Raw genomic sequence first — 47,886 nt, 5'->3', positions numbered from 1 at the left:
CTGACGTTCGCCGATGCGGCTGACGGTAAGCGGACGCAGCGGGCCAGCGAGATCGAGCGACTGCTACCACATAGCTGGGCGCCTGCTTAGCTACCCGACAGCCAGGTTGCTAAGAGCAGTCTCTATTCAACACGCTATACCGTGGAGGGGCATTGTGTGTCTTTGCCTATTACTTGTAGATCACTAATCTGCGCTTCAAGGTCGCTAGACTTCATCCAATAAATAGCGTTCCACCCTGACTCACGTGCGGCTTGAACATTAGCTTGAGTATCATCTATCAAGAGTAACTCTTCCGGTAGAAATCCGGACAGTCCGGTAATTTTTTTATAAAAATCAAGGCTTGGCTTTCGGCAAGACAGCGCCGCCGAGTAAAAGATGCCATCGCAGTAGTGCTCCAGACCAAGCGATTTCATTAAAAAATTTGCGCGTAGGTGTTCTTGATTAGACGCGAGAAATACTTTCACACCACGACGACGATGACGGGCCAGATCCGACAGCAACCCAAGGTTGAGCCGAGCATCGTTTTCAAACCAATAACTCAATAATCTATGCCGAGAAAGTTTCGGAGCAATGTCTGCCAGCACTGACTCAAGCCTCTCCTCTAGGCATAACTTGCCTGTAACTATAGCATCCCAGTAAGGCTCGAAGAGCGCCTTGTGGAGATCTGAGCTTGCTAGCCCGAGATCTTCCTCAAGAGATGAAGCCCAGCCCTCACCGTCGGAGGGGCGACCATCAACGACGACACCATCCACATCAACCATAAAAGCTTGAATCAACGTAGCCTCCGTCTGGCATCCCGTACTTCGCATTGCGAACAGATCCCAGCGCTTTCAGTTGGCATATTTCCCGAGTCGCAAGCATATGAGAACGGCTTGGATAGGTATAAGACTTGTTATGCATAACCTTAGGGCGCGCTCAGTTGCCAAGTGAGTTCGCCGAACGCTGACGGCTGACGCGCCTTGGCCGCGTCCCAGACGCCATGCGCTGTCAGGCAAACCGTTTGAAGCCCAGGCACCGAGTTGTACCAGGAAAACCTCCAATGCACGATGTTATTCCCGCTGAACATGGATCAGCGCGGGCGCTATCGTGTGGATGCTTTAAACCACATCAGGAGAAATTGAAATGGTATTCACCGAGCATCCCGAATTCAGCTTCAACGCATTGATTCAGTGGCACCCGGACAGCAGCAGCAACACCACGATGGCCGTGATGGATGCATCATCGATTGCGCCGGGCCATCTTGTTGGATCAGGTAACAGCAATGGGGCCAATAGCGCAATGGTCCGGCTCACCTGCGGATCTGCCGACGGGGATTACTACTATGAGATCACCGGGGATCAACGGGTTCAAAGGTTGCAAGACACAGCACTGGTAGCCGACGTCGACGGTTGGGTACGATTTGTTGACTTGGACACCGCGGTGCTGGGCCAGACGATATGGAGCCTCGGGGTAGACCCGAAAGCGTTCAAGAAAGGATCGCAGGTTGATATCGTATTGAAGGACGGTCGCGGACGGACTGTGAAAGGCGTAAAAGAGGGCGAGAAGGTTCACTTGAACCTGAACCGTGGCGAGCCAGTAAAGCTGTCGTTACTGCTCGATATGGATCATGAAGGCGAGTCGTTCTTTGATAAAATCAAGCTTGCTCCCTGACAAACACTAGTGTCAAAAGCGCCCCTTGAAGTAACCGAAAGGCTATTTCAAGGGGCGCCCTTTCACGCAGTTACTTCTTCAGCCTCATCATCTGCCACCACTGCCTTCACCACCTCATGACGACGGATGTACTTCCAGTCCGACTCATCAATGTAGATGCCGGCAGGCCCACTACCCCCTTCCAGGTCGATGGCCACATGCGCCGACACCTGCGGCTTCACGCTCGCCAGAATCGGTACGAAACCCAATTGCTGGCTGGTTTCCAGCAGCGCTGACTGGTTGCGTTCGTCGATGTCCGCCGCTTCGTCCAGGTAGTACGGCAGGCGAATACGCCCGGCCAGGTCACGGTCCATCAAGTGCAGCAACAAGTACATGTTGGTCAGCGCCTTGATGGTCATGGTAGTGCCGTTGGACGCCGCACCGTCGATGTCGGTGTGGATAATCGGCTGGCCATTGACCTTGGTGATCTCGAACGCCAGCTCGAACAGGTCCTTGAGGCCCAGCTGGTTATGGTTGGCGGCCACCAGGCGTGCCAGGTATTCCTTGGCCTCTTCGTTCTTGTTGTCTTGCTCGGCACTCTGGCTGAGGTCGAACACGGACAGGGTTTCGCCTTCTTCGTACTGGCCGGCGCTGTGGATGATCTGGTCGATGTGCTTGAGCGCTTCCTTGTTCGGTGCCAGCACGATACGGAAGCTCTGCAGGTTGGAGACCTGACGCTTGTTGATCTCGCGGTTGAACAGCGCCAGCTGGTGTTCGAGGCTGTCGTAGTCGCTGCGGATATTGCGCAGGGTACGGGCGATGTCGGTGACCGCGGCACGGCGTGCCTTGGCCAGGGTCAGGGCTTCGTCGGTGCGGTGGTCGTAAGCGTTGATCAGCAGTTGCAGGCGGCGCTCCATGTCGTCTTCGCTGTCGAACTTGGCCACCCCCTTGAGGCGTACCTGGGCATACAGCGCATCGATCTGGCCGTCGACGCGCTGCAGGCCTTGCCAGCTGTCCTGGTAGTCGTTGAGCAGCGGCAGCAGGTTGTCCATGGAATCGTCCACCGCCTCCATGAACGGCGTGCCGAAGGGCAGGTCGGCGGGTAGCAGTTGGCGACGGCGCAGGGCGTCATCCAGGGTGCGTTGCTTGGCTTCCATGTCGGCGATCTGTCGGCCTACCAGTTGCAGCTTGGCCGACAGTTGCTGAACACGCTCGGTAAAGGCATCGCTGGAACGCTTGAGTTCATCCTGGGCGGCTTCCATTTGCGCAAGCTGGTCCAGCTTGTCGCCTTCCTCGGCGCTCAGGGTCTGGGTGCGGCGGAAGTCTTCCAGGGCTTTCTGGGCATCGAGCACCTGTTGGTACAGGGTTTCGGTCTGCTCTTTGCTGGCTGCACGGTCGGAGGCCACCGCCTGTTGGGTCTTGAGCTGCTTGAGCTCTTTCTCCAGGCGCTCCTTCTGCTCGCGCAATGCGGCGCGGTCGGCCAGCGCCTGCAAGGCCGGCGGGTCGATGTGCGACAGGTCGATGGAAATGCCCGGTACCTCGAAGCGCTCGCCCTTGAAGCTATCCAGAATGGCCTCCAGGGATTTTACCCACGCATCGCTGTCATCCAGGGCAATGCCTTGCTCGCCCAAGGGCAAGCTGAACAATGCACTGTTGAACAGGCGCATCAGGCGTTCAACGTCCTGTTGCGAGAACTCTTCGCGCAGGCGGGCATAGCTGTTGTTGTCGGCGTGGTCGAGTTGCTGCTTTACCGACTTGAGGCGTTTTTCCAGGTCGCGCAGGCGTTCTTCCAGGTCTTCGGCACTGAACTGGCGCGACTGAGCCAGGGCACCGGCGAGTTCATCGTGGGCATCCTTGGCGGCCAGCAATTGCTGTTCCAGGGTTTTCACGTCGTTGACCAGAGCAAAGCGATGCTTGAGCACCGACAGCTCGCCCAGCCAGCGTTGCACACCGGTAATCTCGCGCTCCAGGCGCATCAGCTCCTGGGTACCGCCGCGCTGGTTGTTCTGCAGGGCGTCCTGTTCCTTGCGATAGTGCTCGGCCTGGATCACCAGCTCTTCCTTGCGCGCGCCGGAATAGTCCTGCCAGGTGCCGAGCAACGAGTCGAGGACCGGCGAAATACGGTGCAGCTTGCCGCGCAGGATATCGCGCTGGCGAACCCCGTTGGCCAGGGCCTCCACCAGTGGGCCGGCCGATACCAGTGAGTTGTAGTCCTGTTCCATGCGGCGCACGTCGCGGAAGGCTTCTTCGCAGGCGGCGATGTAGTCGACGCTGCCCGAGCGCAGGCTGTGCTCGAAGGCATCGAGGAACAGTTGCTTGAGCTTGGCGGCGGTGATCTCGCGCATGTGCAGCAAATTGATGAACAGGGCGCGGAAAGTCTTCAGGCTCTGCTCACTGGTGGAGCGCAGCGGAATCAGCGTCAGGTCCAGGGGCACCGACGTGTGGCCGCCAACCAGCAGGCGTCGCAGTTCATCAGGCTTGAGCTCGTAGGCTTTCAGGCCATTGCGCTCAAGGTTGGTGAACAGCTCTTTCTGCCGCAGGCAGGTATCGTTCTTCTGGTAGTGAGCCAGGTCCAGTTCGCCTTTGTAGGCGAAGAACTGGTGGCCGAAACCGCCGCCCGGGCCGCGGCCGACCACGCCGATGACGTGGGGGCCATGGGGCAGGGAGACTTCGCAGAGGATGTAGCTGGTGTCGCTGGCGAAGTAGAAGCGCCGCGATTGTTCCAGGCTGTACTTGCCGAAGCTCATGTCCGACATGCGGGCCAGAATCGGGAACTGCAGGGCGTTGATCGAGGCAGACTTGCCCAGGTTGTTGGCGCCGTACACCGATAGCGGGTTTTCCAGTGGGAACAGGCCCAGGCTGTAACCCGCGGTGTTCAGCAGGGCGAAGCGGCGGATGCCATAGCGTTCCTGGCTCATGCATCGATCTCCTGTTCTTCGGCAATGGCGCGTGCCAGGGCCTCTTCTTCCGACTCGTCGTTGTCTTCGATCACCACGATGTCGTCATCGTCCACCAGCACCGGGGTCGGCAACGGCAGGTCGCTGTGCAGGCTGGCCGCCAGGTTGCGGTCCTGCTGCACCGACAGGCACACGTCGAGGAAGCGGTGCATGGGCGGCAGGAAGCGGTACACGCCGTTCTCTTCGCCGGCGAAGCCCAACTGGGTCATGCGGCGCATGATTTTCTCTTCCAGCTCTTCGGGCGTCTGGACTTCGGCCTGCAGGAACAGGTCGCGGTATTTCTCCAGCAGCGAAGGCAGTTCGTCGCGGCCGATGCTGCCGCCGTCCAGCACGGCCATGGGGTCGCGCCCCTGGTCTGCCAGGTGTTCCACCAGGATGAAAGTGAACAGCGAGAGGCGCTGGGCAGTCTTGTTGACCTGGGCGGCAGCCTGCTCGGGCACGAAGTAGAAGAAGCCACGGGTGTCGCATACCAGGTCAAAGCCCAGCGCGCGGAACAGGCCGCGGTACTGGTCCTGCAGGTTGGACAGTTGCGCGTACAGCTCCGGGTCCCGACGGCTGATGTGGAAGCCCTTGAACAGCTCGCGGAAGATCGGCGCCAGCTGGGACATTTCGGACAGATCAAGATTCATGTGCAGTGCTCGCAGAGGGTTCCAGCGGCGCGGCCTTGGCCGCGGCAGCGCTGGAAAGCAGGGCGAAGGAGCGCAGGCTCACGCGGTGCTCCAGGGTGTGGTACTCGCGGCGCTCCAGGCGCTCGCGGGCAAAGCGTTTGTCCCGGGACAGGCGCGAGAACCAGTACAGCAGTTCATCGGTAGCGCCATCGGGTTCCTGTTCCAGCAACCAGGTCATCAGGTCGGGCAGGGGCAGGGCGTCTTCGCAGCGGTCGAGCATTTCCTTGACCGTGCGGGGTGCCTTGGGAGCATCGCCCTGGCGGGTCTTGTGCGCCTTGGGGAACTGCGCCGGCTTGGCTTCGAAACGGGCCAGGGCGTAGACGTAGGCTTCCACCTGGCTGGCACTGCCCAGGAAAGTGCTCTGGGGGCGGGTAAACATCGGCATGGCTGCTTGCGGCACCGCGTCCAGGCCTTTTCGGCGAATGGCCGACAGGGCCAGCGCGGCGCCACGGGTCACGGCGTTGTGCCGGCGCGCTTCTTCGCGCAACGGCAGCAGCAGTTCGCGGGCATGGCGCAGGGTCAGTTGGGCGCGGGTCTGCATTTCGAGGATGCGTGCGTGGGTGCGCAGCAACATGTCGTCATCCACGATGTGGCCCAGGCGCTGCTGCTCGGTCAGCATGCGCAGCAGCACGTTTTCGACCTTGCGCACGCCTTGCTCGAACGCACCGTCGGCGTTCACCAGCTGGATCATGGGCTCGACATACTCGTCCCAGGTGGCCAGCACTTCAGCGTAGCGCTGGCGCAGGGGAATCTGCCGGTCGCTGGTCTTGGCGCGTTCCGCCACGGCCACCAGGGCCTGCTCGTCGTTGTCGAGTTTCTTCAGCACGTCGCGGATACGCATATCCAGCAAGCGCAGTTGGCGGGCCAGGTCGTTGCCGTCGCGAATGTCGAAGGCATCTTGAATGTGCCCGGCCAGACGTTCCAGGTGGCGCAGGTAGGCTTCGATCTCAAGGCACAGGCCCAGGCGGTGCTCGCGACGCAGGTAAGCGAGGAAATCGTGGATCTGGGCATTGAGCTCGAAGCGGTTCGGGCTCTTGGCCACCGGCACCAGGATGTCCAGGCGGATCCACACGTCGAGCACGGCAGTGATGTCCTGCGGCGTGCTGTCCAGTTGCTGGGCAGCGACCTGCTGGCGAAGTTCGCTCAGGCTCAGGGTGCCCTGGTCGAAATGGGCACACAGCGGTTCGAGCAATGCCCAGTGTTCGGCGAGTGCGCGCAAGACGCGCTTGGGTTCGATCATTGGATGGCCGACTCGTTGCCAGATAAAAGGGGCGATTGTACTGCATCAGCCACCCGATCATTGAGCCCCTGATCGACTTGGCAGCGGTTTGTCGCGATCAACTGCGGCACGGCGCACAGAACGGCGGTAGAATTGGCGTTTAACTTATCCACAGATGGCCGCGCTTTGTTAATCGAGTCCAGTCGCCGCGCTTACCTGGCAGCCATGCAAGTGGTGCAATGGCTGCCGCGTACCGAATTGCCGTTCGCCGCGCCCTCGCGCCCTGAACTGCTGGCCCCGCCGACCCCGGTGGAGCCGCCGCCACAGGCCGCCATCCAGCCAGCAGCCGGCGCCAGTGTCGCCGTGCCGGCGGCGCGCGCGCCAGAACGGCCGAAAATCGAAGTGCCACGGCCCACGCCCAAGGCAGCCGTCAAGCCGGCACCCGAACCCGAGGCGGCCCCCGTGGCGCCGAAAGTGGTACAGGCGCCGCCGCCGCGCTTTGCCCTGCAACTGCTGCGCGCCGGTAGCTGCCTGATCCTGGTCGAGCTGCCCACCGGCGAGCCGTTCCAGAGCCGTGACCCCGCCTACCTGCTGCTCAAGGACATGCTGCGTGCCGCCGGCCTGCCTGACGCCCCGCAGATCATCGGCGAGCCGGTGCGCTGGCCGTTGCTGGCGAGGGGAAACCTGGACCAGGGGCCGGAGGCCGCCCGCGATTTCGTCCAGGGCTTCGTCCTGGCGCGCCTGGAAGACGCTCCCTGCGCCTGTCTTTGGCTGGTGGGCCTGCCTGCCGTGCGTTTTGCCGGCGAGGCCAATGCCGAAGATTACAACCGTGAGTTGCAGGTCGAGGGCCTGGGCGACGCCTGGTGCCTGCCCGGCCTGGAATTGTTGATGGACGAGCCGCAACGCAAGGCGGACGTCTGGAAAGCCATGCGCCGACTGATGGCGCGCTGGAAACCGAAGAATGACTGATGCCGTGACCTTCCGCCGGATGACCGAGGCGGACCTTGAAGCCGTATTGAAAATCGAATACGCCGCCTACAGTCACCCTTGGACGAGGGGTATTTTCCTCGACGGGTTGAAGTCTTACGAGATCTGGTTGATGTTCGAAGGCGAGCAGCAGGTGGGCCATGGGGTGATCAACGTGATCATCGACGAAGCGCATCTGCTCAACATCACCGTCAAGCCGGAAAGCCAGGGGCGCGGGCTGGGGCTGCTGCTACTGGAGCGGCTGATGAGCCGTGCCTACGAAATGAATGGTCGTGAGTGTTTTCTGGAAGTGCGCGATAGCAATCGCTCGGCTTACCGGTTGTACGAGCGCTTCGGCTTCAACGAAATTGGCCGACGCCGCGATTACTACCCGGTAGCGGGTGGGCGCGAAGATGCCCTGGTCATGGCCTGCACCTTGTTCGAATAGCCTGGCTGCCCCGTCGCAGGGCCGGGCGCTGTGGTGTTTCAGGCGCAACGCGGTGAAGCCTTCCCGAGCTTCGCCCGGTCCCACAGGAGAACCATCGCCACCGCATTCAACCCTGTGGGACCGGGCGCCAGCTCGGGAAGCAGTCGCTGCGGTATATCAGGCGCAATGCCGGTCCCCGCAGGAGCAGCATGTTCAGCGGCGTTCGGGTTTACCGTCCAATGGGTCCAACTGCGCCAGTTCAGCCTCGTCCAGGCCATCGCCGCCGCCTATGTCATCCTCATCGACGATGCTCAGCGACAGGTCCGCCGGCTGGCCACTACCGACTTCGTGGGGCGAGCGCGCGCCATCTTCATCAATCAGCGTTTCGGGGCTCATGTCATCATCGGTGGGGTTGTGGTCGTCCATCGACGCACCGGTCATCCCAGCCTCGCGCACTCGGCTGGGCGGCTGGTCCTGATCGATCTCGGCCTGGGTGATTTCATCACCAATCTTTGCCGTAGGCTCGTCCTCGTCCAGATGCAGCTCCTCCATGGAGCCCATGCGGTCTTCGTTGTCATCGATGGGCGCTGGTTGCGGAGCGTGCATCGGGCGGTGTGACTCGGTCATGGTAATTCCTCATGTTTGGGGCCTTAATAGGGTGGACCCATGGCCTTCATGAAGATTCCGCCTGTTTTGCACCGGCCATCGCGGCAAGCGCGTGACCTGCCAGGCGCGGCGCCAGTCATAGCTTGCGCACCAATATCGAGGCTAGAACATGAATGATCTACAGGAACTGATTGATAACAACGCCCGCTGGGCTGAAGGCATCAAGCAGAAGGATCCCGACTTCTTCGCCAAGCTGGCCCGCCAGCAGACCCCCGAGTATCTCTGGATCGGCTGCTCCGATGCCCGGGTACCTGCCAACGAAATCGTCGGCATGCTGCCCGGCGATCTGTTTGTACACCGCAACGTTGCCAACGTGGTGCTGCACACCGACCTCAACTGCCTGTCGGTGATCCAGTACGCCGTGGACGTGCTCAAGGTCAAACACATCCTGGTCACTGGCCACTATGGCTGCGGCGGCGTGCGAGCGTCCATGCAGGACCGCCAGTTCGGCCTGATCGACGGCTGGCTGCGTTCGATCCGCGACCTGTACTACGAGCACCGTTTGGCCTTGGCCGAACTGCCGACCGAGGAAGAGCAGGTCGACCGGCTGTGCGAACTGAACGTGATCCAGCAGGTGGCCAACGTTGCCCACACCAGCATCGTCCAGAACGCCTGGCACCGCGGCCAGAGCCTGTCGGTGCATGGCTGCATCTACGGCATCAAGGACGGCCGCTGGAAGAGCCTGGGCGCCAACATCAGCGGCTTTGAGCAGCTGCCGCCGCAATACCGTCTGCGCCCGCTTTGATCTGTAGCTCCCCCACAGACAGCTACAGGCTTGAGTCCGGCAGTGCCATTGGTGCTGCCAGGCTTTTCAACGCTCGGTTGGCCGGTGCCGTTGCGCACGCTTGCTTGGCCTTGTCCGGGGTATCGCCGCGCACGCTGGTGTAGAACAGCTCACAGGTCTGATCCTTCTGCGCCACCTGCCACTTCTGCGTGCAGGCACTCAAGGTCGCCTGGGCGTCCGCTTTCGGGTTGCTGCCCATTCCCGCCTGCCAACAGGCCGCGCTCAAGTCCTGCCCCATCACTTTCAAACCGGCTTCGTCGGCCTGCTGCTGATTGCCATCGTGGTTGGCAGGGTCTGCCGCGTACCAGATATAGCTCGGGTGGTTCGCGCCCAGTACCGGGACATTCTTGCCAGGGTTGGGGCTGATGGTCGCAAGCCCGAGCACGGCCACGTTCTGGCCGTACTGTGCCTTGATCCAGTTGCGCACCGGTGCGCCGAACGCCACCATCGGCAAGGTCTGCCCCGCCAGGTTCTGGCTGACTTCCTTGACCATGGTGGTCTGGTAGTCCTTGAAGTAATCGTACACACCGGCCAGGTCGCTGCCCGCGGTGGCAGGTGCGGCGATCGGGGCGATGTCTATGATGGTCTGGTAGCCGGGCGTCTGTTCGGCGGGCACGCCGTTCTCGGTCAGCAAGGTGGCCCAACGGTCGGTGGTCTTGGAGTTCAAGTAGTCCTGGAACTGGGTCAGCGAATAGTCCGGCGGGAAGTGCAGCAGTTCGACGCTGCGGCGGTTCTCCAGGGCCATGCCCAGTGGCAGGAACAGCGACCAGTTGTAGGCCCACTTGTTGTCGGTATTGAGTTGGCTGGCACCCTTGTAGGCCAGGTCGCCGGCGTTGAGCAGTTGCGTAAGGGGCTGGTCGTAGTTGTCCGGCACACCGCTCAGGGTAGCGAATACCTGCTGGTTGTCGCGGGTCACGGTGACCTTGGCCTGGGCATAACCGTCGCGCTGCAGGCTTTGGGTCAGGTAGTGCTCCACGGTTTGCTCCAGCGTCCAGTTGCGGTAGCAGATGACGCTGCAGTTGTTGGGGTAGGCGAACAGCTGGGTCACGCGCTGGGCGCTGCCCAGGTCGATCTGGATATCGGCGTGGGCGGTGCCAGCCAGGGTCAGGGCGGCAAGGGCGGTGGCGAGCGCTGAGGCTTTTTGCATGCATAACTCCGTGTCAGTGTTGGCGCCCCGGTCGCGGGGTTGGCCGGTGCATAGTGCGCGAGTGCAGGTGGCCGGGGAATGGCTGGAGGGGAAAAATTTTGCATGCAATCATGAAAACGTTGTGGGTGGCGCTGGCACTCGGCAGCCCAACGGTTGGCGCCGCTGATGACCGCGATGAAGCGCAGTTCGTGCAGTGGTTTCGCCATCACGACACCGCCGCCTTCGAGCGGTTTCTGGTGCAGCGCAAGGTCGACGCTGTGGTGCCGCTTTATCAGCTGTTGCGCAGCGCCAGCGACTGGCAATCTTGTCACGCCCAGCCCTTTGCGGTGCCTCCGCCCAGCCACTGGCCGGCAGTGGAGTCGACATTGCGGCTGCTGGATGCCTTGCGCCAACAGGGCGTACTGACACGGTTCGAGGTGGTCTCCGCTTACCGCAATGCGCGTTTGAACGCTTGTGCGGGCGGCGCTGCCCATAGCGCCCACACCCAGGCCTTCGCCGTGGACCTGGCTTTTCCTGATGCCAGCGCCCAGCCGCAGCGCCTGTGCGATTTCTGGAAGCAGCATGGCGGTGAGTGGAACCTTGGGCTGAGCCGTTACCCGTCCGGGCGCGTACACCTGGACACGACGGGCTACCGCACCTGGGGCGATGACTACCGCGCGACGACGTCGTATTGCCTGGCGCCGGCCTCAGACCAGATGAGGCCTGAGCATACCCAGGACGTCCCGGGCCAGTGAGCCGCTGCGTTCATTCACCCGCGCACGAAATTGAACGCCAGGCAGCGCCGGTAGTTGCCAGTGAGCCGGAACCGGAACCACGCCGGGCGGGATCGACGACTCATTCAGGCAAGCCACGCCCAGCCCGGCGCTGAGGGCCGATTGCAGTCCAGCGACGCCCGATGCCGAATGCGCCACCAGGTAAGGCTGGCGGGCGCGCTCGAGGATATTCAAGGCCAACCCTTGCAGCGAGCAACTGGCTGGCAGAATCACCAGCGGCAGGGTGGCGGGGCGGTCTTGCAGCAAGTGCTCGGCCACCACCCACTGCAGTTTTTCGTTGCGTACAGGCTCAACACCCTCGGCTGGCGAGGGTGTGTCCTCCAGCACTATCTGCATGTACAGGCCGATGTCGAAGTCATCAGGTTGGGCCTCTATCAGCGCACTCTTGCGAATGGTCACGTGCAGGCGCAGGCCGGGGTAACGGTCGGCCAAGCGCTTGAGCAGCGGCGCTATGGCGTTGGGCCGGAAATAGTCGGTAATCAGCAAGCGCAGGTCACCGCTCAGGCGTGTGCCGCGCATGTCGTGGAACGCCTGTTCATTGAGGTCCAGCAACTGCCGGGCATGGGTCAGCAAGCGTTCGCCCATCGGTGTCAGGCGGGTGCCACGCTTGCTGCGGCTGAACAACTGCTGCCCGCAGAACGCCTCCAGTTTCTGCAACTGTTCGCTGACGGCTGATTGGGAGCGGTGCAGGCGTTCGGCGGCAGCCGACAGGGTGCCGACTTCGGCCACTACGGTGAGGGTATGCAGTAGGTCAAGATCGAAGCGAAGCATGGTTACCCAGCCTTTTGCCGATGGATGCCTTCTGAATATCCCGCTTTTCCGATGGCTGTACAAGGTTGAATATCGCCTTGCACACTACCCACGAAGGAGCGACATCATGCCTGGCCTGTCCCTGTTGATTTCCGGTGAACCGAAACCTGACCTGGTCCCCGTGCTAGCGCGGGAGCTGACCGAACTGACCTGTGCAGTACTCGACAAGCAGCAGCAGAGCACTACCGTGCTCGTCGATTTTCTGCCCCGGGCCCAGTGGTTTATCCACAACCGCAGCCTGGCCGAGCTAGGCAAGGACGCCTTCCGCCTGCAAGTGACGGTCACCGACGAGACCACCACCAAGGACCAGAAGGCGCGGTTCCAGCGCGAGGCCTATGCACTGCTGGCCGAACGCATCGGCAACCTGCACTCGCACTCCAACGTGCACCTGATCGATTGTCGGGCCGGAACCTACAGTTACGCTGGGGTGACCCAGGAGTACCGTTACCAGCACCCCCAGGCGTGAGGCTCAGGGATAGGGAACGGGCGTGAGTACCGGCTGGCCGGCGAAAAAGGCCAGCAGGTTCTGGTTCACCAGGCTCACGGTCGCTTCCGACGCCTGGGGCGAAAGCCCGGCCACATGCGGGGTCAAGACCACGTTATGCAGTGCCTTGAGGGCGTCCGGCACCTGTGGTTCGTCATCGAATACGTCAAGGGCGGCACCGGCGATGGTGCCCTGCTGCAAGGCATCGATCAGATCAGCGGTGGCGATCACGCTGGCGCGGGCAATGTTGATCACAAAACCGTGGGGCCCCAAGGCTCGCAAGGCGGTCTTGTCGATCACATGGCGTGTGCCGGCGCCGCCTGGCGTGGCGATGATCAGGTAATCGCAGCTGGCAGCCAGCTCCACCGGCGTGGCGCAGTAGTGGTAGTCCACGTCCGTGCGCGGGCGACGGTTGTGGTAGCTGATGGACATGTCGAAGCCTCCCGCCCCACGCTTGGCGATGGCCATGCCTACAGCACCAAGGCCGAGAATGCCCAGGCGCGTGCCCTCCAGCGTCGGCCGGCTGAGCTTGCGCCATTCGCCACGGCGCACCGAAGCATCGGCCTGGGGAATATCGCGCACCAATGACAGCAGCAGGGCCATGGCGTGGTCGGCCACAGACGAGGCGTTGGCACCTGCGCCATTGGTCACGGTGATCCCGGCGGCGTGAGCGGCCGCCAGGTCAACCTGCTCGTAACCGGCACCGATCACGCAGATGATCTTCAAGTGCGGCAAGGCCGCCATCTCATCGGCGAAAAAGCCCAGCGGGCCCCGGGTCAGCACGGCAGTGATGCTATCACCATGTTCCTGGATGGCGGCGGCGCGCAGTTCGCGGCTTGGCGCGCGGATCAGGGTGAAACCGCTGTCTTCAAGGATGTGCAGGTAGTCGTTGACGGCTTCGACCAGTACCAGGACCGTGGCGCTCATGAGTGCCCTCCGTGTGGGATGTCATGGGTGATAAAGCGCCGGGTGAATCCTGGCGCGCGAGTGACGCCCCAAGGCTGTGAAAGCAAAGGAAGGCGCAGGCCAGTCAGTATCCCCGAAAAAGCGCGAACGCAGCCTACGGCTTTGGTTTAATGTCAGGTGTTCAGGGTAGGGGGCGATGTGCGGACTCTAGCAGCGGCCGCCAGGCCGCGTCTCAGTCCCCAGTATCACGCACAACGCATGGGGCAGACGCGGCTTTGCGGCAGTTGTGGCGCGGTTCAGAATTTCAGGGCATTGGTCAGGTCACCCATGGGTTTCTGCCCACGCGCCACCATGGCGTCGTCACGCTGCTTGAGGCCGTCCAGGGTCTCCAGCTTGAATACCCGGGTAATCAGCCGCAGGATCGATGCGGTGTCGTACACCGTGTGGTCTACCGTGCCCTTGCGGGCGAACGGCGATACCACCAGGGCAGGGATCCGCGTGCCAGGGCCCCAACGGTCGCCCTTGGGCGGCGCCACATGGTCCCACCAGCCGCCGTTCTCGTCCACGGTCACCACCACCACCATGTTCTTCCACTGCGGGCTGCTGCGCAGCACCTTGAGGGCCGTGGCGATGTGCCGGTCCCCGGCGGCCACATCGGCATACCCGGCGTGCATGTTCAGGTTGCCCTGGGGCTTGTAGAAGGTCACCGCCGGCAGCTTGCCCGCCGCGGCATCGGCGAAGAACCTGTTGGTGCCAGGTTCATCACCCAGGCCACCGTCGCGCAGTCGCTTCTGGCGCTCGGCCGGGTTTTCCGGGCCTTGCTGCTTGAAGTAGTTGAACGGCTGATGGTGGTACTGGAAGTTAGGAATCTTGGGAATGCCACCCGAGTCCTTGAACTCGTCCAGGGTGGCCTGCCAGGCGCCGGCATACCAGGCCCAGTCGATGTTCTTCTTGCTCAGCTTGTCGCCGATGTGTTCGTGGCCCTGGGGTACCAGTACGCTGGGCAGGTCCGGCTTGGAATAGTCCGGGCGCTCGGGGTCGCGGATCCAGGTGGGCCAGTAGGGCGGGGCCATGGTGTTCACGGCGAAACCGTCCGGGGTCAGGGCGCTGGGGCCGAACGCCGGGGCGCCGGTCATGGCACTGGCTGGGGTCTTGTCGAGGGGCTTGAGGCGTGTGTCTAGCGGGTCATCGCTCTGCAGCGTGGCGATCTGCTCCTTGGCCGCCGAGGTGGTGGCGTTGGGGTAGAACGGCGCCGTCGCACTGATCAGGTACTGATGGTTCAGGAAGGAGCCGCCAAACGCACCCTGAAAGAAGTTGTCGCACAGCACGAATTCCCGCGCCACGTCCCACAGGCGCAGGGCATATTGCGTCTGGTCGTAGTAGCCCATGGTCAGGCCGCCGGAGTCGGCCCAGGCAACGAACTGGTCGTTCTTGCCACCGTTGATCTGCATCTGGTTCTGATAGAACACGTGCCACAGGTCGCGGGTGATGACGCCCAGCGGCAGGTCTTCCTTGTTCGGGCCCTTCAGCGCGAACGGCGCGTTGGGCAGGTTTTCCTGGAACTGCACGCCTGCGGCGTAGGTCACCCCATCCACTGCCTGCGGACCGATCTGCAGGGTGCCGCCCCAGGCCGGTGGCAAGGTCTTGAGCAGGCTGCCGTCGCGGTCGCGCTGCTGGTAGTCCTCGGGTTTGAGCGACGACAGAGGCTTTTCCACCCCAGGGAAATTGCCGAACAGGTTGTTGAAGCTGCGGTTCTCGGCGTAGATCACCACCACGGTCTTCACATTGTCGGCCAGCGCCTTGTCCAGGTCGGTGGCCGACAGCGGGTGCTCGTCCGGTTTGCCGGGCTGGTCACTGGCGCTGCCGCAGCCGCTCAGCGCTGCGGCACCGACGCCCAGCACCGCCACGCCACCCAGGAAGCGGCGGCGGCTGGTGTCGGGAAGTTGGGGGGTATTGGCGTCTTTCATCTCGTCGGTCTTGTCGCTCATTACGGCATCCCTGGTCAGGTGCAACAAAATAATTCTGGCGGCGAGGCTAGCAGTGGATTGTGACGGTTTTGCGGCGGGTTGATGTCTGTGGCCCTGGGGCTCAATGAGCTGGGATCATTGAGGGCCGGGCGCGAGCACCATGCCTCACTGATGGAGGTTGCGCCATGGGGCCACGCCTGAAAGAAGGGTAGGAATTTTCCGAAAGCGCCTGGTGGCTTCGATTTTCGAGCCACAAAAAAAAAGAGCCTACCTTTCGGTAAGCTCTTTTTCGTACTTGGTGGCTACACAGGGACTTGAACCCCGGACCCCAGCATTATGAATGCTATGCTCTAACCAACTGAGCTATGTAGCCAAGATGGCGCGCATTATTCCCTCAGAACGAAGATGCGTCAAGCATCTTTTTGAAATTTTTTTACGCCTGATCAAAAGCTTAGCCCAAAACGCACAAAAGGCCACCGCCGCAGCGCGTGCGACAGCGTGGGCCTCACCCCTGGGTCAGACATAATTTGTTTCAGTGTTAGCAATCGCGCACGGAAAAATGGCACATTAGGGATCCTTGCGCTGGCCGTGCACCCGTATGCGGCACGCTGAACAGCGTTCCTCCCTGTTGTCCGGAAGACTGCTCCATGGCCCTCACCCACATTCAACCTGGCGCTACCGCGGCCACCGCAGCGCCGCCCCAGACCAGTCCGCTGGTGATGCGCATCATCGGCGCCTGCGCGCTGGCGCATCTGATCAATGACCTGATCCAGTCGGTGCTGCCGTCCATCTACCCGATGCTCAAGGCCAACTATGGTCTGAGCTTCACCCAGATTGGCCTGATTACCCTGACATTCCAGATCACTGCCTCGCTGTTGCAGCCGTGGGTGGGTTTTTACACCGACCGTCATCCCAAGCCCAACCTGTTGCCCCTTGGCACTATCTGCACCCTGGTGGGCATCGTCATGCTGGCGTTCGTTGGCAGCTTCCCGATGATCCTGCTGGCGTCGGCGCTGGTAGGCATCGGCTCTTCGACCTTCCACCCGGAAACCTCGCGTATCGCCCGCCTGGCCTCCGGTGGCCGTTATGGGCTGGCGCAATCCACCTTCCAGGTAGGCGGCAACGCCGGCTCGGCTTTCGGCCCGCTGCTGGCGGCGGCGTTGATCATTCCGTTCGGGCAGGGCAACGTGGCGCTGTTCGGCATCTTCGCGTTGTTCGCCCTGGGCGTGACCTGGGGGCTGAGCCGCTGGTACAAGGAACACCTGAACCTGTTCAAGGCCAAGAAGGGTGGCCAGGCCACTCATGGCCTGTCTCGGCGCCGGGTCACGTGGGCACTGGTGGTACTTGGCCTGCTCGTGTTCTCCAAGTACTTCTACATGGCCAGCTTCACCAGCTACTTCACCTTCTACCTGATCGAGAAATTCCACCTGTCGGTCGCCAGCTCCCAGATGCATCTGTTCCTGTTCCTGGGCGCAGTCGCGGCAGGCACGTTCTTCGGGGGCCCCATCGGCGACAAGATCGGCCGCAAGGCAGTGATCTGGTTCTCGATCCTGGGCGTGGCGCCGTTCACCCTGGCGCTGCCCTATGTGGACCTGTTCTGGACCACGGTGCTGAGCATCATCATCGGTTTCATCCTGGCGTCGGCGTTCTCGGCCATTGTCGTGTATGCCCAGGAGCTGGTGCCTGGCAACGTCGGCATGATCGCGGGTGTGTTCTTCGGGCTGATGTTCGGCTTTGGTGGTATCGGCGCGGCGCTGCTGGGGCATCTGGCCGACATTCGCGGTATCGAATACGTGTACGGGCTGTGTTCGTTCCTGCCGTTGTTCGGCATATTGACGATTCTGTTGCCCAATACTCGCAAGGTGTGAGCCAACAGCAAGCCCGCATGAAGCGGGCTTGCTGTCAGACAGCTTGCGCAGCTTTCCAGGCAGTGAATTCTGACAGACGCAACCCATAGCGTGCCAACACGCCTTCATGCAACCTGCGAAGCTCTTCGATGATCAAGGCTTGCACATTCGGTTGCTCTGGCGTCGGAACGCTGGCCATGACATGCCGCTCAATGATTGCCATAGCATCTTCGCCAGGGGCGACTACCACCTCTCGGATGGTTTGCTTGATCAAGTTGCGCCACGCCAACCGCAACGGATCCGGTGCTGCCAGTTCTTGGCGAATGGCCAGATACTCCTGCGTGGATCGTTCGTATGCCCATACATAGAGATCCCTGAGAAGCTCCACCCGCGTCAGTTCGTACAGTCCCAGGGTCGCCCTGCTATAGGCCTGTTCAGGTACGTCGAGAAAGGTCAGCGGACACAGATTGGCGCGAAACAGAGGCAGGTTGGCCGCCAGTCGCGAGGTGCGTTTGTTGATGTCTGCAAAGGGTTGCAGGTAGGGAATGTGGACCATGATGAAAAACGATTGCTCGAAGGGGTCTTCAATAGCGGCAGCCTTGGCCAGCACTTCATCCAATGCTTCATCGATCTGCTGTGGGGAGGCCAGTGGGCGGTACACGCTCTGGCCGATTTCCACCCCGTGTTGGCGCACGCGGCCTTCGTCGGCGCTGTTGGGCAGCAGGTTTTCCGAAAGCGCGCTGTGCAAGTTCAGCAATGTGTAGCGATTGAATCCAACACTATCGATATTCTCCACCAGCAACTCGATAGCCGATTTGTGATTCAGGATCATCTGCGTCTCGAGTGTCGCCTTGCCTTGCGCCACTCTGCCGAAGTCAATCAACTCCACCGTATCCAACCGGGTGTAGGTGTTGCCCTCCAGGTGACTGGATGCCCAGGACAAGTCGATCATCAGACGGTTGAGAATGGCGCGGCTATAGGTGCCGGCCGGGGCATGGGCATCAGGGGTTTTGCCAATGCTGTGCAACTGGCGCCGTTGGCTGGCCGACAGATAGAAAGTAGCGTTAGGCTGGTAAGCGTGCAGAAATTCCCGCTGGTAGCCCACTGGTTTACGCGCCTGGAGAGGCTGATATACGTAAGCCAGGATGTCACGGCTGTCGACCGACAAGGGGATGAAGGTGGGAAAGCTGATTTCCTGCGGCGCAGGCCAGGCGGCTTTGGCACTGGCGTGATAACGGCGCGAGGGGCCATTGCCGGTAGGGATCACCTGGCCATTCCTGACTAGTTCGCTAGCCCATCGCTGCGCAGTGCGCCTCGGTACACCCGGGTGTTTTGCCAGCCAGTCGCTCAGCATCAGGCCCGCGGGTGAAGCGTGGATTTCATCGAGCAGGTCGGTCAGTGTACTCATGGCAGTGGCGCGATTTCAGTGAGGAGATGGCGCAATTGTGGCGCGATTATTGGAATCGCGCCACTCCAACGACCTATCGCGCCATAATCGCGCCACACTCCAGCCCTATCGCGCCACCAGCAACGGCGACCGCACTCGCGCAAACCACTGGCTCACCTGTTCGTAGGCATGCGCCACCTGTAGCACCGCCATGTCCGCCTGGGCCCGGCCGATTATCTGAAGCCCCATGGGCAGGCCCTGTTGATTGAACCCCGCCTGTACGTTGGCTACCGGGCAACCGCTGAGCGAACCAGGTATCACGACTTCCATCCAGCGGTGATACGTGTCCATGGCATGGCCGCCGATTTCAGTGGGCCAATGGACGCTTTTCTCGAACGGGAATACCTGGGCGCTGGGCAATAGAAGGTAGTCGTACCGCTCGAACAGCTTGCGGATGGCGCGGTACCAGTCGGTGCGGGTGGCGGACGCCTGGGCGATATCGCTGGCGCTGAGACGCAGGCCATTTTCCACCTCCCAGCACGCCTCGGGTTTGAGCAGCTCGCGTTGGCCGGGTGTGTGGTAGTGCTTGCCCAATGACGCGGCCACCAGCCAGTTGCGCAGGGTGCGCCAGCAGTCCCATAAGCGTGTCGGGTCAAACCCCAGGGTGGCGTGCTCCACGTCGCAGCCCAGTGCCTGAAAATCGCCCAAAGCTTTTTCGCACAACGCCAGTACGCCATTCTCCATGGGCAGGTAACCATTCAGGTCACCCAGCCAGCCTACTCGTGCGCCCTTGAAGTCGCGGCCCAGGGGGGCGGTGAATTCGCTGCCGTCGCCCGCCAGCGACAAAGGCGCGCGTGGATCGTGGCCTGCCTGTACCGAAAGCAGCAAGGCGGTGTCCTGAACAGTGCGACCCATGGGGCCTTCGTAGCCCAGCTGGTCGAAGAACAGGTCGGCGGCATCATCGAATGGCACACGGCCTTGGGACGGTCGAAAGCCGATAATGTTGTTGAACGCGGCGGGATTGCGCAGCGAGCCCATCATGTCGCTGCCGTCGGCCACCGGGACCAGGTGCATGGCCAGCGCTGCGGCCGCACCGCCGCTGCTGCCACCTGCGGTGCGGGTCGGGTCGAAGGCACAGCCGGTAGCCCCGAAGAGCGGGTTGTAGCTCTGTGAGCCCAGGCCGAACTCCGGCGTGTTGGTTTTGCCGATGATGATCGCACCGGCCGCCTTGATGCGCTCGGGCATGATTCCGTCGTGGTCGGGCACGAAGTCGCGGTAGAGGGGCGAGCCCAGGGTAGTGCGTATGCCGCGGGTGAGTGACAGGTCCTTGATGGCATGAGGCAAGCCGTGCATCCAGCCCAGGTATTGTCCCCGTGCCAGTTGGCTGTCGCGCTCGTCGGCCTGGGCCAGTAGTTCGTCGGCCGGTTGCAGGCTGATCAGGGCATTTACCTGTGGGTTGAAACGCTCGATATGCGCCAGGTAGGCCTGCATCACTTCACGGCACGACAGTTCCCGCCCGTGGATCTTGCTCGCCAGTTCGTGGGCGGGTAGCAGCACTACTTCGTCGAGGGATTGAGTATTCATGGCTGACCCTTTTCGGCTGGGAAAACCCATCGGGCGATGGGCTATTGTTGTTGTGCACTGCCGGGATTATCAGCCGGGGATTGCCGGCGCGAAACTTCAATTTTAACATGGCAGCTGTCAGGAAATTTAATAGCCAGCGAGGCCCGGAACGTATGTCCAACCTGCGTTTGCCCCCTCTGAACGCCGTGCGTGCCTTCGACGCAGCCGCGCGCCTGGGCAGCTACGTGGAGGCCGCCAAGGCTTTGCACGTGACCCAGCCGGCGGTGGGCCGGCATGTGAAGTTGCTGGAGGACTGGCTAGGCGTGCAGTTGTTCGAGCGCACCCCACGTGGTGTTGTATTGACCCCCGCCGGGCGCAAATACCACCACAAGATTTCCCGCGCGTTGCAGCAGATCGCCGACGCCAGTGATGCGTTGCAGCCCCACGCCAGCGAACGCTGGCTGCGTATCATGGTGGTGCCCGGGTTGGCCAAGCGCTGGTTGACCCCGCACATCGAAGCGCTGCGCCAGTCGCGCCCCGGGCTGAAGGTGGCCATCGAGCCCAACTCCACGTTCACCGAAGTCGATGCTCGAACCGCGGACCTGGGTATTGCCTATGGCATGCCGGGGCAGTTCGCCAACAGCCGCGCCACTCTTATGTGCCCCAGGGTATTCCCGGTGTGCACGCCCAGGTATCTGGCGAGCATCAAGCCCATTCGCCGGCTGGAAGACCTGATGAAACTGGACCTGATCCACTTCGATGACGGTGAGTGGTGGAACATGTGGTTCAACGCCCTGGGCATTGATTCGAGGTTGTCCTGTGACGTGCTTTACGTCAGCAATGATCATGCGCTAGCGGTGGCCGAGAGCGGGCAGGGTATCGCCCTGGCCAACGAAGTACTGGTGAGGGACGAATTGAAGGCCGGCACGCTTGTGCGTGCCGTGCAGGTAGAGGTGGCGCTGGAGAGCTACCAGTTGCTGACACCCGACGGCCAGATGTCGGCGGATGTGCAATGGTTTTCGCAGTGGTTGAGTGATGCACTGCGCGCCGAGTTCCCGCAGGCATTCGCTGTCGCCGGGCGCGGGCCGTTGTAGGCGCTGGCTTATTTCGAGCGCGCAGCGGCGCTGAAGATAGGGCGAATACCACGGCACTTGGGGTAGTCCGTACAACCCCAGAAGTCGCCGCCGGCGTTGCGGCCGCTGCGGGCCACACGCACCACCATGGTCTTGCGACAGTGCGGGCAGGTCGGGGCGCTGGGCGCTTGTGAGGGCGCAGGCGTCTCCACCTGTGGCTTGGCGACCGGCGCCTGGGGGCTGGTGTCGGATGCCGGCTTCTTCGCCGCCGCGATCCAGCGGCGCAGGCGGGCGCCATCGACCAGTTTCAGGTTGCGCCCACTGGCGAATTCCCGCGCAGGTTCCGTGAAGCGTCCACTGGTCACCACAAAACCACCCACCGCGCCTTCGGCGGCCATGGCACCGTACAGCTCACGCACCACCGGCACGCCCACCTGCAGCGCGCGCCAGTGCTTGCACTGCACCAGGTACTTCTCGCCGTCCTTGCGGGCAATCAGGTCAACCCCGCCATCGGCGCCGCTACCGCCGGTTTCCTGAATGCTGAAGCCCTGGCGGCGCAATGCTTCGCCTACCAGCAGTTCGAACTCCTGCCAGGTGAAATCGTTGACCGCGTGGCCCGTGTTCAGCAGTTCCTGGCGCTTGCGGCGGCCCAGCACGGAGGTAATGGCCCCGATGACAAACACCAGGGGGACCAGGTATTGGCCGATGGCGGCCAGCGTCTTGAACATGCTGTGCATCATCATGGACTGCAGGTGTTGCATGTCATTGGCCACCGCAACGGGGGCTGCGGCCACGCCATGCAGGTAGACACCGAAGGCCACCGCCAGAATCAGGCTGGACCACCAGGGCAGCTTGCTGGCGATGAAGATGAGATCATCGAAGGTGGAGGTTTTCTTGGCCATGTCCGTGGTCTGGTAGGTTATGAATGGATCTGGAATTCCGAGGCGTGCCCCGTGGTTGCCGGCCCTAACTCGCGTAGCAGCGGACCTGGCCGCGTCCAGAGCACCGAACAAGACCAAGTGAGCCGCATCACGAAAAAGCCCCGGCTCATGCGAGACCGGGGCTTTTGGCATTGCCGTAACGCGCTTACACGTTAAACCGGAAGTGCATCACATCGCCGTCTTTAACGATGTATTCCTTGCCTTCCAGGCGCCATTTGCCGGCTTCCTTGGTGCCCGCTTCCCCTTTGTACTGAATGAAGTCGTTGTAGGCGATCACTTCGGCACGGATGAAGCCTTTCTCGAAGTCGGTGTGGATCACACCCGCGGCCTGTGGCGCGGTGGCGCCGACCTTCACGGTCCAGGCGCGTACTTCCTCGACGCCGGCGGTGAAGTAGGTCTGCAGGTTCAGCAGCTCGTAGCCCGCGCGGATCACGCGGTTCAGGCCAGGCTCTTCCAGGCCCAGGGCCTCCAGAAACATGTCCTTCTCTTCGCCATCGTCCAGCTCGGCGATTTCGGCTTCGATCTTGTTGCACACCGGCACCACGATAGCGCCTTCTTCTTCGGCGATGGCGCGGACGACGTCCAGGTGCGGGTTGTTGTCGAAACCGTCTTCAGCCACGTTGGCGATGTACATCACCGGCTTGCTGGTCAGCAGGTGGAAGCCGCGGATGACCAGCTTCTCGTCGTCACCCATGTTCTTCATCAGGCTGCGTGCAGGCTTGCCGTCGGTGAAGTGGGCGATCAGTTTTTCCAGCAGGCCTTTCTGGACCACAGCGTCCTTGTCACCGCCCTTGGCGTTGCGCGCCACTTTCTGCAGTTGCTTCTCGCAGCTGTCCAGGTCGGCAAAGATCAGTTCCAGGTCGATGATCTCGATGTCGCGCTTGGGGTCGACGCTGTTGGAAACGTGAATCACGTTCTCGTCTTCGAAGCAGCGCACCACGTGGGCGATGGCGTCGGTCTCGCGGATGTTGGCCAGGAACTTGTTGCCCAGGCCCTCACCTTTCGACGCGCCGGCCACCAGGCCTGCGATGTCGACGAATTCCATGGTGGTCGGCAGGATGCGCTTGGGATTGACGATGGCTGCCAGGGCGGCCAGGCGTGGATCCGGCATCGGCACGATACCGCTGTTGGGCTCGATGGTGCAGAAGGGGAAGTTCTCGGCCGCGATACCCGATTTGGTCAGGGCGTTGAACAGTGTGGACTTGCCGACGTTGGGCAGGCCGACGATACCGCAATTGAAACCCATGGTGATTCCCTCTTCGTGGAGTCAGGCCTTTTGGCTGTGCAGGTTTTTCATCGCGCGATTCCACTCGCCGGCGAAGATATCCGGCAACACGCCGAGGGCAAAATCGATACTGGCGTCCAGCTTGTCCTGTTCGGCGCGCGGCGCCCGGCCCAGAACGAAGTTGGATACCTGACTGGCCACACCCGGGTGGCCGATGCCAAGCCGCAGACGGTGAAAGCCGTTGTTGTTGCCCAGCTGCGCGATAATGTCGCGCAAGCCGTTGTGCCCGCCATGACCGCCGCCGAGCTTGAGCTTGGCAACGCCGGGGGGCAGGTCGAGTTCGTCGTGGGCCACCAGAATGGCGTCTACCGGAATGCGGTAGAAATTCGCCAAGGCCGCGACGGCCTGGCCGCTACGGTTCATGTACGTGGTGGGGATCAGCAGACGAACATCATGGCCCTGATGGCTGAAACGCGCCGTCAGGCCGAAATACTTGCGATCGGCTACCAGGCTGACGCCGTGTTTGGCAGCAATGCGCTCAACGAAAAGAGCCCCTGCGTTATGCCGGGTCTGTTCGTATTCCTGGCCGGGGTTACCCAGGCCAACGATCAGTTGAATGGCGGTCACGACAGGGGCTCTTCCTTGGAATCGAATTGAACATCGCCACCGGGAGGGCCGGTGGCACGGGTTGGACGAGTCGGTTGTGTAAACTTCGCGATCTCGTCCGCTCATGCTACCGCGATGTCATTACAACTCCGGCGTACCGAGTGAATTACTCGGCAGCGCCTTCTTCAGCTTCTGGAGCTACACGCGGAGCGTGGACGTTGGCGACAGCCAGGTCGTTGCCGTGAGCCAGGGCTACGAACTCAACGCCTTTAGGGGCTTTGAGGTCGGACAGGTGAATGATCGAACCGATCTCGGCAGCAGCCAGGTCGACTTCGATGAACTCAGGCAGGTCCTTGGCTTCGCAGGAAACTTCGATCTCGTTGACAACGTGGGAGATCTCGCCGCCTTTCTTCACGGGTGCTTCTTCGTTGATGAAGTGCACAGGAACGATAGCGGTCAGTTTCTGGCCGGCAACAACGCGTACGAAGTCAGCGTGCAGGATGAACTGCTTGGCTGGGTGACGCTGCATGGCCTTGACCACGACGTTCTGCTTCTTGCCGTCGACGTTCAGTTCGATGATGTGGCTGTAGGCAGCCTCGTTTTCGAACAGCTTGGCGATTTCCTTGGCCAGGATGCTTACGGATTCAGCTTCCTTGTCGCCACCGTAGATAACGGCAGGAACTTGGGAGGCGAGACGACGCAGGCGGCGGCTCGCACCTTTCCCCAGGTCGGTACGCGCTTGGGCGTTCAGAATGAAATCAGTCATTTTACATCTCCAAAATAGCCATCCCCGAGTGACGTTTGCGACCAGCGTCAAAGCGGGGTGGGCAAAAAAGCCCCGCCCCAACGGTATTGTTGGGGCGGGGCGCTTTTCGTCAACGGGGTGTTCGCAGGGCAGGGCCCTTAGCGGAACATCGCGCTGATCGATTCTTCGTTGCTGATGCGGCGGACCGCTTCGGCGACGACCGGTGCGATATCCAGTTGACGGATACGTACACAGGCTTGTGCTGCAGCGGACAGCGGGATGGTGTTAGTGACCACCAGCTCGTCCAGCACGGAGTTTTCAATGTTCTCGATCGCCCGGCCAGACAGCACAGGGTGTGTGCAGTAGGCAAAGACCTTGGCAGCGCCATGCTCTTTCAGGGCTTTCGCCGCGTGGCACAGGGTGCCGGCGGTGTCGACCATGTCATCGACCAGAATACAGGTACGCCCTTCGACGTCGCCGATGATATGCATCACTTCAGAGTGATTGGCTTTCTCACGGCGCTTGTCGATGATACCCAGATCAACGCCCAGGGACTTGGCAACAGCACGTGCACGCACGACGCCGCCGATGTCCGGGGACACGATCATCAGGTTCTCGAAGCGTTGATCTTCGATGTCGTCCACCAGAACGGGGGAGCCGTAGATGTTATCTACTGGAATATCGAAGAAACCCTGGATTTGGTCAGCATGCAGATCCACCGTGAGAACACGGTCGATCCCCACCACGGTGAGCATGTCAGCGACGACTTTCGCGCTGATAGCCACACGCGCGGAACGCGGACGGCGATCCTGGCGGGCATAACCAAAGTAAGGAATCACCGCAGTGATTCGGGACGCTGAGGAGCGGCGGAAGGCATCGGCCATCACAACCAGTTCCATCAGGTTATCGTTCGTCGGAGCGCAAGTCGGCTGAATGATAAAGACGTCTTTACCGCGGACGTTTTCATTAATCTCAGTGCTGATTTCGCCGTCGGAGAACTTGCCGACAGAGACATCACCCAGTGGGATATGCAGCTGACGTACTACACGCCGAGCCAGATCGGGGTTAGCGTTCCCCGTAAAGACCATCATCTTGGACACGCGCAGTACCTGCCGGCTGAGGGTATACCTGGATGAGTATAAGGAAAATGGCAGGGGCGGCTGGATTCGAACCAACGCATGGCAGGATCAAAACCTGCTGCCTTACCGCTTGGCGACGCCCCTGTATCTGTTGCTACGAGTGCCTAGCACCCGTTTCCTGTGACAGACTCTGCAACTTTCGGTGCAACATGGATATGTTGCTGCCTTTGGCTACAAACCCTGTAAGGGTATCTGCAAGAAGGTGCGAAACTTTATCAGCTTCCGCTTTGCTTGGGAAGGCCCCAAACACACAACTTCCAGTTCCGGTGAGTCTTGCTTCAGTGAATTTCTTCAATGAATTCAACGCGTTAAGTACTTCTGGATAACGCCTTGAGACTACCGCTTCGCAGTCATTTCTGCTGTTTCCCTTGGGAACGGGGCGCACTTTAATGGGAAGTGAATCGCGTGTCAACAACGGATCTGAAAAAATTTCTGCTGTACTTACAGAGACTTGCGGAACCAGCACCAGGTACCAGGGTTCTTCGGGCTCCACCGGGGTAAGGATTTCCCCCACGCCCTCGGCGAAAGCCGCGTGGCCGCGGACGAAAACCGGCACGTCGGCGCCCAGGCTCAGGCCCAGTGCGGCCAGGCGGTCGACGTCGATGCCCGCGTTCCACAGGTGGTTGAGCCCCAGCAGTGTGGTGGCGGCATCCGAGCTGCCGCCGCCAATGCCGCCGCCCATGGGCAGCACTTTGCGCAACCAGATGTCGGCCCCCAGGGCGGTGCCCGACAAGTCCTGCAGGTTGCGCGCCGCTTTCACGATCAGGTTGCTGTCGTGGGGCACGCCCTCCATTTCGGTGTGCAGGCGGATTTCGCCGTCCTGGCGCAGGGCGAAATCCAGCTCGTCACCGTGGTCCAGGAACTGAAACAGGGTCTGCAGTTCATGGTAGCCATCGGCGCGGCGGCCAAGAATATGCAGCATCAGGTTGAGCTTGGCCGGGGCGGGCAGGGTCAGGCGTGGCTGGGTCATGTCAGTGCCCCAGTTGCCGTGGTTGCCAGCTCTTGACCACCAGGGTCACGTCCAGGTCGCGACCGTGCAGCTTGATGCGGTCGGGCAGGGCGTAGCCGTTCTGCTCGGTATAGCTCAGGTATTCCACGCTCCAGCCGTCCTGTTCCAGGCTGGCCAGGCGGCTATCGCCGTCCAGGGTGAGCTTGCTCTTGGTGTCGGGAGCGGGCAGGCCGCGAACCCACCAGACCAGGTGCGACACGGGCAGGTCCCAGCCCAGTTGTTCGCCCAGCAGTTGCTCGGGGCTGGTAGCTTCGTAACGGCCCTGGTTGGCCACTTCGAGTACCACCTGGCCCGGGCGCCCTGTGAGGCGCGCGGCGCCACGGCCCAAGGGGCCCGAGAGGCGAATGTCGTAATAATCCTGGCGCTGCAGCCAGAACAGGGTGCCGCTGCCGGAGTCCTTCGGCGCACGAATACCGACCTTGCCGTCGATCTGCCAACCATCCAGTTGGGTAAGTTGCGCCTTATGGGTGCTCCATTGTTGCGGGTTGCCCTGGCCCTGCAGGGCCTCGCGGGAACCAAAGCCGGTACAGCCGGCGAGCAGGGCGATCAGGGTGAACGTAACTACGTGGCGCAAAAACATAAGCTTATAGAGTCTCGGATCCGGTCAGGCGCAGCACGGTGTTGCGCAGGGTAGGGCTCTCGGGTTGTTCTTTCAGGTACTTGGCCCACACCTGACGCGCTTCGCGCTGCTTGCCGTTGGCCCACAGCACTTCGCCCAGGTGGGCAGCCACTTCCTGGTCGGGGAAGCTGTCCAGCGCTTTGCGCAGGTAGGTCTCGGCTTCGTTCAGGTGCCCCAGGCGGTAGTTGACCCAGCCCAGGCTGTCGAGCACGGCGGGGTCATCGGGGTTGATCTTGTGGGCCCGCTCGATCAGGTCCTTCGCTTCGCTGTAGCGCGTGGTACGGTCCGACAGGGTGTAGCCCAGGGCGTTGAGGGCCATGGCGTTGTCGGGTTCGCGCTTGATGATGGCACGCAGGTCGGCTTCCATCTGCGTCAGGTCATTGCGCTTTTCGGCCAGCATGGCGCGGGTGTACAGCAGGTTCAGGTCGTCCGGGTAGAGCGTCAGGGCCTTGGCCAGCAATTGCCACGCGGCTTCCTGTTGATCGTTGTTGGCCAGGGTTTCGGCTTCCACCAGATAAAGCTGGATGGTGTAGTCAGGCTGCGCTTCACGGGCGGCCGCCAGGCGCTTGCGGGCCTCGGCCACACGGCCGCTGGCCATGAGGATGTCGGCCTGGCGCAGTTGCGCGGGCAGGTAGTCGTTGCCGCCGCCCACTTGTTCGTATTCGGCCAGCGCGCCCTGCGGGTCGCCTTTTTCCTCGGCGATGCGGCCCAGGTTCAGGTGCGCCGAGTCGACGTGGGCGCCACGGTCCACCAGTTCCTGCAGGTAGCTGGCGGCTTCGTCCCAGGCCTTGGCTTCCAGGCACACGAGGGCCAGGGAGTAGCGCAGTTCGTCATCCTCGGGGTACTGCTGAACCAGGCTGGCGAACTGCACCTTGGCATCGGCCATGCGGTTCTGTTCCACCAGCATGCGCGCGTATGTCAGGCGCAGGCGTTTGTCGTCGGGGTTCTGGCGGATGCTTTTTTCCAGCAGGGGCAACGCTTCCTTGCCACGGTCGAGCAATTGCAGCAGGCGCGCGTGCAGCAGGATAGGGGCGATCTCGCCATTTTGTGGCGGGTGGTCTTCCAGCAGTTTCAGCGAACCCTGGTTGTCGCCGTCCTGTTGCAGCAGCAGGGCCTTGCCGAAGATCAACTGGTTGTTGTCCGGGTATTTGGCCAGCAGGCGGTCAAAACTTTGCAACAAACCGTTGCGGGTGTCCTGGTCGGTGTCGGCCGCCGACAGGGCCAGGAAGTCGAAATGGGTGTCGCCCTGGCCCTGCAGGACTTTCTCCATGTACACCATGGACTCGTCGTAACGGCCATTGCGCGCCAGTTGAATAGCCGCGGCACGCTGGGCGTCGAGGTCCTTGGGCGCGTTTTTCGCCCACACCAGCGACGTGTCGAGGGACGCCTGGTCGGCGCCCACGTACTCGGCGATGCGGAAGGCGCGCTCGGAGACGCCAGGGTCCTGGGTCTTGTTGGCCTGATCCACGTAATTGCCCAGCGCAATGTCGAAGCGATTGCGCTGGCCGGCCAGCTCCGCCGTCAACAGGCTGAACACCGTGTCTTCGGTGAACGAACCGTACACCTGCGGTTTTTCCGCGGGTTTGGGCGTGCTGTCCTGCACGGCAACGGTGTCTTGGTGCTTGCCGGGTGGCCAGGCCTGACAGCCGTTGAGCAAGACAAAAGCGAGGAGCAACGCGGAGGATCTATTCATAGGGACTTTTGGCGACTTACCTGCGGTCGGATCATCATGACACAAGCCTGTGGGCAAACCCATAAGCGATGGCATCTGCGGGGGTAGACTATTAGGACAATAGACTGCGGTAGTTGTTCTGGGGCGGACTAAGTAGGACAATTGTCGGCTTATCTACATCATCAGCGACCTTGAATGGCCTTCCTTGCCCTCGGTATCAACCATAAGACTGCCTCGGTGGACGTGCGCGAACGCGTGGCTTTCACCCCAGAACAGCTGGTTGAAGCCTTGCAGCAGCTCTGCCGCCTGACCGACAGTCGCGAAGCTGCGATCCTCTCTACCTGCAACCGTAGCGAGCTGTACATAGAACAGGACCACCTCGCCGCGGAGACCGTGCTGCGTTGGCTGGCCGACTATCACCAGCTCAGTTACGACGAATTGCGTGCCAGTGCCTACGTGCACGAGGACGACGCCGCCGTGCGCCACATGATGCGCGTGGCCTCGGGCCTCGACTCGCTGGTGCTGGGCGAGCCGCAGATCCTGGGCCAGATGAAGTCGGCCTACGCGGTGGCCCGCGAGGCCGGTACCATCGGCCCGTTGCTGGGGCGCCTGTTCCAGGCCACCTTCAGCGCCGCCAAGCAGGTGCGTACCGACACGGCCATCGGTGAGAACCCGGTGTCGGTGGCGTTCGCCGCCGTGAGCCTGGCCAAGCAGATCTTCAGCGACCTGCAGCGCAGCCAGGCCCTGCTGATCGGCGCCGGCGAGACCATCACCCTGGTCGCCCGCCACCTGCATGAGCAGGGCGTGAAGCGTATCGTGGTGGCCAACCGCACACTGGAACGGGCCAGTATCCTGGCCGAGCAGTTCGGTGCCCATGCCGTACTGCTGGCCGACATTCCCCAGGAACTCGTCAACAGCGACATCGTCATCAGTTCCACCGCCAGCCAGTTGCCTATCCTGGGTAAAGGCGCGGTGGAAAGTGCGCTGAAGCTGCGCAAGCACAAGCCGATCTTCATGGTCGACATCGCCGTTCCCCGCGATATCGAGCCGGAAGTGGGCGAGCTGGATGATGTCTACCTGTACAGCGTCGATGACTTGCACGACGTGGTGGCCGAGAACCTCAAGAGCCGCCAGGGTGCCGCTCAGGCCGCGGAACAACTGGTCAGCGGTGGCGTCGACGACTTCATGGCCCGCTTGCGTGAGCTGGCGGCGGTGGACGTGCTCAAGGCGTACCGGCAGCAGAGCGAACGCCTGCGCGACGAGGAATTGCAGAAAGCCCAGCGTATGCTGGCCAACGGCAGCAGCGCCGAAGACGTGCTGGTGCAATTGGCTCGCGGCCTGACCAACAAATTGCTGCACGCCCCCAGCGTGCAGCTCAAGAAGCTGTCCGCCGAAGGCCGCGTCGATGCGCTGGCCATGGCCCAGGAACTCTTTGCCCTCAATGAGGGCTCCACGGATAAACCCCCGCAATGAAAGCGTCACTGCTCAATAAACTGGATACCATCCAGGACCGATTCGAGGAACTGACCGCCCTGTTGGGCGATGCCGAGATCATTTCCGATCAGGCCCGTTTCCGCGCCTTTTCCCGTGAATACGCCGAACTCGAGCCGGTCGTGGCTGGTTATAAAGAGTGGTTGAAGGTGCAAGCCGACCTGGAAGGTGCCCAGGCGCTGCTCAAGGACAGCGACCCGGACATGCGTGAAATGGCTGTCGAGGAAGTGCGCGAGGCCAAGGAGCAGTTGGTGGTGCTGGAGGGCAACCTGCAGCGCATGCTGCTGCCCAAGGACCCTAACGATGGGCGCAACGTGTTCCTGGAAATTCGCGCCGGCACCGGCGGCGATGAAGCGGCGATTTTCTCCGGCGACCTGTTCCGCATGTACTCGCGCTATGCCGAACGCCGTGGCTGGCGGGTCGAGATCCTGTCGGAAAACGAAGGTGAACACGGTGGCTATAAAGAGGTGATCGCCCGGGTCGAGGGTGAAAACGTCTATGGTAAGCTGAAGTTCGAATCCGGCGCCCACCGTGTGCAGCGCGTGCCGGAAACCGAATCTCAGGGCCGTATCCACACCTCCGCGTGCACCGTGGCCGTGCTGCCTGAGCCCGACGAGCGCGTGGCGATCGAGATCAACCCCGCCGACCTGCGCATTGATACCTTCCGCTCGTCTGGGGCGGGCGGCCAGCACGTCAACACCACTGACTCGGCCATCCGTATCACCCACTTGCCCACCGGCACGGTGGTGGAATGCCAGGAAGAACGTTCGCAGCACAAGAACCGCGCACGGGCCATGTCCTGGCTGTCGGCCAAGCTCAACGACATGCAGACCAGCGCCGCGGCGAATGCCATCGCCAGTGAGCGCAAGTTGCTGGTAGGCTCGGGCGACCGTTCCGAGCGCATCCGCACCTATAACTTTCCTCAGGGCCGAGTGACGGACCACCGCGTCAACCTGACCCTGTATTCCCTGGACGACATTCTCGCCGGTGGCGTGGACGCGGTGATCGAACCGCTTCTTGCCGAGTACCAGGCAGACCAACTTGCGGCATTGGGTGAGTAAATGACGATCATTGCCAGCCTGCTCAGAAGCGCCGAACTGCCGGAGTCGCCGACGGCGCGTCTGGACATCGAATTGCTGTTGGCCGCGGCCCTGGGCAAGAACCGCAGCTACCTGCACACCTGGCCGGAGCGCATTGTCACCACCGAGGCGGCCGCGACCTTCGACGACTACCTGCAACGGCGCCGCCAGGGCGAGCCGGTGGCCTATATCCTGGGACAGCAGGGTTTCTGGAAACTCGACCTGGAAGTGGCACCGCATACCCTTATCCCGCGCCCGGAAACCGAGCTGCTGGTGGAAACCGCGCTGGTGCTGTTGCCGGCCACGCCCGCCAAGGTGCTGGACCTGGGCACCGGCACCGGCGCCATCGCTCTGGCATTGGCCAGCGAGCGTGGTGGCTGGCAGGTAACGGCCGTTGACCGGGTGGCCGAAGCGGTGGCCCTGGCCGAACGCAACCGCGAGCGCCTGCGCTTGGGCAATGTGCGGGTGCTGGAAAGCCATTGGTACGGTGCCCTGGCGGGCGAGCGCTTCCAGATGATCATCAGCAACCCGCCCTACATCCGCGCCGCCGACCCGCACCTGGTGGCCGGTGACGTGCGCTTCGAGCCCACCAGTGCCCTGGTGGCCGGTGCCGACGGCCTTGACGACCTGCGTACCATTATCGCTCAGGCGCCCGCGCACCTGGCGGCTGGCGGCTGGTTGCTGCTGGAGCATGGTTACGACCAGGCCGCCGCGGTGCGCGAGTTGTTGGCCAAGCATGACTTCGAACAGATCGAAAGCCGCGAAGACCTGGGCGGCCACGAGCGCATCACCCTGGGGCGCTTGGTATGCTGAGCGACGAGGAGCTGCTGCGCTATAGCCGGCAGGTGCTCTTGTCGCAGGTCGATATCGACGGCCAACTGAAACTCAAGGCCGGCCGCGCGTTGATCGTCGGCCTCGGCGGCCTGGGTTCGCCGGTGGCGTTGTACCTGGCGGCAGCCGGGGTGGGCGAACTGCACCTGGCCGATTTCGACACCGTGGACCTCACCAACCTCCAGCGCCAGGTGTTGCACGACACCGCCAGCGTTGGCATGAGCAAGGTCGACTCGGCGTTGCAGCGGCTGGCGGCGATCAACCCCCAGGTCAAGCTGGTGGCGCACCGCCAGGCGCTGGATGAAGATTCCCTGGCAGCCGCGGTAGCTGCGGTAGACCTGGTGCTCGACTGTTCCGACAACTTCGGCACCCGCGAGGCGGTCAATGCCGCTTGCGTGGCGGCCGGCAAGCCGCTGGTCAGTGGCGCGGCCATTCGCCTGGAAGGCCAGTTGTCGGTGTTCGACCCGCGACGCCCGGAAAGCCCTTGCTACCACTGCCTGTATGGCCATGGCAGCGAAGCCGAGCTGACCTGCAGCGAGGCCGGCGTGGTCGGCCCGCTGGTAGGGCTGGTCGGTAGCCTGCAAGCCTTGGAAGCGCTGAAACTGCTGGCCGGTTTTGGCGAACCGCTGGTGGGCCGCCTGCTGCTGGTGGATGCCTTGGGCACGCGCTTTCGCGAACTGCGCGTGAAGCGTGACCCAGGCTGCAGCGTGTGTGGGCCGGCCCATGGCTGAGGCACCGGTCGGCGTCTTTGACTCCGGCGTCGGTGGGCTGTCGGTGCTGGGCGAGATTCATGCCCTGCTGCCTCAAGAGTCCCTGCTGTATGTGGCCGACTGCGGGCACATTCCCTACGGCGAGAAATCCCCGGCATTCATTCGTGATCGGTGTGTGGCAGTCGCCGAGTTCTTTCGCGAGCAAGGCGCCAAGGCTCTGGTGCTGGCCTGCAACACCGCGACCGTGGCCGCCGTGGCCGACTTGCGCGAGCGTTACCCTGACTGGCCAATCGTGGGCATGGAGCCGGCGGTAAAGCCAGCGGCGGCCGCTACCCGCAGCGGCGTGGTGGGCGTGCTGGCCACCACCGGCACCCTGCAGAGCGCCAAGTTCGCCGCCTTGCTGGACCGCTTCGCCAATGACGTGAAAGTAGTGACCCAGCCCTGCCCAGGCCTGGTCGAGCTGATCGAGACCGGGCAACTGCACAGCGAAGCATTGCGTGCGCTGCTGCGCCGGTACGTGGACCCGTTACTGGCCGCCGGCTGCGATACCCTGATTCTGGGTTGCACCCACTATCCCTTCCTCAAACCCCTGCTCAGGGGCATGATCCCGGCCAACGTTATCCTGATCGATACGGGCGCCGCGGTGGCCCGGCAACTTCAGCGACTGCTGGCCCAACGCGACCTGCTGGCCAGCGGGCCGGCGCGGCCAGCGCAGTTCTGGACAAGTGCCGATCCGCAACACTTTCGTGAAATCCTACCTATGCTTTGGAAAAATTCTGACATTGTCAGTAGCTTTGTACGATAAATAATCGTAAAAAAACCGTAGGTGGCAATGAACCATCATCGATGTCCGGATTTCTATAGCGTGTCTTTTCCAGACGTATAAAACCAAAAACGGTATTACAGACATAGGATGTTCCCTGATGAAGAAACTGGTCGGCTTGGCTGCGCTTGCAGCCTTTACGTTTGGGCAGAGCATGGCCGCGCATGCACTGGATGGGTCGGTGTCGGTGGGGACCACGGGTGATGGGGGGATGGCGTACCGGCTGGGCTTGCAGTCGGACTGGGACAAAAGCTGGCTGCAGTCCAGCACGGGTCGGCTGACCGGCTACTGGGATGGTGGTTATACCTACTGGGGCTCGTCCAGCCACGGGCCGTCGAACAACACATTGTCGTTCGCGCCTGTATTTCGCTATGAATTCGATGGCGGTACGGTGAAGCCATTCGTCGAGGCCGGCATCGGCGTGGCGTTCTTCTCCAAGCTGGAAGTGGGTGACAACAAACTCGGTACTTCCTTCAACTTCGAAGACCGTGTTGGCTTCGGCCTGCGTTTTGCCGGCAATCAGGAAGTGTCGATTCGTGCGATCCACTACTCCAACGGTGGAATCAGGGAGCCGAACGACGGTATCGAGGCCTACTCGCTGAACTACCGGATGCCGCTGAACTTCTGAGCCCCCCAGGTATACCCTGTGGGCCTGACCCCACGGGGTAAACCGATGGCCAGCAGCAGCGGACCTGGCCGCGTGCCAGGCGCTGCGCGGTATCAGGCACACCATAAGTGCCCTCGACGCGGCCAGGTCCGCCGCTACAGGGGTTGCTCAGTATGGCTCGCCAGGGCCATTGCTCGCCAATGCAAGCACACGAACACCACGGCCCAGATCAGCGCCAATACCCCCACTGTGACCCCCGTGCCAAGGGGAAACCCCACTCCCGCCAACCGTCCGCCGGCGTAATACGACATTGGCCCCGCCACGGCCCCAAGCCCGGCCGCCAGCCACCACGGCCGTGCCGTCCAGGCCAGGCAATGGCGCAAGGTGGTTGCCAGCAACGGCCACAGCAATGCCAGCCACAGGGGGACCAGCCAGCCGTTGGGGTTGAAGTCGAACAGGTTCAGCCACATCAGTGCGCTGTCCAGCAACAGGCCTAACGCAAAGGCTTCTGCCATCAGGCGCCCGTCACCCTGCCACGCCCAGTGCACCGCCAGGATGACCAGCGGCACCAGCAGCCAAGCCGTGTTGCCCCCCAGTACACAGGCAAACCAGCCTATCTGGAACAGCACCGCGTTGGTGGCCTTTTCAAGCATCAAAGCGCCCGAGCAAGGGTTGGGGCTGCGCCGCGGGCTTGGCCAGCAACAGTTGGGCGGTGCCGATGGTGCGCTCCAGGAAACCGCCCTCGCAGTAGCACAGGTAAAACTCCCACAGGCGCAGGAAGTAATCGTCGTAGCCCAGCTCTCGCAGACGGTTGTGGGCGCGGCGGAAGTTGTCGTGCCATAGCCGCAAGGTGCGGGCGTAGTGCAGTCCGAAATCCTCCATGTGCAGCAGGTTCATGTCGGTGTCGCGCCCCACGATCTGCAGCATCGCCTGTACCGAGGGCAAGGCGCCGCCGGGGAAGATATACCGCTGGATGAAGTCGACGCTGCGGCGCGCCTGCTCGTAGCGCTGCTCCCGAATGGTGATGGCTTGCAGCAGCATCACACCGTCGGGCTTGAGCAGGTCCGCGCACTTCTGGAAGTAGGTGGGCAAAAAGCGGTGGCCCACCGCCTCGATCATTTCAATGGACACCAGCTTGTCATAGCTGCCGGTGAGGTCCCGGTAGTCGGACAGCAACAGCGTTACACGGTCTTGCAGGCCCTGGGCCTCGATGCGCTGGCGGGTGTACTCGTACTGCTCGCGCGACAGCGTTGTGGTGGTTACTCGGCAACCGTAGTGGCTGGCCGCATACAGCGCCATGCTGCCCCAGCCTGTGCCGATTTCCAGCAGGTGGTCGCCGGGCACCAGGGCGAGTTTCTGGCAGATACGCTCCAGCTTGTTCAGTTGCGCCTGCTCCAGGCTGTCCTCGGGGCCGGCGAACTGAGCGGCCGAGTACATCATGGTAGGGTCGAGGAACTGCTCGAACAGCTCGTTGCCCAGGTCGTAGTGGGCGGCGATGTTTTTCTGCGAGCCTTTGCGCGTATTGCGGTTCAACCAATGCAGGGCGCGCACCAGCGGCCGGTTAAGGCGCGCCAGACCGCGCTCCATGCCATCGAGCACATCAAGGTTGCTGACGAACACGCGGATCACCGCCGTGAGGTCCGGGCTGGTCCAGTAACCGTGAATAAACGCTTCGCCCGCGCCGATCGAGCCGCCGCTGGCCACCAGGCCCCAGGCCGCCGAGTCATGCACATGGATCTCGCCCACCAGCGGGGACATGCTGTTGCCAAACACCAGGCGGTCATCGCCTTCAACCACCAGCAACTGCCCATGGCGCAGTGAGTTCAATTGGTTCAGCACCCCGCGGCGCAGTAGCGAGCTGGTCAGCCCGTGGGTGCTGAACGGGAGGGCCTTGGCCGGGAGACTATTCATGGCGTCGTTCCTTTGCTTGAGCTGTGGCTGCGCGAAATGAACCGTCCGCCGCGCGATGGTCGAAAAGGGGTATTCGTTTCAGGGCCAGGCGCAACGCCTGCCAGTAGATGGCGAGGCAGGTCTTGGCGGTCATCCAGGGAAAATTCGCCAGTTGCCGGTGCAGGCTGGCGCGGCTCATGGCCTGGCGTTGCAGGTTCAGGGTGGCGTCGAACACTTTGGTTTCACCCTGCCAGTCGGCCATGTGCACGCCCAGGCGTTCGGCGGGCGGGCTGAAGCTCATGCGGTATTCCAGGTCGCGGGGCAGGAAGGGCGAAACGTGAAAGCCCTTGGCCACGGCGAAATGCTCAAAGCCGTCGCCCTGGGCGGGCAGCACATAGTGGTAGCGCTCGCGCCATGGCGTGTTGGTGACCTCGCAGAGAATGGCCACCAGGCGCTCGCTGGCATCGAAACAGTAGAAAAAACTCACCGGGTTGAACGCCAGGCCAAAGCTGCGCGCCTGGGTCAGCAGGCGGATGGCGCCCTGGGGTTCAAAGCCCAGGGCGCTGGCCACGCACTGGCGCACCGCGTCGGTCAGGGGTATTCCCTGGCGGGTGTGCTCGCGCAGATAGTCCGTTTCCCGGAAGGCGAAGGGCGCCCAGCGGCCTTTGCCAGCCAGCGGCGACAGGCCCAGCACCTGCTGTTGTTCCGCCAGGTCCAGGTACAGCAGCCCTATGCGGTAGCGGAACTGGTGGCCACGGGGCAGAAAGCGTCGGTGGCTGACCCAGCCGCTGTACAGGGCGCTGTTCACAGGGCTTCCCCGAAAGCGTGGGCCACGCGCAGGGCGCTGGTGACGCCGTCTTCGTGAAAGCCATTGGCCCAGTAGGCGCCGCAATAGTAGCTGTGCTGCGCCCCCAGCAATTCCTCCCAGCGTGCCTGGGCGGCGATGCCTGCCAGGCTGTACTGCGGGTGCGCATAGGTGTAGCGCGCCAGGATACTGGCCGGGTCGATGTGCGCGGTCTGGTTGAGGCTGACGCAGAAAGTGGTGTCACTGCGCAGGCCCTGCAGGATATTCATGTCGTAGGTGACCGCGGCCGCCTGGCCCTCAGCCAATCGGTAGTTCCAGCTGGCCCAGGCCAGTGGGCGTTGTGGCAGCCGGCCAATGTCGGTGTGCAGCACCACGTCGTTGTCGGCATAGGGCAGGGCGCCGAGAATTCCGGTTTCGGCGGCGCTGGGTTCGGCCAGCAACTTCAGGGCCTGGTCGCTATGGCAGGCAAACACTACCTTGTCGAAACGCTCCGCCCCGCGGGGGCTGTGCAAGGTCACGCCATCGGCGTCACGGTCAACCCGGCTGACCGGGCATTGCAGGTGGATGCGCTCGGCGAAGCCTGCGGTCAGCGGTGCGATGTAACGGCTGGACCCACCTTCTACCACGTACCATTGGGGGCGATGGGTGACCGAGAGCAGGCCATGATTCTTGAAGAAGCGCACGAAGAACTGCAGCGGAAAACCGAGCATGTCCTGCAGCGACATCGACCAGATGGCAGCGCCCATGGGCACGATGTAGTGGTCCACGAAGCGTTGGCCGTAGCCTTTTACCCGCAAGTACTGGCCGAGCGTGGTCTGGGCGGTGATGCGGTGGCTGGCCAGGTCGCTGACGGCTTCGCGGTTGAAGCGCAATATGTCCTTGAGCATGCCCCAGAACCCCGCGGACAACAGGTTTCGGCGCTGGGCGAACAGGCTGTTGAGGTTGTTGCCGTTGTACTCCAGTCCACTGGCCGGGTCGCATACCGAGAAGCTCATTTCGGTGGGTTTGAACGCCACGCCCAATTGGTTGAGCAGGGCGATGAAATTCGGGTAGGTCCACTCATTGAACACGATGAAGCCCGTGTCGATAGCGTGGCGCTCGCCCTTGTGCTCGATGTCCAGGGTGTGGGTATGGCCGCCTATCCAGGCGCCGGCTTCGAATACCTGAACCTCGTGCTGGCGGTTCAGCAGGTACGCGCAGGTCAAACCGGCGATGCCGCTGCCGACGATGGCGATTTTCATCAGGCGTCTCCTTCCGTGGTGGCCTGGCGGACCATGCGCTTGCCGATCCATACGCGTAGCCAGGCGGGCAGCCAGGCCAACAGGCGCAGCACGCCGATGAACAGGGTGGGAAAGGCGATTTCCAATGGGCGCTGCTCCAGCCGGGCGGCGATATAGGCCGCCGCCTGACGGGCACTGACCCGCATGGGCATGGGAAAGTCGTTCTTGCGCGTCAGTGGCGTGTCGATGAAGCCAGGGCTCACTACCGTGACGTCGATGTGTTCGTGAACCAGGTCCAGGCGCAGTGATTCGAACAGGTACCGCAGGCCGGCCTTTGACGCGCCGTAGGCCTCCGACCGCGGCAATGGCAGGTAGGTAACGCTGCTGGATACCCCGACCAGGTGCGGGCGCTCGCCTCTGCGCAGCAGGGGCAGGGCGGTTTCGATACAGTAACTGGTGGCGAACAGGTTTGTGCGGATCACCCGCTCAAACAGTTCGGCGTCGAAGTGCCGGGTGTCCACGTACTCGCAGGTGCCTGCGTTGAGTATCACCGTGTCCAGGGCACCCCAGTGTTGCTCGATAGCGGCGCCCATGGCCTGGACCTGTTGCTGTTCGGTCAGGTCGCCGGCCACCACCAGTACCTGGCCGGGAAAACGCAGGGCCAGTTGTGCCAGCGGCCCTTCGCTGCGCGCGCTCACGGCCAGGTGGGCACCGCTGTGCAGCAGCGCCTCGGCCAGGGCTTCGCCCAGGCCACTGCTGGCGCCTGTCAGCCAGATGCGCCGCGGGGTCTCAGCCATGATGGCCACCGCTGACCTGCCGATGAGGCAGGTTCTTGAAGGCGCTCAGTGCCCGTGCGCGGCTTTCGCCCAGGTCGACGATGGGCTGCGGGTAACCTGCGGGGCCGAACAACCCGCCTGCCTTGGCCGGGTTATGGATGTCCTTGCTGCCCAGGTCATTGAGCTCCGGGAGCCATTGCTTGAGAAACACGCCGTGGGTATCGAAGCGTTCGGACTGGCTGTGGGGGTTGAAGATGCGGAAGTACGGCACTGAATCGGTGCCGGTGGACGAGCTCCACTGCCAGCCGCCATTGTTCGCTGCCAGGTCGCCATCGATCAAATGCCGCATGAAGAACCGCTCGCCTTCACGCCAGTCGATCAGCAGGTTCTTGGTCAGAAACATCGCCACTACCATCCGCAGCCGGTTGTGCATCCAGCCGGTTTCGAGCAGTTGGCGCATGGCCGCATCGATGATCGGAATGCCTGTGCGGCCCCGTTGCCAGGCTTCCAGCTCCCGCGGGGCATGGCGCCACGCCAGGGCCTCGGTCTCGCTGCGAAACGCGCGGTGCATGGACACCTGGGGGTAGCCCACCAGAATGTGCTTGTAGAACTCGCGCCACAGCAGTTCGTTGACCCAGGTGGTGACGCCGACATTACCGCTGTCGAATTCGCCGTGGTTGTGGCTCAGCGCGGCGTGCAGGCATTGGCGCGGGGAAATGACCCCGGCCGCGAGGTAGGCGGATAGTTGGCTGGTACCCGGCCGCGCGGGCAGGTCGCGCTCGACGTGGTAGTCCTCGATGGGCTGGTCGACGAAGTGCGTCAGCCGGCGCCGCGCCTCATCCTCGCCGGCCGGCCACAACGCTTGCAGCGCCGCGCTGGGCGTAGGAAAACCATTGATGTGCCCCGGTACCTTGTCGGCGCCAACGTGCACCGGCGCCTGGGCCTGGGGGGCGCGGACAATGCCGGGAACGCCCTGGTGCAGGCGCTCATGGCACACCTTGCGGAATTGGCTGAACACCTGGAAGTAGTTGCCGCTCTTGGTCAGGATGCTGCCGGGCTGGAACAGCAGTTGGTCCAGATAACTGTGCAAACCGATGCCAGCCTTGTCCAGGGCTGAAGCCACCGCCTGGTCGCGCCGGGTTTCGTTGACGCCGTATTCCTGGTTGCAGTGCACGGCCTCGATGCTGTGCTCCTGGCATAACTTCAGCAAGACGTCGGCCGCCTGGTCCCAGGTGTCGGCCTCGCGGATCAGCAGGGGAATGTGCTTGCTGGCCAACGCTTGGCTGAGCTCGGCCAGGTTGCGCAGCCAGAAATCGACCTTGCACGCGGCGTCATCGTGGCGCTGCCATTGCGTGGGGCTCACCAGCCACACGGCAAGGGTCGGCCCCTTGGCGCAGGCAGCGGCCAGGGCGGTGTTGTCATGCAAGCGCAGGTCGCTGCGCAGCCAGATCAGTTGCATGGGGCTTCCCGTGTGGTTCATGTCACAGAACCCCCAGTTGCTGCAGGCGTTGATGCGCTGCCAGGGGGGTGTCGAGCAAGTGCAGGTGCTCGGTCTCATGTTGATGTACGGCCCAGTCGGCGCGGTGGATGCATACCGTTGGTCCGACAATCAATGTGGGCTCAGTGATGCCCGCCAACAGGCGTGGCAAGTGCGGCAGGTTCAGCGGCTTGCGCGAATACAGCAGCACGGCGCGGGCCTTGAGGCGCTCGGCGGCCAGGGCCAGCTCGCCCGCTGGCAGGGGCCAGTCGAAGACTTCCACGGGGCAGTCGGCGCTGCTGGCCAGCCAGGCACACAGCCACAGGTAGGGTTCCAGTACCAGGTCGCTCTGGTTGACCAGCAACAGCGGCGCGCCGTTGAGTTGGCGGTTGTTGTGGTAGATGCGCGCGCCCAGTTTGCTGCGCAGCCAGGACAGGAAAAACACCCGCTCCATCTGCGCGCCGAACTGGCCTTGCCACCGTTGTTCAAGGTCGGCCAGCAACGGCAGCAACAGGTGTTCACACAGGGTGGTGGGTGGGTACAGCGCCAGGGCCTGGTTGAACGTATCGTCCACCCGCCTTTCCGCCAGTTCGCCGATGGCCTGCATCAGGCTGGCACGCAGCGGCTGCCAGTCACCGCCGCCGGGGTTTGCGGCCAGTGGTGCCTGCGCATCGTCGAGCAAGGCCTTGACCTGGCTCACCGCCACGCCACGGCCCAGCCAGGTCAGGATGTGCTGGATACGCTGCACATGCGCGGCACCATACAGGCGGTGGCCCTTGGCGGTGCGGTGCGGCACGATCAGCCCATACCGGCGCTCCCAGGCGCGCAGGGTCACGGGGTTGACGCCCGTCTGGCGCGCCACTTCGCGAATGGGCAGCCAGCCATCGTTCATGGCTTCGATGGCGTCGTCGTGGGCAGAAGGGATGTGCATGGTGTCAGATCGCATTTCGAAGGCTGAGGTTTTCCGGGTGTGGTTGCAGGTATACCTGTTGGCTCACATACGGGTCGGGGTGCAGGCGAAAGTGGTGTTTGAGCAATGTCAGCGGTACCACCAGGGGCACGATGCCCTCGCGGTACTGTTCGATCAGGTGCTGCATCTCCTGCTTGTCGGCACTGCTCAAGGACTGTTTCAGGTAGCCGCTCAGGTGTTGCAGCACGTTGCTGTGGGTGCCGCGGGTGGCGCAGCGCTTCAGCGCGGCCATCAGCTGGCTGAAGTAGCGCGGGCCTATTTCAGTGGCATCGCCACGGCCCATGGTGCCCAACAGGTGGCCGATCACCTTGTACTGCAGCGGGTTGTTGGCCATCAGTTGGTATTTATAGCGTGAGTGGAAGCGCATCAGCCCACCGCGGCTCAGGCCTTCGGCCAGCAGCGCCTGCCAGTCGGCGTAGGCGTACACCCGCACCATGAAGTTTTCCCGCAGCACTGCATCACACAGGCGGCCGTCTTCTTCCACGGGCAGGTCGGGGTGGGCTGCGCAGAATGCCTGGGCGTAGATGCCGCGGCCGCCCTCATGCTGGGGGGCGCCGTTATCACGGTATACCTTCACGCGCTCCAGGCCACAGGAAGGCGACTTGTGCATGAAGATGTAACCGCTCAGGTCCTTGAGTTCTTCAGCCATCTGCTGGCCATAGGCAGCCAGTGGGGCGGTGACATTCAGGGTCGGGTCCACGGTGCCCAATGCTTGCGGCTGAGTGGCTTCGCCCACCAGGCGTATGGGTTGGCGCGGGATGCCCAGGCCGATGGCGACTTCCGGGCACACCGGCACGAACTCGAAGTGTTCTGCCAGGCTGTGGGTGCACAGCCGTGACTCCTTGTGGCCGCCGTTGTAGCGCACTTCAGCACCCAGCAGGCAGGCGCTGATACCGATGCGGGGTTTGGGCAGGTTGGACATTGGGCGGGCCCTTGTACGTGTAGAAATATTTGTACAGCTTTACTCCATGGTAGGAGTTAAGTTGTACAAGTCAAACTATTTGTACAATTGTTGCCGTCGGTCAACGCCAGCCTAGCAACCAGGTCTCGGCATCTTGCAGGCGCTGCCAGGCCAGGCGTTCAGTGCGCTGGGTGAGCACCGCCTGCAATTCGATATCGATGACGGTGCCTTCTTCATCACGAAACAAAGCCGTGACCAGAAAGTGCTTCTCGCGGTTTACAGGGTGGGCTGCCGTCCATTTGGACAGCAGCAGTTTGCGCGGGTTGAGGCGGTGGGGCGCGGTGGTCATTCCAGGTGTTCAAGCAGTCGGCGCGAGGCTTCCAGGCCGCTCAGCCAGGCACCCTCCACGCGGCCCGACAGGCACCAGTCGCCGCAGGCGTACAAGCCCAGGTCGGCATCGGCAAGGGCGCCCCATTGGTGGGACGAGGCGGGTCGCGCATAAAGCCAGCGGTGCGCGATGCTGAACACCGGCGGGGGCATGGCGCAGTTGGCCAACTCGGCGAAGGCACCATGCAACTGTTCGATCACGTCCTCCTTGGGCAAATCGATGTGCTGCTTGCTCCAACTGCTGGTAGCGTGCAGCACCCAGGTGTCCAGTGCCGCATCACGTCCCGGCTTGCTGCGGTTGCAGGCCAGCCAGTCCAGCGGGCTGTCTTGAACGAAGCAGCCTTGCATGGCGGTCTCCAGCGGCTTGTCGAAGGCCAGGGCGATGGCCCAGGTGGGCTCCATCTGCACGCTGGCAGCGACACCCGCCAGCTTCGGTGCAGCGGCCAGCAACGCCGTCGCCTGCGGGGCGGGCAGGGCAATGATCACGTGGCTGAAAGGTCCGTGGCTGCAACCCTCGGCATCCAGCAGATGCCAGTGGTGCTTGCCACGGAACACTTCAGTGATGCGACAGCCGAACACCGCGTTCATGTCACCGAGCATGGCCTTGGCGATGGAACCCATGCGCGGTGTACCCACCCAGCGCGTCTGCTCGTCGGGGGAAGGGCTGAGTTGCCCGCCGTGTGAGTTGAACAGTTGTGGCTTCCACTCCTCGACGCAGCCGCTGGCTTGCCAGCGCTGAACCTGGTCGACGAAGCGCCGGTCACGGGCGGTGAAGTACTGCGCGCCAAGGTCCAGGGAGCCGGCGTCGCTGCGTTTGCTCGACGCACGGCCACCCGGGCCGCGGCTTTTATCGAAGACATGGGGGGTGTGCCCGGCCTTGAGGAGCGCCTGGGCGGCAGAGAGTCCGGCGATGCCGGCACCGATGATGGCAATAGGTACGGTCATGGTGGCCTCGTTACTTCTTTGCACAGACTACGCTGAAGGACAAACCTGTACAATAATCATTATTGGTATAAGTTGTTGCTGTCCTTTTTCGTTCGCTCTGTATCTGATCTGAGAGCTGTCCGTTGGCAAAAGTGCCTCTCTCATAAAAATAGACTAGCGATTTGCTGTCAACGCCACACGAGGAACCTGTCATGCACATTTTGCTGACCGGCGGTACGGGCCTGATCGGCCGCAAGCTGTGCCAGCACTGGCTGGCGCAGGGGCACCAGCTCACGGTATGGAGCCGACAGCCGGCAAGCGTCGCGCGCCTGTGCGGGCGAGCGGTGCGCGGCATCGGCCGGCTGGAAGACCTGGGCGACGAGCCTCTGGATGCCGTCATCAACCTGGCCGGTGCACCGATCGCCGACCGTCCCTGGAGCGACAAGCGCCGCCAGTTGCTCTGGAAGAGCCGCATCGGCCTGACCGAGCAACTGCTGGCCTGGCTGGAGCAGCGCCAGCAACGCCCCGGCGTGCTGGTCTCCGGGTCGGCCGTGGGTTACTACGGCGATGGGGGTGAGCGTGAACTCACCGAGCAGTCACAACCGGTGCGCAAGGATTTCGCCAGCGACCTGTGCATCGCCTGGGAAGAAACCGCCCAGCGCGCCGAGGCCCTGGGCATTCGCGTGGTGCTGGTGCGCACGGGGCTGGTGCTGGCTGTCGAAGGCGGCATGCTCAAGCGTCTCAAGCTGCCGTTCAAACTGGGCCTGGGCGGGCCCATCGGCAATGGCCGGCAGTTCATGCCGTGGGTACACATCGACGATCAAATCGCCCTGATTGATTTTCTTGTGCACAAGGCCGACGCCAGCGGTCCTTATAATGCCTGTGCACCAGAGCCGGTGCGTAATCGCGAGTTTGCCCGGCGCCTGGGCCGGGCATTGCATCGCCCGGCCTTCATGCCGCTACCTGGCCTGGTGTTGCGCGCCACCTTGGGCGAAATGTCCGATTTATTGCTGGGCGGCCAACGTGCACGCCCGGTGCGTTTACTGGCGGAAGGCTTCGGCTTCCGTTTCAATGACCTGCAAACGGCGCTGGACGACCTCGCCCGGCGCCTCTGAAATTAGGATGTTGCATGACCGATCACGCTTTGCTGCTGGTCAACCTGGGCTCCCCGGCTTCCACCTCGGTGGCCGATGTACGCAGCTACCTCAACCAGTTCCTGATGGACCCCTACGTCATCGACCTGCCGTGGCCGGTGCGCCGGCTGCTGGTGTCGCTGATCCTCATCAAGCGCCCGGAACAGTCGGCCCACGCCTACGCCAGCATCTGGTGGGACGAAGGCTCGCCGCTGGTGGTGCTCACCCGCCGCCTGCAAGCGGTGATGCGCGAACAATGGACCCACGGCTCGGTGGAAATCGCCATGCGCTACGGCGAGCCCTCGCTGGACACGGTACTCACGCGTTTGTCTTCTCAAGGCGTGCGCAACATCACGCTTGCGCCGCTGTACCCGCAATTCGCCGACAGCACCGTGACCACGGTGATCGAAGAAGCGAAGAAGGTAGTGCAGGCGAAAAAACTGCCGGTGCAATTCAAGCTGTTGCCGCCGTTCTATGACCAGCCCGAGTACATCGATGCGCTGGTGGCCAGTACGTCCGCTTACCTGGAGCAATCGTTCGACCACCTGCTGCTCAGCTTTCATGGCCTGCCCGAGCGCCACCTCACCAAGCTCGATCCTACCGGCAGCCACTGTTTCAAGGACGCCGACTGCTGCCGCAACGCCTCGCCGGCGGTACTTGCCACCTGTTACCGGGCGCAATGCATGCGCACCGCTGCAGCCTTCGCCGAGAAAATGGGGCTGCCGGAGGGCAAGTGGTCGGTGTCGTTCCAATCGCGGCTGGGTCGTGCCAAATGGATCGAACCCTACACAGAGGCGCGCCTGGACGAGTTGGCCAAGCAGGGGGTCAAGCGCCTGCTGGTCATGTGCCCGGCGTTCGTGGCGGACTGCATCGAGACGCTGGAAGAGATTGGCGATCGCGGCAGGGAGCAATTTGTCGAAGCAGGGGGCCAGGAACTGGTCCTGGTGCCATGCCTGAACGACAACCGGCAATGGGCTGGAGCCCTGAACCTACTGTGCGAACGCGCACCCGCCATGGCCTGAGGCCGAACGCCTCGGCATTCAGGCAGGCGCAGGCGAAGGTTGAGAGTCAGGTAGCGCGGTCTGCCTGACCCCACGCTCCATGTCGTTCTCGACCTGCCGCCCAACGCCACAAGTACAAGTATCGGCGTCCTATCCCCCTTTGTGGAACCAAGTCCCTCGGTGTCCATGATCAGCTCGTCGTCCCTCCACATTGTTCTCTGCCCGGCAAGCGCTCACGTCATGGCGGTTGAGTTTCTATCGGCGTGGGAAGTAGCTGACATTGTAGGAAACTTCAACAGATATAGTTTAGTGGTTCCTACGTCCTACTCGGATTAGACCCTCTTCCGTACCGGAGTCGTCGCGCATACAAATGGTTTAATCAAGAAGAGTATTGCTCCAGAGAGTCATCAGTACTGGAGTGGTATATGCAAGAGTGGAAGAAGGGAACGACGATGCACCTGAGGGAAGGGGTATATATAACAGCCCCTGCTCCAAACCGTTCACTTTACGCGATAGATATCAATGGCGGGGGAGGACCGGGCCTTGGTGGTGCAGGTCTATCTTCAGTTGCATGGGGGCCGTATGACGCCCATGACCGAGGAAGGAGCAGGGGGCCTACCAAGCCATCGATGGCGCAAGAAGCTACGCTTGTTGAGTTAATGGGCGGTGAACAAAGTGGGGCCATGAATGCATTGGATGGGGAGCATTCAGCAGCCCGGGCAGAAATACCGGCAAAAGTAGAAAGTGCAGTTACCACGGCAACTGCAGCTGGCAATATAGCCTCTCTTCCTCTTAAAGAAGGCATTCGTCGCGAGTTTGAGGTTTTATCCGCACTTGTGGTAGAAAGGCAGAATGGCTACTTGGAGGGCCTGCCGAGAGCACATGCCTTTTTCGGTAGTAACCCGCTTTACCAACTGAGCCCCCAGTTCTTTTTCAAACTTTCCGATAAAGGTGGGTTAGCCTCGCGGGAAGCGCTCGACGCCGGGTTTCAGGAATGGGAGACCTCCTATCGTACCGCTCAGGAACTTAACCTGACGTCGGAACAGCATCGCTTGCTTGTTTCCAGATTGCCGGCGATTGCACAACGTCAGTACCAGGCTGATGAAGCCAATAAAGGCGATGAAACTCTGTGGATCAGCGCCCTTGAGCAACGTATCGCCACCATCAGACTGGAACACCGCTTCAACTTCGAGATTTTGCCCGCGTTTTTACAGGCAGAGCTGATCGGTCACACACAGTCGACGCCCGACTCGCCACTGGTGGCGGCATTATCAGCTGACCATGTAGCCCTCGCGCAGTTAGCGTCGAAGTATGCGGCAGGGGTGCGGCCGCCGGGCGTAAAAAACCCCAACCTGACCCCCCCTTTGGCGAAGCTGGAACTGGCAGCCTTAAAAAACCTCGTCGATTGGCAGGCAGCGAAGTTGGTCGGAGAGCGTTGGGCCGACTACCACTCCTCAACGTTCAATAGCGAGTGCTCCCGCTATTTGTCCGAGTGTGCAGTTGCCATCTCCGGGCTCCAGGCTCGTGCTCAACGGGATGTGGCACTTCTGGAGCAGGCGAATGCGGTTAAGGCGTCCCGTCATGCGGCGGAGCAACAGGCGCAGGAGGCGGCGCGAGCGGCGGCGGAGCAAC

Annotated in this window: 46 protein-coding genes and 2 tRNA genes; 17 read left to right on the top strand and 31 right to left on the bottom strand. The window is 62.3% G+C overall.

The genetic code is table 11. The annotated features are described in order from the left end of the window. Positions 1–134: 134 nt before the first annotated feature. Complete coding sequence (locus tag QBK88_RS27480) at positions 135–776, bottom strand: HAD-IA family hydrolase (protein ID WP_277964521.1); 642 nt, start codon at positions 774–776, stop codon at positions 135–137. A 346-nt stretch (positions 777–1,122) separates the two neighbouring features. On the opposite strand from QBK88_RS27480, the gene QBK88_RS27475 reads away from it, so the two are divergent. Then, positions 1,123–1,650 carry a hypothetical protein gene (locus QBK88_RS27475; protein ID WP_277964520.1) on the top strand — a complete coding sequence of 176 codons (528 nt, stop codon included), beginning with the start codon at positions 1,123–1,125 and terminating at the stop codon, positions 1,648–1,650. Positions 1,651–1,712: 62 nt separating this feature from the next. On the opposite strand, the gene mksF is transcribed toward QBK88_RS27475, so the two are convergent. Genes mksF through mksB form a run of 3 tightly spaced genes read right to left on the bottom strand, consistent with a single transcriptional unit; the run spans position 1,713 to position 6,494 of the window. Further along, complete coding sequence (gene mksF, locus QBK88_RS27470; RefSeq protein WP_277964519.1) at positions 1,713–4,547, bottom strand: Mks condensin complex protein MksF; 2,835 nt, start codon at positions 4,545–4,547, stop codon at positions 1,713–1,715. After that, entirely contained in the window at positions 4,544–5,215 is a 672-nt protein-coding gene (gene mksE, locus QBK88_RS27465; RefSeq protein WP_158154016.1) for an Mks condensin complex protein MksE, read from the bottom strand. Before mksE ends, mksF begins: the two co-directional genes overlap by 4 nt. After that, complete coding sequence (gene mksB / locus QBK88_RS27460; protein WP_277964518.1) at positions 5,205–6,494, bottom strand: Mks condensin complex protein MksB; 1,290 nt, start codon at positions 6,492–6,494, stop codon at positions 5,205–5,207. Before mksB ends, mksE begins: the two co-directional genes overlap by 11 nt. A gap of 165 nt (positions 6,495–6,659) precedes the next feature. Between mksB and QBK88_RS27455 the strand changes: the two genes are divergently transcribed. Continuing rightward, on the top strand, positions 6,660–7,442 hold the full coding sequence (locus tag QBK88_RS27455) for an energy transducer TonB (protein WP_277964517.1): 783 nt from the start codon (positions 6,660–6,662) through the stop codon (positions 7,440–7,442). Next, positions 7,435–7,887, top strand: a complete 453-nt coding sequence (gene rimI, locus QBK88_RS27450) for a ribosomal protein S18-alanine N-acetyltransferase (protein WP_277964516.1) — start codon at positions 7,435–7,437, stop codon at positions 7,885–7,887. Before QBK88_RS27455 ends, rimI begins: the two co-directional genes overlap by 8 nt. Before the next feature lie 192 nt (positions 7,888–8,079). Here rimI and QBK88_RS27445 read toward each other — a convergent pair whose 3' ends face one another. Beyond that, positions 8,080–8,493, bottom strand: a complete 414-nt coding sequence (locus QBK88_RS27445) for a serine kinase/phosphatase (protein ID WP_277964515.1) — start codon at positions 8,491–8,493, stop codon at positions 8,080–8,082. 148 nt (positions 8,494–8,641) lie between these two features. Between QBK88_RS27445 and can the strand changes: the two genes are divergently transcribed. Continuing rightward, positions 8,642–9,277, top strand: coding sequence for a carbonate dehydratase (gene can, locus QBK88_RS27440; RefSeq protein ID WP_268145566.1), 636 nt, complete (start codon positions 8,642–8,644; stop codon positions 9,275–9,277). Between the two features lie 22 nt (positions 9,278–9,299). On the opposite strand, the gene QBK88_RS27435 is transcribed toward can, so the two are convergent. After that, a complete protein-coding gene (locus tag QBK88_RS27435; protein ID WP_277964514.1) occupies positions 9,300–10,463 on the bottom strand; it encodes a hypothetical protein in 1,164 nt (387 codons plus the stop codon). A gap of 110 nt (positions 10,464–10,573) precedes the next feature. Here QBK88_RS27435 and QBK88_RS27430 point away from each other — a divergent pair, with 110 nt between their 5' ends. Next, on the top strand, positions 10,574–11,197 hold the full coding sequence (locus tag QBK88_RS27430; protein ID WP_277964513.1) for a D-Ala-D-Ala carboxypeptidase family metallohydrolase: 624 nt from the start codon (positions 10,574–10,576) through the stop codon (positions 11,195–11,197). Here QBK88_RS27430 and QBK88_RS27425 read toward each other — a convergent pair. Then, positions 11,150–12,007 (bottom strand): LysR family transcriptional regulator, encoded by an 858-nt coding sequence (locus tag QBK88_RS27425; RefSeq protein WP_277964512.1) that lies wholly within the window; start codon positions 12,005–12,007, stop codon positions 11,150–11,152. The two genes, QBK88_RS27430 and QBK88_RS27425, sit on opposite strands and share 48 nt — an antisense overlap. A gap of 106 nt (positions 12,008–12,113) precedes the next feature. Between QBK88_RS27425 and QBK88_RS27420 the strand changes: the two genes are divergently transcribed. Continuing rightward, the gene (locus QBK88_RS27420; protein WP_268145561.1) at positions 12,114–12,512 is read left to right on the top strand and encodes a tautomerase family protein; all 399 of its coding nucleotides are present in this window, start codon (positions 12,114–12,116) and stop codon (positions 12,510–12,512) included. Between the two features lie 3 nt (positions 12,513–12,515). Here QBK88_RS27420 and QBK88_RS27415 read toward each other — a convergent pair whose 3' ends face one another. The 3 genes from QBK88_RS27415 to QBK88_RS27405 form a co-directional block, all read right to left on the bottom strand. Beyond that, complete coding sequence (locus QBK88_RS27415; protein WP_277964511.1) at positions 12,516–13,457, bottom strand: 2-hydroxyacid dehydrogenase; 942 nt, start codon at positions 13,455–13,457, stop codon at positions 12,516–12,518. A 275-nt stretch (positions 13,458–13,732) separates the two neighbouring features. Continuing rightward, the gene (acpA, locus tag QBK88_RS27410; RefSeq protein ID WP_277964510.1) at positions 13,733–15,424 is read right to left on the bottom strand and encodes an acid phosphatase; all 1,692 of its coding nucleotides are present in this window, start codon (positions 15,422–15,424) and stop codon (positions 13,733–13,735) included. Positions 15,425–15,699: 275 nt separating this feature from the next. Then, a tRNA-Met gene (locus QBK88_RS27405) sits at positions 15,700–15,776 on the bottom strand. Positions 15,777–16,050: 274 nt separating this feature from the next. Here QBK88_RS27405 and QBK88_RS27400 point away from each other — a divergent pair. Then, entirely contained in the window at positions 16,051–17,271 is a 1,221-nt protein-coding gene (locus QBK88_RS27400) for an MFS transporter (protein ID WP_277964509.1), read from the top strand. 34 nt (positions 17,272–17,305) lie between these two features. Here QBK88_RS27400 and QBK88_RS27395 read toward each other — a convergent pair whose 3' ends face one another. Together QBK88_RS27395 and QBK88_RS27390 are read right to left on the bottom strand one after the other, a co-directional pair. After that, positions 17,306–18,658, bottom strand: coding sequence for a Fic family protein (locus QBK88_RS27395; RefSeq protein WP_277964508.1), 1,353 nt, complete (start codon positions 18,656–18,658; stop codon positions 17,306–17,308). 105 nt (positions 18,659–18,763) lie between these two features. Then, positions 18,764–20,221: an amidase gene (locus QBK88_RS27390; protein WP_277964507.1), complete on the bottom strand. Its 1,458-nt coding sequence runs from the start codon at positions 20,219–20,221 to the stop codon at positions 18,764–18,766. Positions 20,222–20,373: 152 nt separating this feature from the next. Between QBK88_RS27390 and QBK88_RS27385 the strand changes: the two genes are divergently transcribed. Continuing rightward, the gene (locus QBK88_RS27385; protein ID WP_277964506.1) at positions 20,374–21,294 is read left to right on the top strand and encodes a LysR substrate-binding domain-containing protein; all 921 of its coding nucleotides are present in this window, start codon (positions 20,374–20,376) and stop codon (positions 21,292–21,294) included. A gap of 8 nt (positions 21,295–21,302) precedes the next feature. Here the strand turns inward: QBK88_RS27385 and QBK88_RS27380 are convergent, their stop codons facing one another. The 9 genes from QBK88_RS27380 to QBK88_RS27340 all read right to left on the bottom strand — a co-directional run bounded on the left by QBK88_RS27380 (position 21,303) and on the right by QBK88_RS27340 (position 29,250). Then, the gene (locus tag QBK88_RS27380; RefSeq protein ID WP_277964505.1) at positions 21,303–22,175 is read right to left on the bottom strand and encodes a restriction endonuclease; all 873 of its coding nucleotides are present in this window, start codon (positions 22,173–22,175) and stop codon (positions 21,303–21,305) included. A gap of 184 nt (positions 22,176–22,359) precedes the next feature. Then, positions 22,360–23,460, bottom strand: a complete 1,101-nt coding sequence (gene ychF / locus QBK88_RS27375; protein WP_277964504.1) for a redox-regulated ATPase YchF — start codon at positions 23,458–23,460, stop codon at positions 22,360–22,362. Between the two features lie 21 nt (positions 23,461–23,481). After that, on the bottom strand, positions 23,482–24,066 hold the full coding sequence (gene pth / locus QBK88_RS27370; RefSeq protein WP_158154032.1) for an aminoacyl-tRNA hydrolase: 585 nt from the start codon (positions 24,064–24,066) through the stop codon (positions 23,482–23,484). 145 nt (positions 24,067–24,211) lie between these two features. Beyond that, the gene (locus QBK88_RS27365) at positions 24,212–24,811 is read right to left on the bottom strand and encodes a 50S ribosomal protein L25/general stress protein Ctc (RefSeq protein WP_268145547.1); all 600 of its coding nucleotides are present in this window, start codon (positions 24,809–24,811) and stop codon (positions 24,212–24,214) included. 137 nt (positions 24,812–24,948) lie between these two features. Beyond that, positions 24,949–25,890 carry a ribose-phosphate pyrophosphokinase gene (locus tag QBK88_RS27360; protein ID WP_008373254.1) on the bottom strand — a complete coding sequence of 314 codons (942 nt, stop codon included), beginning with the start codon at positions 25,888–25,890 and terminating at the stop codon, positions 24,949–24,951. 48 nt (positions 25,891–25,938) lie between these two features. Beyond that, positions 25,939–26,013: transfer RNA gene (locus QBK88_RS27355), tRNA-Gln, on the bottom strand. Positions 26,014–26,023: 10 nt separating this feature from the next. After that, a complete protein-coding gene (gene ispE, locus QBK88_RS27350) occupies positions 26,024–26,899 on the bottom strand; it encodes a 4-(cytidine 5'-diphospho)-2-C-methyl-D-erythritol kinase (protein ID WP_277964503.1) in 876 nt (291 codons plus the stop codon). A 1-nt stretch (position 26,900) separates the two neighbouring features. Further along, complete coding sequence (lolB, locus tag QBK88_RS27345; RefSeq protein WP_277964502.1) at positions 26,901–27,518, bottom strand: lipoprotein insertase outer membrane protein LolB; 618 nt, start codon at positions 27,516–27,518, stop codon at positions 26,901–26,903. A 4-nt stretch (positions 27,519–27,522) separates the two neighbouring features. Continuing rightward, on the bottom strand, positions 27,523–29,250 hold the full coding sequence (locus QBK88_RS27340) for a tetratricopeptide repeat protein (protein ID WP_268145540.1): 1,728 nt from the start codon (positions 29,248–29,250) through the stop codon (positions 27,523–27,525). A gap of 174 nt (positions 29,251–29,424) precedes the next feature. On the opposite strand from QBK88_RS27340, the gene hemA reads away from it, so the two are divergent. The 6 genes from hemA to QBK88_RS27310 all read left to right on the top strand — a co-directional run bounded on the left by hemA (position 29,425) and on the right by QBK88_RS27310 (position 34,791). Beyond that, entirely contained in the window at positions 29,425–30,702 is a 1,278-nt protein-coding gene (gene hemA / locus QBK88_RS27335) for a glutamyl-tRNA reductase (protein ID WP_268145538.1), read from the top strand. Continuing rightward, positions 30,699–31,781, top strand: a complete 1,083-nt coding sequence (prfA, locus tag QBK88_RS27330) for a peptide chain release factor 1 (protein ID WP_268145537.1) — start codon at positions 30,699–30,701, stop codon at positions 31,779–31,781. Before hemA ends, prfA begins: the two co-directional genes overlap by 4 nt. Further along, positions 31,782–32,612, top strand: coding sequence for a peptide chain release factor N(5)-glutamine methyltransferase (gene prmC, locus QBK88_RS27325; RefSeq protein ID WP_277964501.1), 831 nt, complete (start codon positions 31,782–31,784; stop codon positions 32,610–32,612). Next, positions 32,606–33,361, top strand: coding sequence for a molybdopterin-synthase adenylyltransferase MoeB (locus tag QBK88_RS27320; RefSeq protein WP_277964500.1), 756 nt, complete (start codon positions 32,606–32,608; stop codon positions 33,359–33,361). The genes prmC and QBK88_RS27320 overlap by 7 nt, the downstream gene beginning before the upstream one ends. Next, positions 33,354–34,145 carry a glutamate racemase gene (gene murI, locus QBK88_RS27315; protein WP_277964499.1) on the top strand — a complete coding sequence of 264 codons (792 nt, stop codon included), beginning with the start codon at positions 33,354–33,356 and terminating at the stop codon, positions 34,143–34,145. Before QBK88_RS27320 ends, murI begins: the two co-directional genes overlap by 8 nt. A gap of 118 nt (positions 34,146–34,263) precedes the next feature. Next, complete coding sequence (locus QBK88_RS27310) at positions 34,264–34,791, top strand: acyloxyacyl hydrolase (protein ID WP_277964498.1); 528 nt, start codon at positions 34,264–34,266, stop codon at positions 34,789–34,791. A gap of 134 nt (positions 34,792–34,925) precedes the next feature. On the opposite strand, the gene QBK88_RS27305 is transcribed toward QBK88_RS27310, so the two are convergent. From QBK88_RS27305 to QBK88_RS27260, 10 genes are all read right to left on the bottom strand, one after another. Then, entirely contained in the window at positions 34,926–35,423 is a 498-nt protein-coding gene (locus QBK88_RS27305; RefSeq protein ID WP_277964497.1) for a DUF2878 domain-containing protein, read from the bottom strand. Continuing rightward, positions 35,416–36,681 carry an SAM-dependent methyltransferase gene (locus QBK88_RS27300; RefSeq protein ID WP_277964496.1) on the bottom strand — a complete coding sequence of 422 codons (1,266 nt, stop codon included), beginning with the start codon at positions 36,679–36,681 and terminating at the stop codon, positions 35,416–35,418. The genes QBK88_RS27305 and QBK88_RS27300 overlap by 8 nt, the downstream gene beginning before the upstream one ends. Next, positions 36,674–37,468 (bottom strand): DUF1365 domain-containing protein, encoded by a 795-nt coding sequence (locus tag QBK88_RS27295; protein WP_277964495.1) that lies wholly within the window; start codon positions 37,466–37,468, stop codon positions 36,674–36,676. The genes QBK88_RS27300 and QBK88_RS27295 overlap by 8 nt, the downstream gene beginning before the upstream one ends. After that, positions 37,465–38,706 (bottom strand): FAD-dependent oxidoreductase, encoded by a 1,242-nt coding sequence (locus tag QBK88_RS27290; protein ID WP_277964494.1) that lies wholly within the window; start codon positions 38,704–38,706, stop codon positions 37,465–37,467. Before QBK88_RS27290 ends, QBK88_RS27295 begins: the two co-directional genes overlap by 4 nt. Next, on the bottom strand, positions 38,706–39,485 hold the full coding sequence (locus tag QBK88_RS27285) for an SDR family NAD(P)-dependent oxidoreductase (RefSeq protein WP_445765011.1): 780 nt from the start codon (positions 39,483–39,485) through the stop codon (positions 38,706–38,708). Before QBK88_RS27285 ends, QBK88_RS27290 begins: the two co-directional genes overlap by 1 nt. Beyond that, complete coding sequence (gene phrB / locus QBK88_RS27280; RefSeq protein WP_277964492.1) at positions 39,475–40,920, bottom strand: deoxyribodipyrimidine photo-lyase; 1,446 nt, start codon at positions 40,918–40,920, stop codon at positions 39,475–39,477. Before phrB ends, QBK88_RS27285 begins: the two co-directional genes overlap by 11 nt. 22 nt (positions 40,921–40,942) lie before the next feature. After that, positions 40,943–41,869: a MerR family transcriptional regulator gene (locus tag QBK88_RS27275; protein ID WP_277964491.1), complete on the bottom strand. Its 927-nt coding sequence runs from the start codon at positions 41,867–41,869 to the stop codon at positions 40,943–40,945. A 4-nt stretch (positions 41,870–41,873) separates the two neighbouring features. Continuing rightward, positions 41,874–42,830 (bottom strand): YbgA family protein, encoded by a 957-nt coding sequence (locus QBK88_RS27270; RefSeq protein ID WP_268145517.1) that lies wholly within the window; start codon positions 42,828–42,830, stop codon positions 41,874–41,876. A 100-nt stretch (positions 42,831–42,930) separates the two neighbouring features. Further along, positions 42,931–43,158 (bottom strand): TIGR02450 family Trp-rich protein, encoded by a 228-nt coding sequence (locus QBK88_RS27265; RefSeq protein ID WP_176569902.1) that lies wholly within the window; start codon positions 43,156–43,158, stop codon positions 42,931–42,933. Then, entirely contained in the window at positions 43,155–44,141 is a 987-nt protein-coding gene (locus QBK88_RS27260) for an FAD-dependent oxidoreductase (protein ID WP_277964490.1), read from the bottom strand. The genes QBK88_RS27265 and QBK88_RS27260 overlap by 4 nt, the downstream gene beginning before the upstream one ends. Positions 44,142–44,332: 191 nt before the next feature. Between QBK88_RS27260 and QBK88_RS27255 the strand changes: the two genes are divergently transcribed. The 3 genes from QBK88_RS27255 to QBK88_RS27245 form a co-directional block, all read left to right on the top strand. Next, a complete protein-coding gene (locus QBK88_RS27255) occupies positions 44,333–45,235 on the top strand; it encodes a TIGR01777 family oxidoreductase (RefSeq protein WP_268145510.1) in 903 nt (300 codons plus the stop codon). Between the two features lie 14 nt (positions 45,236–45,249). Continuing rightward, the gene (gene hemH, locus QBK88_RS27250; protein WP_277964489.1) at positions 45,250–46,275 is read left to right on the top strand and encodes a ferrochelatase; all 1,026 of its coding nucleotides are present in this window, start codon (positions 45,250–45,252) and stop codon (positions 46,273–46,275) included. A 608-nt stretch (positions 46,276–46,883) separates the two neighbouring features. Then, positions 46,884–47,886: hypothetical protein (locus QBK88_RS27245; RefSeq protein ID WP_277964488.1), on the top strand; the 1,003-nt coding region annotated here is incomplete at its 3' end.

This window comes from Pseudomonas sp. RIT-To-2, assembly GCF_029623465.1.
GTDB classification, from domain to species: domain Bacteria; phylum Pseudomonadota; class Gammaproteobacteria; order Pseudomonadales; family Pseudomonadaceae; genus Aquipseudomonas; species Aquipseudomonas silvicola.
This window is presented reverse-complemented; position numbering and strand designations above follow the sequence as displayed.

Excerpts from the sequence above, each read along its gene's own strand:
- QBK88_RS27475 (WP_277964520.1), top strand. The coding sequence starts at position 1,123 with ATGGTATTCACCGAGCATCCCGAATTCAGCTTCAACGCATTGATTCAG.
- mksF (WP_277964519.1), bottom strand. The coding sequence starts at position 4,547 with ATGAGCCAGGAACGCTATGGCATCCGCCGCTTCGCCCTGCTGAACACC.
- mksE (WP_158154016.1), bottom strand. The coding sequence starts at position 5,215 with ATGAATCTTGATCTGTCCGAAATGTCCCAGCTGGCGCCGATCTTCCGC.
- mksB (WP_277964518.1), bottom strand. The coding sequence starts at position 6,494 with ATGATCGAACCCAAGCGCGTCTTGCGCGCACTCGCCGAACACTGGGCA.
- rimI (WP_277964516.1), top strand. The coding sequence starts at position 7,435 with ATGACTGATGCCGTGACCTTCCGCCGGATGACCGAGGCGGACCTTGAA.
- QBK88_RS27445 (WP_277964515.1), bottom strand. The coding sequence starts at position 8,493 with ATGACCGAGTCACACCGCCCGATGCACGCTCCGCAACCAGCGCCCATC.
- can (WP_268145566.1), top strand. The coding sequence starts at position 8,642 with ATGAATGATCTACAGGAACTGATTGATAACAACGCCCGCTGGGCTGAA.
- QBK88_RS27435 (WP_277964514.1), bottom strand. The coding sequence starts at position 10,463 with ATGCAAAAAGCCTCAGCGCTCGCCACCGCCCTTGCCGCCCTGACCCTG.
- QBK88_RS27430 (WP_277964513.1), top strand. The coding sequence starts at position 10,574 with ATGAAAACGTTGTGGGTGGCGCTGGCACTCGGCAGCCCAACGGTTGGC.
- QBK88_RS27425 (WP_277964512.1), bottom strand. The coding sequence starts at position 12,007 with ATGCTTCGCTTCGATCTTGACCTACTGCATACCCTCACCGTAGTGGCC.
- QBK88_RS27420 (WP_268145561.1), top strand. The coding sequence starts at position 12,114 with ATGCCTGGCCTGTCCCTGTTGATTTCCGGTGAACCGAAACCTGACCTG.
- QBK88_RS27415 (WP_277964511.1), bottom strand. The coding sequence starts at position 13,457 with ATGAGCGCCACGGTCCTGGTACTGGTCGAAGCCGTCAACGACTACCTG.
- acpA (WP_277964510.1), bottom strand. The coding sequence starts at position 15,424 with ATGAGCGACAAGACCGACGAGATGAAAGACGCCAATACCCCCCAACTT.
- QBK88_RS27400 (WP_277964509.1), top strand. The coding sequence starts at position 16,051 with ATGGCCCTCACCCACATTCAACCTGGCGCTACCGCGGCCACCGCAGCG.
- QBK88_RS27395 (WP_277964508.1), bottom strand. The coding sequence starts at position 18,658 with ATGAGTACACTGACCGACCTGCTCGATGAAATCCACGCTTCACCCGCG.
- QBK88_RS27390 (WP_277964507.1), bottom strand. The coding sequence starts at position 20,221 with ATGAATACTCAATCCCTCGACGAAGTAGTGCTGCTACCCGCCCACGAA.
- QBK88_RS27385 (WP_277964506.1), top strand. The coding sequence starts at position 20,374 with ATGTCCAACCTGCGTTTGCCCCCTCTGAACGCCGTGCGTGCCTTCGAC.
- QBK88_RS27380 (WP_277964505.1), bottom strand. The coding sequence starts at position 22,175 with ATGGCCAAGAAAACCTCCACCTTCGATGATCTCATCTTCATCGCCAGC.
- ychF (WP_277964504.1), bottom strand. The coding sequence starts at position 23,460 with ATGGGTTTCAATTGCGGTATCGTCGGCCTGCCCAACGTCGGCAAGTCC.
- QBK88_RS27365 (WP_268145547.1), bottom strand. The coding sequence starts at position 24,811 with ATGACTGATTTCATTCTGAACGCCCAAGCGCGTACCGACCTGGGGAAA.
- ispE (WP_277964503.1), bottom strand. The coding sequence starts at position 26,899 with ATGACCCAGCCACGCCTGACCCTGCCCGCCCCGGCCAAGCTCAACCTG.
- lolB (WP_277964502.1), bottom strand. The coding sequence starts at position 27,518 with ATGTTTTTGCGCCACGTAGTTACGTTCACCCTGATCGCCCTGCTCGCC.
- QBK88_RS27340 (WP_268145540.1), bottom strand. The coding sequence starts at position 29,250 with ATGAATAGATCCTCCGCGTTGCTCCTCGCTTTTGTCTTGCTCAACGGC.
- hemA (WP_268145538.1), top strand. The coding sequence starts at position 29,425 with ATGGCCTTCCTTGCCCTCGGTATCAACCATAAGACTGCCTCGGTGGAC.
- prfA (WP_268145537.1), top strand. The coding sequence starts at position 30,699 with ATGAAAGCGTCACTGCTCAATAAACTGGATACCATCCAGGACCGATTC.
- prmC (WP_277964501.1), top strand. The coding sequence starts at position 31,782 with ATGACGATCATTGCCAGCCTGCTCAGAAGCGCCGAACTGCCGGAGTCG.
- QBK88_RS27320 (WP_277964500.1), top strand. The coding sequence starts at position 32,606 with ATGCTGAGCGACGAGGAGCTGCTGCGCTATAGCCGGCAGGTGCTCTTG.
- murI (WP_277964499.1), top strand. The coding sequence starts at position 33,354 with ATGGCTGAGGCACCGGTCGGCGTCTTTGACTCCGGCGTCGGTGGGCTG.
- QBK88_RS27310 (WP_277964498.1), top strand. The coding sequence starts at position 34,264 with ATGAAGAAACTGGTCGGCTTGGCTGCGCTTGCAGCCTTTACGTTTGGG.
- QBK88_RS27305 (WP_277964497.1), bottom strand. The coding sequence starts at position 35,423 with ATGCTTGAAAAGGCCACCAACGCGGTGCTGTTCCAGATAGGCTGGTTT.
- QBK88_RS27300 (WP_277964496.1), bottom strand. The coding sequence starts at position 36,681 with ATGAATAGTCTCCCGGCCAAGGCCCTCCCGTTCAGCACCCACGGGCTG.
- QBK88_RS27290 (WP_277964494.1), bottom strand. The coding sequence starts at position 38,706 with ATGAAAATCGCCATCGTCGGCAGCGGCATCGCCGGTTTGACCTGCGCG.
- phrB (WP_277964492.1), bottom strand. The coding sequence starts at position 40,920 with ATGCAACTGATCTGGCTGCGCAGCGACCTGCGCTTGCATGACAACACC.
- QBK88_RS27275 (WP_277964491.1), bottom strand. The coding sequence starts at position 41,869 with ATGCACATCCCTTCTGCCCACGACGACGCCATCGAAGCCATGAACGAT.
- QBK88_RS27270 (WP_268145517.1), bottom strand. The coding sequence starts at position 42,830 with ATGTCCAACCTGCCCAAACCCCGCATCGGTATCAGCGCCTGCCTGCTG.
- QBK88_RS27265 (WP_176569902.1), bottom strand. The coding sequence starts at position 43,158 with ATGACCACCGCGCCCCACCGCCTCAACCCGCGCAAACTGCTGCTGTCC.
- QBK88_RS27260 (WP_277964490.1), bottom strand. The coding sequence starts at position 44,141 with ATGACCGTACCTATTGCCATCATCGGTGCCGGCATCGCCGGACTCTCT.
- QBK88_RS27255 (WP_268145510.1), top strand. The coding sequence starts at position 44,333 with ATGCACATTTTGCTGACCGGCGGTACGGGCCTGATCGGCCGCAAGCTG.
- hemH (WP_277964489.1), top strand. The coding sequence starts at position 45,250 with ATGACCGATCACGCTTTGCTGCTGGTCAACCTGGGCTCCCCGGCTTCC.